The 56,188-nt window shown below is 35.3% G+C and carries 66 protein-coding genes and 1 pseudogene (1 of these 67 only partly in view); 54 read left to right on the top strand and 13 right to left on the bottom strand.

Going from position 1 to position 56,188, the window contains the following annotated elements:
* Positions 1–20: 20 nt before the first annotated feature.
* Positions 21–437, bottom strand: coding sequence for a DUF4183 domain-containing protein (locus ACIQ38_RS10780; RefSeq protein WP_402822188.1), 417 nt, complete (start codon positions 435–437; stop codon positions 21–23).
* Between the two features lie 483 nt (positions 438–920).
* Between ACIQ38_RS10780 and ACIQ38_RS10775 the strand changes: the two genes are divergently transcribed.
* The 13 genes from ACIQ38_RS10775 to ACIQ38_RS10715 all read left to right on the top strand — a co-directional run bounded on the left by ACIQ38_RS10775 (position 921) and on the right by ACIQ38_RS10715 (position 11,144).
* Positions 921–2,228, top strand: a complete 1,308-nt coding sequence (locus ACIQ38_RS10775) for an aspartate aminotransferase family protein (protein ID WP_402822185.1) — start codon at positions 921–923, stop codon at positions 2,226–2,228.
* A complete protein-coding gene (locus ACIQ38_RS10770; protein WP_402822182.1) occupies positions 2,228–3,028 on the top strand; it encodes a transporter substrate-binding domain-containing protein in 801 nt (266 codons plus the stop codon). Before ACIQ38_RS10775 ends, ACIQ38_RS10770 begins: the two co-directional genes overlap by 1 nt.
* Before the next feature lie 39 nt (positions 3,029–3,067).
* On the top strand, positions 3,068–3,724 hold the full coding sequence (locus ACIQ38_RS10765; RefSeq protein WP_402822179.1) for an amino acid ABC transporter permease: 657 nt from the start codon (positions 3,068–3,070) through the stop codon (positions 3,722–3,724).
* On the top strand, positions 3,717–4,439 hold the full coding sequence (locus ACIQ38_RS10760; RefSeq protein ID WP_402822176.1) for an amino acid ABC transporter ATP-binding protein: 723 nt from the start codon (positions 3,717–3,719) through the stop codon (positions 4,437–4,439). The genes ACIQ38_RS10765 and ACIQ38_RS10760 overlap by 8 nt, the downstream gene beginning before the upstream one ends.
* 657 nt (positions 4,440–5,096) lie before the next feature.
* Positions 5,097–5,504, top strand: coding sequence for a DUF4181 domain-containing protein (locus tag ACIQ38_RS10755; protein ID WP_402822174.1), 408 nt, complete (start codon positions 5,097–5,099; stop codon positions 5,502–5,504).
* A gap of 31 nt (positions 5,505–5,535) precedes the next feature.
* Positions 5,536–5,706, top strand: coding sequence for a hypothetical protein (locus ACIQ38_RS10750; RefSeq protein ID WP_402822171.1), 171 nt, complete (start codon positions 5,536–5,538; stop codon positions 5,704–5,706).
* A complete protein-coding gene (locus tag ACIQ38_RS10745) occupies positions 5,706–6,440 on the top strand; it encodes a hypothetical protein (RefSeq protein WP_402822168.1) in 735 nt (244 codons plus the stop codon). Before ACIQ38_RS10750 ends, ACIQ38_RS10745 begins: the two co-directional genes overlap by 1 nt.
* Before the next feature lie 392 nt (positions 6,441–6,832).
* Positions 6,833–7,399, top strand: a complete 567-nt coding sequence (locus ACIQ38_RS10740; RefSeq protein ID WP_402822165.1) for an RNA polymerase sigma factor — start codon at positions 6,833–6,835, stop codon at positions 7,397–7,399.
* Positions 7,377–8,999, top strand: a complete 1,623-nt coding sequence (locus ACIQ38_RS10735) for a DUF4179 domain-containing protein (RefSeq protein WP_402822163.1) — start codon at positions 7,377–7,379, stop codon at positions 8,997–8,999. Before ACIQ38_RS10740 ends, ACIQ38_RS10735 begins: the two co-directional genes overlap by 23 nt.
* Positions 9,000–9,437: 438 nt before the next feature.
* Positions 9,438–9,863: a 3-hydroxyacyl-ACP dehydratase FabZ gene (fabZ, locus tag ACIQ38_RS10730; RefSeq protein WP_483880209.1), complete on the top strand. Its 426-nt coding sequence runs from the start codon at positions 9,438–9,440 to the stop codon at positions 9,861–9,863.
* A gap of 231 nt (positions 9,864–10,094) precedes the next feature.
* Entirely contained in the window at positions 10,095–10,460 is a 366-nt protein-coding gene (locus tag ACIQ38_RS10725) for a DUF2089 domain-containing protein (protein WP_402822157.1), read from the top strand.
* Between the two features lie 12 nt (positions 10,461–10,472).
* Entirely contained in the window at positions 10,473–10,853 is a 381-nt protein-coding gene (locus tag ACIQ38_RS10720; protein ID WP_402822154.1) for a hypothetical protein, read from the top strand.
* A 9-nt stretch (positions 10,854–10,862) separates the two neighbouring features.
* Positions 10,863–11,144: a hypothetical protein gene (locus ACIQ38_RS10715; protein ID WP_402822151.1), complete on the top strand. Its 282-nt coding sequence runs from the start codon at positions 10,863–10,865 to the stop codon at positions 11,142–11,144.
* Between the two features lie 58 nt (positions 11,145–11,202).
* Here the strand turns inward: ACIQ38_RS10715 and ACIQ38_RS10710 are convergent, their stop codons facing one another.
* Positions 11,203–11,838, bottom strand: coding sequence for a GntR family transcriptional regulator (locus tag ACIQ38_RS10710; RefSeq protein ID WP_402822148.1), 636 nt, complete (start codon positions 11,836–11,838; stop codon positions 11,203–11,205).
* 244 nt (positions 11,839–12,082) lie between these two features.
* Between ACIQ38_RS10710 and garR the strand changes: the two genes are divergently transcribed.
* From garR to ACIQ38_RS10690, 4 genes are read left to right on the top strand one after another with little or no spacing between them, the layout of a single operon-like run.
* A complete protein-coding gene (gene garR, locus ACIQ38_RS10705; protein WP_402822145.1) occupies positions 12,083–12,976 on the top strand; it encodes a 2-hydroxy-3-oxopropionate reductase in 894 nt (297 codons plus the stop codon).
* A 3-nt stretch (positions 12,977–12,979) separates the two neighbouring features.
* A complete protein-coding gene (locus tag ACIQ38_RS10700; RefSeq protein ID WP_402822142.1) occupies positions 12,980–14,425 on the top strand; it encodes a four-carbon acid sugar kinase family protein in 1,446 nt (481 codons plus the stop codon).
* Between the two features lie 18 nt (positions 14,426–14,443).
* Positions 14,444–15,280, top strand: coding sequence for a class II fructose-bisphosphate aldolase (locus tag ACIQ38_RS10695; protein WP_402822139.1), 837 nt, complete (start codon positions 14,444–14,446; stop codon positions 15,278–15,280).
* Between the two features lie 57 nt (positions 15,281–15,337).
* Positions 15,338–16,660 (top strand): gluconate:H+ symporter, encoded by a 1,323-nt coding sequence (locus tag ACIQ38_RS10690; protein ID WP_402822136.1) that lies wholly within the window; start codon positions 15,338–15,340, stop codon positions 16,658–16,660.
* A 170-nt stretch (positions 16,661–16,830) separates the two neighbouring features.
* On the opposite strand, the gene ACIQ38_RS10685 is transcribed toward ACIQ38_RS10690, so the two are convergent.
* Complete coding sequence (locus ACIQ38_RS10685) at positions 16,831–17,724, bottom strand: LysR family transcriptional regulator (protein ID WP_402822133.1); 894 nt, start codon at positions 17,722–17,724, stop codon at positions 16,831–16,833.
* Between the two features lie 144 nt (positions 17,725–17,868).
* On the opposite strand from ACIQ38_RS10685, the gene ACIQ38_RS10680 reads away from it, so the two are divergent.
* A complete protein-coding gene (locus tag ACIQ38_RS10680) occupies positions 17,869–18,846 on the top strand; it encodes a DMT family transporter (RefSeq protein WP_402822130.1) in 978 nt (325 codons plus the stop codon).
* A gap of 57 nt (positions 18,847–18,903) precedes the next feature.
* Entirely contained in the window at positions 18,904–19,785 is an 882-nt protein-coding gene (locus ACIQ38_RS10675; protein WP_402822127.1) for a DMT family transporter, read from the top strand.
* A 230-nt stretch (positions 19,786–20,015) separates the two neighbouring features.
* Here ACIQ38_RS10675 and ACIQ38_RS10670 read toward each other — a convergent pair whose 3' ends face one another.
* On the bottom strand, positions 20,016–20,495 hold the full coding sequence (locus ACIQ38_RS10670; protein WP_402822124.1) for a GyrI-like domain-containing protein: 480 nt from the start codon (positions 20,493–20,495) through the stop codon (positions 20,016–20,018).
* A 162-nt stretch (positions 20,496–20,657) separates the two neighbouring features.
* On the opposite strand from ACIQ38_RS10670, the gene ACIQ38_RS10665 reads away from it, so the two are divergent.
* The 5 genes from ACIQ38_RS10665 to ACIQ38_RS10645 all read left to right on the top strand — a co-directional run bounded on the left by ACIQ38_RS10665 (position 20,658) and on the right by ACIQ38_RS10645 (position 23,816).
* Positions 20,658–20,981, top strand: coding sequence for a DUF378 domain-containing protein (locus tag ACIQ38_RS10665; protein WP_402822122.1), 324 nt, complete (start codon positions 20,658–20,660; stop codon positions 20,979–20,981).
* 136 nt (positions 20,982–21,117) lie between these two features.
* The gene (locus ACIQ38_RS10660) at positions 21,118–21,546 is read left to right on the top strand and encodes an NUDIX hydrolase (protein ID WP_402822119.1); all 429 of its coding nucleotides are present in this window, start codon (positions 21,118–21,120) and stop codon (positions 21,544–21,546) included.
* A 106-nt stretch (positions 21,547–21,652) separates the two neighbouring features.
* Positions 21,653–22,492, top strand: a complete 840-nt coding sequence (locus ACIQ38_RS10655; RefSeq protein WP_402822116.1) for a DUF5700 domain-containing putative Zn-dependent protease — start codon at positions 21,653–21,655, stop codon at positions 22,490–22,492.
* Between the two features lie 38 nt (positions 22,493–22,530).
* Complete coding sequence (locus tag ACIQ38_RS10650) at positions 22,531–23,016, top strand: AraC family transcriptional regulator (protein WP_402822108.1); 486 nt, start codon at positions 22,531–22,533, stop codon at positions 23,014–23,016.
* 14 nt (positions 23,017–23,030) lie between these two features.
* On the top strand, positions 23,031–23,816 hold the full coding sequence (locus ACIQ38_RS10645) for a class I SAM-dependent DNA methyltransferase (protein ID WP_402822105.1): 786 nt from the start codon (positions 23,031–23,033) through the stop codon (positions 23,814–23,816).
* Between the two features lie 225 nt (positions 23,817–24,041).
* On the opposite strand, the gene ACIQ38_RS10640 is transcribed toward ACIQ38_RS10645, so the two are convergent.
* Positions 24,042–24,239, bottom strand: a complete 198-nt coding sequence (locus ACIQ38_RS10640) for a hypothetical protein (protein WP_402822102.1) — start codon at positions 24,237–24,239, stop codon at positions 24,042–24,044.
* Between the two features lie 338 nt (positions 24,240–24,577).
* Entirely contained in the window at positions 24,578–24,973 is a 396-nt protein-coding gene (locus ACIQ38_RS10635; RefSeq protein WP_402822099.1) for a VOC family protein, read from the bottom strand.
* A 459-nt stretch (positions 24,974–25,432) separates the two neighbouring features.
* Between ACIQ38_RS10635 and ACIQ38_RS10630 the strand changes: the two genes are divergently transcribed.
* The 3 genes from ACIQ38_RS10630 to ACIQ38_RS10620 all read left to right on the top strand — a co-directional run bounded on the left by ACIQ38_RS10630 (position 25,433) and on the right by ACIQ38_RS10620 (position 26,565).
* Positions 25,433–25,714 carry a hypothetical protein gene (locus ACIQ38_RS10630; RefSeq protein WP_402822096.1) on the top strand — a complete coding sequence of 94 codons (282 nt, stop codon included), beginning with the start codon at positions 25,433–25,435 and terminating at the stop codon, positions 25,712–25,714.
* Between the two features lie 137 nt (positions 25,715–25,851).
* Positions 25,852–26,154, top strand: coding sequence for a hypothetical protein (locus tag ACIQ38_RS10625; RefSeq protein WP_402822093.1), 303 nt, complete (start codon positions 25,852–25,854; stop codon positions 26,152–26,154).
* A 78-nt stretch (positions 26,155–26,232) separates the two neighbouring features.
* Complete coding sequence (locus tag ACIQ38_RS10620) at positions 26,233–26,565, top strand: hypothetical protein (RefSeq protein WP_402822090.1); 333 nt, start codon at positions 26,233–26,235, stop codon at positions 26,563–26,565.
* 110 nt (positions 26,566–26,675) lie between these two features.
* On the opposite strand, the gene ACIQ38_RS10615 is transcribed toward ACIQ38_RS10620, so the two are convergent.
* Positions 26,676–27,830 carry an MFS transporter gene (locus ACIQ38_RS10615; protein WP_402822087.1) on the bottom strand — a complete coding sequence of 385 codons (1,155 nt, stop codon included), beginning with the start codon at positions 27,828–27,830 and terminating at the stop codon, positions 26,676–26,678.
* Positions 27,831–27,911: 81 nt separating this feature from the next.
* Here ACIQ38_RS10615 and yeiL point away from each other — a divergent pair, with 81 nt between their 5' ends.
* The 8 genes and pseudogenes from yeiL (at position 27,912) to ACIQ38_RS10575 (ending at position 33,233) form a co-directional block, all read left to right on the top strand.
* Positions 27,912–28,583 carry a transcriptional regulator YeiL gene (yeiL, locus tag ACIQ38_RS10610; RefSeq protein WP_402822084.1) on the top strand — a complete coding sequence of 224 codons (672 nt, stop codon included), beginning with the start codon at positions 27,912–27,914 and terminating at the stop codon, positions 28,581–28,583.
* A gap of 316 nt (positions 28,584–28,899) precedes the next feature.
* On the top strand, positions 28,900–29,568 hold the full coding sequence (locus ACIQ38_RS10605; protein ID WP_402822081.1) for a DNA alkylation repair protein: 669 nt from the start codon (positions 28,900–28,902) through the stop codon (positions 29,566–29,568).
* A 439-nt stretch (positions 29,569–30,007) separates the two neighbouring features.
* Positions 30,008–30,547 (top strand): GNAT family N-acetyltransferase, encoded by a 540-nt coding sequence (locus tag ACIQ38_RS10600; RefSeq protein WP_402822078.1) that lies wholly within the window; start codon positions 30,008–30,010, stop codon positions 30,545–30,547.
* Positions 30,548–30,617: 70 nt separating this feature from the next.
* Positions 30,618–30,920 (top strand): annotated as a pseudogene (locus ACIQ38_RS10595) (Tn3 family transposase); the annotation flags it as partial.
* A gap of 72 nt (positions 30,921–30,992) precedes the next feature.
* Positions 30,993–31,199: a hypothetical protein gene (locus tag ACIQ38_RS10590; RefSeq protein WP_402822075.1), complete on the top strand. Its 207-nt coding sequence runs from the start codon at positions 30,993–30,995 to the stop codon at positions 31,197–31,199.
* Between the two features lie 272 nt (positions 31,200–31,471).
* Positions 31,472–32,227, top strand: a complete 756-nt coding sequence (locus ACIQ38_RS10585; RefSeq protein WP_402822072.1) for a hypothetical protein — start codon at positions 31,472–31,474, stop codon at positions 32,225–32,227.
* Positions 32,228–32,451: 224 nt separating this feature from the next.
* The gene (locus ACIQ38_RS10580) at positions 32,452–32,718 is read left to right on the top strand and encodes a hypothetical protein (RefSeq protein WP_402822069.1); all 267 of its coding nucleotides are present in this window, start codon (positions 32,452–32,454) and stop codon (positions 32,716–32,718) included.
* On the top strand, positions 32,715–33,233 hold the full coding sequence (locus ACIQ38_RS10575) for a hypothetical protein (RefSeq protein ID WP_402822066.1): 519 nt from the start codon (positions 32,715–32,717) through the stop codon (positions 33,231–33,233). Before ACIQ38_RS10580 ends, ACIQ38_RS10575 begins: the two co-directional genes overlap by 4 nt.
* 750 nt (positions 33,234–33,983) lie before the next feature.
* On the opposite strand, the gene ACIQ38_RS10570 is transcribed toward ACIQ38_RS10575, so the two are convergent.
* Positions 33,984–35,411, bottom strand: a complete 1,428-nt coding sequence (locus ACIQ38_RS10570; RefSeq protein WP_402822063.1) for a serine hydrolase domain-containing protein — start codon at positions 35,409–35,411, stop codon at positions 33,984–33,986.
* A 355-nt stretch (positions 35,412–35,766) separates the two neighbouring features.
* On the opposite strand from ACIQ38_RS10570, the gene ACIQ38_RS10565 reads away from it, so the two are divergent.
* From ACIQ38_RS10565 to ACIQ38_RS10535, 7 genes are all read left to right on the top strand, one after another.
* A complete protein-coding gene (locus ACIQ38_RS10565; protein ID WP_402822060.1) occupies positions 35,767–36,681 on the top strand; it encodes an aminoglycoside phosphotransferase family protein in 915 nt (304 codons plus the stop codon).
* A 211-nt stretch (positions 36,682–36,892) separates the two neighbouring features.
* Positions 36,893–37,327 carry a hypothetical protein gene (locus ACIQ38_RS10560; RefSeq protein ID WP_402822057.1) on the top strand — a complete coding sequence of 145 codons (435 nt, stop codon included), beginning with the start codon at positions 36,893–36,895 and terminating at the stop codon, positions 37,325–37,327.
* A 170-nt stretch (positions 37,328–37,497) separates the two neighbouring features.
* Positions 37,498–38,097 carry a hypothetical protein gene (locus ACIQ38_RS10555; protein WP_402822054.1) on the top strand — a complete coding sequence of 200 codons (600 nt, stop codon included), beginning with the start codon at positions 37,498–37,500 and terminating at the stop codon, positions 38,095–38,097.
* Positions 38,098–38,207: 110 nt separating this feature from the next.
* Positions 38,208–38,474 (top strand): hypothetical protein, encoded by a 267-nt coding sequence (locus ACIQ38_RS10550; RefSeq protein ID WP_402822051.1) that lies wholly within the window; start codon positions 38,208–38,210, stop codon positions 38,472–38,474.
* Positions 38,475–38,691: 217 nt separating this feature from the next.
* On the top strand, positions 38,692–38,901 hold the full coding sequence (locus ACIQ38_RS10545; protein WP_402822048.1) for a hypothetical protein: 210 nt from the start codon (positions 38,692–38,694) through the stop codon (positions 38,899–38,901).
* 166 nt (positions 38,902–39,067) lie between these two features.
* Positions 39,068–39,646: a glycerol-3-phosphate 1-O-acyltransferase PlsY gene (gene plsY, locus ACIQ38_RS10540; RefSeq protein WP_402822045.1), complete on the top strand. Its 579-nt coding sequence runs from the start codon at positions 39,068–39,070 to the stop codon at positions 39,644–39,646.
* Between the two features lie 93 nt (positions 39,647–39,739).
* Positions 39,740–40,201: a DUF2691 family protein gene (locus ACIQ38_RS10535; protein WP_402822042.1), complete on the top strand. Its 462-nt coding sequence runs from the start codon at positions 39,740–39,742 to the stop codon at positions 40,199–40,201.
* 78 nt (positions 40,202–40,279) lie between these two features.
* Here ACIQ38_RS10535 and ACIQ38_RS10530 read toward each other — a convergent pair whose 3' ends face one another.
* Genes ACIQ38_RS10530 through ACIQ38_RS10520 form a run of 3 tightly spaced genes read right to left on the bottom strand, consistent with a single transcriptional unit; the run spans position 40,280 to position 43,364 of the window.
* Positions 40,280–41,848: a YndJ family protein gene (locus tag ACIQ38_RS10530; protein WP_402822039.1), complete on the bottom strand. Its 1,569-nt coding sequence runs from the start codon at positions 41,846–41,848 to the stop codon at positions 40,280–40,282.
* On the bottom strand, positions 41,838–42,449 hold the full coding sequence (locus ACIQ38_RS10525) for a DUF4166 domain-containing protein (RefSeq protein WP_402822036.1): 612 nt from the start codon (positions 42,447–42,449) through the stop codon (positions 41,838–41,840). Before ACIQ38_RS10525 ends, ACIQ38_RS10530 begins: the two co-directional genes overlap by 11 nt.
* A complete protein-coding gene (locus ACIQ38_RS10520; RefSeq protein ID WP_402822033.1) occupies positions 42,450–43,364 on the bottom strand; it encodes a DoxX-like family protein in 915 nt (304 codons plus the stop codon).
* A 119-nt stretch (positions 43,365–43,483) separates the two neighbouring features.
* On the opposite strand from ACIQ38_RS10520, the gene ACIQ38_RS10515 reads away from it, so the two are divergent.
* The 7 genes from ACIQ38_RS10515 to ACIQ38_RS10485 are packed head-to-tail and all read left to right on the top strand — an operon-like array spanning position 43,484 to position 48,182.
* Complete coding sequence (locus tag ACIQ38_RS10515) at positions 43,484–43,990, top strand: NUDIX domain-containing protein (RefSeq protein ID WP_402822030.1); 507 nt, start codon at positions 43,484–43,486, stop codon at positions 43,988–43,990.
* 27 nt (positions 43,991–44,017) lie between these two features.
* A complete protein-coding gene (locus tag ACIQ38_RS10510) occupies positions 44,018–45,034 on the top strand; it encodes a serine hydrolase domain-containing protein (RefSeq protein WP_402822027.1) in 1,017 nt (338 codons plus the stop codon).
* A 35-nt stretch (positions 45,035–45,069) separates the two neighbouring features.
* Complete coding sequence (locus ACIQ38_RS10505; protein ID WP_402822024.1) at positions 45,070–45,507, top strand: GNAT family N-acetyltransferase; 438 nt, start codon at positions 45,070–45,072, stop codon at positions 45,505–45,507.
* Between the two features lie 56 nt (positions 45,508–45,563).
* Positions 45,564–46,127 (top strand): DJ-1/PfpI family protein, encoded by a 564-nt coding sequence (locus ACIQ38_RS10500; protein ID WP_402822021.1) that lies wholly within the window; start codon positions 45,564–45,566, stop codon positions 46,125–46,127.
* Between the two features lie 15 nt (positions 46,128–46,142).
* Positions 46,143–46,940 (top strand): aminoglycoside adenylyltransferase domain-containing protein, encoded by a 798-nt coding sequence (locus ACIQ38_RS10495; protein ID WP_402822018.1) that lies wholly within the window; start codon positions 46,143–46,145, stop codon positions 46,938–46,940.
* A complete protein-coding gene (locus ACIQ38_RS10490) occupies positions 46,931–47,371 on the top strand; it encodes a GNAT family N-acetyltransferase (protein ID WP_402822015.1) in 441 nt (146 codons plus the stop codon). The genes ACIQ38_RS10495 and ACIQ38_RS10490 overlap by 10 nt, the downstream gene beginning before the upstream one ends.
* A gap of 10 nt (positions 47,372–47,381) precedes the next feature.
* Entirely contained in the window at positions 47,382–48,182 is an 801-nt protein-coding gene (locus ACIQ38_RS10485; RefSeq protein ID WP_402822012.1) for a class I SAM-dependent methyltransferase, read from the top strand.
* A gap of 179 nt (positions 48,183–48,361) precedes the next feature.
* On the opposite strand, the gene ACIQ38_RS10480 is transcribed toward ACIQ38_RS10485, so the two are convergent.
* Positions 48,362–49,138, bottom strand: a complete 777-nt coding sequence (locus tag ACIQ38_RS10480) for an enoyl-CoA hydratase-related protein (protein WP_402822009.1) — start codon at positions 49,136–49,138, stop codon at positions 48,362–48,364.
* 153 nt (positions 49,139–49,291) lie between these two features.
* Here ACIQ38_RS10480 and ACIQ38_RS10475 point away from each other — a divergent pair, with 153 nt between their 5' ends.
* Both ACIQ38_RS10475 and ACIQ38_RS10470 read left to right on the top strand, forming a co-directional pair.
* Positions 49,292–50,521 carry an EAL and HDOD domain-containing protein gene (locus ACIQ38_RS10475; protein WP_402822006.1) on the top strand — a complete coding sequence of 410 codons (1,230 nt, stop codon included), beginning with the start codon at positions 49,292–49,294 and terminating at the stop codon, positions 50,519–50,521.
* A gap of 159 nt (positions 50,522–50,680) precedes the next feature.
* Positions 50,681–51,046, top strand: a complete 366-nt coding sequence (locus tag ACIQ38_RS10470; RefSeq protein ID WP_402822003.1) for a YhjD family protein — start codon at positions 50,681–50,683, stop codon at positions 51,044–51,046.
* Here the strand turns inward: ACIQ38_RS10470 and ACIQ38_RS10465 are convergent, their stop codons facing one another.
* Positions 51,047–51,586, bottom strand: coding sequence for a competence protein ComK (locus tag ACIQ38_RS10465; RefSeq protein WP_402822000.1), 540 nt, complete (start codon positions 51,584–51,586; stop codon positions 51,047–51,049).
* A gap of 178 nt (positions 51,587–51,764) precedes the next feature.
* Here ACIQ38_RS10465 and ACIQ38_RS10460 point away from each other — a divergent pair, with 178 nt between their 5' ends.
* The 3 genes from ACIQ38_RS10460 to uvrA form a co-directional block, all read left to right on the top strand.
* On the top strand, positions 51,765–52,001 hold the full coding sequence (locus tag ACIQ38_RS10460; protein WP_402821998.1) for an IDEAL domain-containing protein: 237 nt from the start codon (positions 51,765–51,767) through the stop codon (positions 51,999–52,001).
* A 135-nt stretch (positions 52,002–52,136) separates the two neighbouring features.
* The gene (gene uvrB, locus ACIQ38_RS10455) at positions 52,137–54,119 is read left to right on the top strand and encodes an excinuclease ABC subunit UvrB (RefSeq protein WP_402821995.1); all 1,983 of its coding nucleotides are present in this window, start codon (positions 52,137–52,139) and stop codon (positions 54,117–54,119) included.
* A 6-nt stretch (positions 54,120–54,125) separates the two neighbouring features.
* Positions 54,126–56,188: the 5' portion of an excinuclease ABC subunit UvrA gene (uvrA, locus tag ACIQ38_RS10450; RefSeq protein WP_402821992.1), read on the top strand. It continues 808 nt past the right edge of the window; only the first 2,063 of its 2,871 coding nucleotides appear in the window; its start codon is at positions 54,126–54,128; its stop codon lies off the right edge, out of view.

The raw sequence follows: 56,188 nt of genomic DNA, 5'->3' as shown, positions 1-56,188 counted from the left end.
AAATCTACAAGATATTATACTTAGTTATATGAAAATCCTACTGATTCTATAATAATTGGAGTTCCAGCATATATAGTAGCAACATTGGGGGTAATGGTTAATGAATCCGATGTTACTGTATACATACCACCTTCTTGCAAAACCGCATTGATGTAAAGATTGGCATATCCATTTGGATTATAAATATTAAATTCTATTACTGTATCGCTATTATCATTCCAGAACAGATTAGCTGGAATGGTTGCTCCGTTTGTTAGATTGATATTGCTCGTAGCAATATAGAAATATCTATTGATAGTAGGAATAATTTCCCCACTAGGGACAATGACTGGGGGAAGGGGGACAATAGGTTGAGTAATTGCTTTTATAGGTGGCCAAGAAGTTTTTTTCTTTATACAACAATCATTGCAAACGAATGTTTGACGTTTATTATTCATTAGTGTTTGTTACCTCCCTTTTCAAATTATCTACAAAATCAAATGCAACTGACGGCTTGGACAAAGGAGATTTGATAATGCCTCTAGATTGGTATTAACATTATATTCATTACTTATAAAAGCTTGAGGGCTTCCGCCTAGGAGGACAATGCAAGCATGAAATTGGACACTCTGAGGAGACAAGAGTTTCCCATTCTATTTTGATTAAATATCAGCATTATTATTTAACATAGCTTTAGATAATTGAACATAGTTGCTGTAAATAGAAAGGGAATGAACGTACAGAAAATTGCACCAATTTAAACTTTATATTTGCGAAAAAAACTTATTGAATAATTATGCGCGAGGGTCTATATTGTATACATACTAAAAAAGCAGTTAAGGATGAACAATGCACTTTAAGCTAATAATATGCATTATTAGATTGCGTTCAGTTCTTCGTTATCAAATAGAATAACTTATGGAAAAGTGAAGGTGAACAGTTTGAGTAACTGGTTAGAATTATATGATCAAATGGGAGATTATCTAGCGCCAAGTATGGCAAAGGATCATCCAAATATACCGATTGTGAAAGAAGAGGGCTGTTACTACTATGGTGCAGACGGCAAAACTTATTTGGATTTTACGTCGGGGATTGCGGTAGCTAATACAGGGCATCGTCATCCAAAAGTGGTACAAAGTATTAAGGATGCAGCGGATCAGCTTGTACATGGCCCATCTGGCGTTATTATGTACGAATCTATTTTACAGCTATCCAAAAACCTAGGCGATGTATTACCTGGAAATTTAGATTGCTTTTTCTTCGCAAATAGCGGAACAGAAGCGATTGAAGGTGCATTAAAACTTGCGAAGTTCGTAACAGAGCGTCCTTATGTCGTATCATTTACCGGTTGTTTTCATGGTCGTTCTCTTGGAGCGCTAGGAGTGACAACATCTAAAAGTAAATATCGTAAGTTTTTACAGCCGTCGCATCTTTCTTATCAAATTCCGTATGCTGACGTAAAAGGCTGTCCAGCTGGAGCAAATCCGGAAGTTTACTGTGTAGAACAGCTTGAAAAAGATTTTACACGTTTATTCAAACATCAAGTGACACCAGAAGAAGTGGCTTGTGTTATTTTAGAGCCGGTGCTTGGTGAAGGTGGATACATCATTCCTCCGAAGGCATGGGTAAAGAAAATTCGAGAAATTTGTGATGAGCACGGCATTTTATTAATCTTCGATGAAGTGCAAACAGGCTTCGGTCGTACTGGCGAATGGTTTGCGGCGCAATACTTTGACGTGACACCGGACATTATGGCAATTGCAAAAGGCATTGCATCTGGTCTTCCATTAAGTGCAACGGTCGCGTCGAAAGAATTAATGAAAAAATGGCCGCTTGGCATGCATGGTACTACATTCGGTGGTAATCCAATTGCATGTTCAGTTGCATTAACAACTTTAGAAATTCTACATGAAGAAAACCTGGTGGAAAACTCGAAAGTAGTTGGGGCATACGCAACGGAGCAGTTAAAAAAACTTCAAGCAAAATATCCAATTATAAGCGATATCCGCTCAGTAGGTTTAATGATAGGAATCGAAATTTCCAATCCAGAAACGGGTAAAGTTGATGGACAAGCAGTGATGAAAATCCTGGACTATGCATTAGAAGAAGGCGTTCTTTTCTATCTATGTGGAAACGAAGGGGAAGTTATTCGAATGATTCCACCTTTAACCATAACAAAAGCACAAATAGATGATGGTTTAGAAATGTTAGAAAAGGCAATTAATCGTTATATGGAGGAGAAGAAATAATGAAAAATAAATTATTTATGTTCCTGGTAGTGCTTATAATCGCTGCATTAGCAGCTTGTGGTACTAAATCAGACAATGAGAAATCATCCGGTAGTGAAGGAACTACAACAGAAGGTAAAAAAGTATTAGTGATGGGTACATCTGCAGATTATCCGCCATTCGAATTTGTAGACACAGCAAAAGGCGAAGAAATTATTGGATTTGACATTGACCTTGCCAATTTAATCGCTGAAAAATTAGATTTTGAAGTAAAAGTAGAAAACATTGACTTTAACGGTTTAATCCCAGCAATCCAAGCTGGCAAAGTAGATTTCGTACTAGCAGGTATGAGTCCAAATCCAGAACGTGACAAAGTAGTAGACTTCTCGGAACCATACAACGAAACACAGCAAATGGTAGTGACGAAAAAAGACAGCGGTATTAAGACAGTAGAAGATCTAAAAGGTAAAACAGTAGGTGCGCAAATTTCTTCCATTCAAGAAGATCTTGCAAAAGAAGTAGCAGAAACAGTTGATATGAAAGTTGAAAGCCGTAACTTAATCCCAGAAGTAGTACAAGAATTAATGACAAAACGCTTTGACGCTGCAATTATTGAAGATATCGTAGCGGAAAATTACGTAAAGCGTAATCCCGATTTAACTTATTTCCCAGTTGTCGTGGACGATATAGACTATAAAGCGGCTGTATTCCCAGAAGGAAGCGAGTTAAAAGCACAATTTGACCAAGCAATAAAAGAATTAATCGATAGTGGTAAAATCGAAGAATTAAGACAGAAATGGTTTGTAGCGGAAGCTGAATAAAATCATTTAAATAGTTCGAATAGAAAGGAGGGCAACGATATGTTAGATTTTCAAGCAGTCGTTCCCTCTATTCCTTATATAATAAAGGGAATAGGTGTTACGCTTCAAATCGTTATTGGAGCAACTATACTAGGAATGGTGCTAGGTATTTTACTGGCGCTTTGTAAAATCGGGAAAATTACTGTACTAAGAATCATTGCAGATTTTTATACATCCATTTTCCGTGGAACTCCCCTCGTTTTACAATTAATGATTATTTATTATGCTATTCCTCAGCTTTTTGATATTAATATTGATCCGATGCCAGCAGCTATTCTTGCATTTGGTTTAAATTCTGGTGCATATATTTCCGAAATCATTCGTGGTGGTATTAATGCGGTCGATAAAGGGCAACAAGAAGCATCTCTCGCATTAGGTATTCCATATGCAAAAATGATGAAAGATATTATTTTACCGCAGGCGATGAAAAACATTATGCCAGCATTAATGAATGAATTTATCACATTAAATAAAGAGTCAGCTATTGTAACAGTAATCGGTGCTTTAGATATTATGCGCCGTGCTTATGTAGTAGGTGGTTCGAATTATCATTATTTAGAAGCTTTAATGGTTGCTGGTGTGATTTATTACATTATGACGCTCATTTTAACATTCCTTGGTAAAAAGCTAGAAAAGAGGATGAGTAGAAGTGATTAAAGTAGAGAACTTGCATAAATCATTCGGTAAAAATGAAGTGCTAAAAGGCATTTCAACGGAGATCAAAGAAAAAGAAGTAATTGCAATCATTGGTCCATCTGGCTCTGGAAAATCTACATTTTTACGTTGCATAAACTTACTAGAAGAGCCGACGAATGGTGTCATTACAATCGGAAAAGACGTTGTAACGGACAAACGTACAAACATTATGAAAGTACGCGAAAATGTAGGAATGGTATTTCAACATTTCCACTTATTCCCTCATAAAACAGTGCTCGACAATATTACGTATGCACCAAGAAACGTGCAAGGAGTTTCGAAAACAGAAGCCACATCAAAAGCAGAGGAGCTATTACGTCAAGTTGGTCTTTATGAGAAACGTGACGCTTATCCAAACCGCTTATCAGGTGGGCAAAAGCAACGTGTAGCGATTGCACGTGCATTAGCGATGAATCCTTCTGTTATGTTATTTGATGAGCCAACATCAGCACTTGATCCAGAGATGGTAAAAGAAGTGCTTGAGGTAATGAAGTCACTTGCTGATTCAGGTATGACGATGATTATTGTTACACATGAAATGAACTTTGCACGAGAAGTAGCAGATCGTATATTATTCTTAGACGGCGGTCAACTTGTAGAAGATACGCCACCTGCCCAATTTTTCACGGAGCCAAAATCGACTCGTGCGAAAGAGTTTTTAGAGAAAGTTTTATAGTAGATACTGAGCAATCCCTTTTTAGGAAGGGGTTGCTTTTTTGTTTTGTACTTGACGTGGGGTGAATGTTGCGCAAATGACCAATAATGTTGCGCGTTTGAAGGTGAACGTTGCGAATATGGTTTCTAACATTGCGAGTATAGCTTGATATGTTGCGCATTAATAAATTGCCCCCTAATTATGAAGAGCAGATGCTTGCGCTCTCCCTCTGAACATTTCATATCAAATAAAATAACTTACACAAAGTTCAAAAATATGAAACAAGTTACTATATTTACACGTAGAATAGAATGTAAGAGCCCAATGAAGGAGGAAATAAACTGGCTACTTTAAAAATGTCTGCTGTGCTCGCTTTTCAAGTTTTAGTTTATTTAATACTTGGTTTTATTTTAACTGAGAAAATATTGCGAGTAATATACGCCAACAATGTTATTGCCTACAGTGGAAACACTTGGGTTAATTGGTTTGGAGTTTCGTTTTTATTGTATTTTTTCTATACAATGATACGTGTCTTGTTCAATCGAAATAATCAAGAACGATATAAAGAACGCACCAGTTCGATTATTTTTTGGCTACTTTTTATAGCGTCACTTTATGTAGTTTTTATTCCTTTTATTAAAGGAGAGAACCCCTTTTAGTTGAAAAGGAGAGTTGAATATGCAATGGGCAGTAATTATTTTGATTTTTATTCTTTTAATTATTAGTAGTCTATTGTTAGAACGATTTATTAAAAAGAAGCTTTATCTTCCAAGGAAGTATAAAGCTAATAAAAGGTTTACTAAAAATCAAACTTTTATAGAGGGTATAATTGTTATTATCGCTGTAGTTGGCTGTATTTTGGCTAATATTTCAAGATACGAGAATGGAGATTATCATCCTATTAATCCAATTCCCATGTATTTATGGTTTTCTTTATACATGCTTATTTTGTTTGGGTTCAGAGGTTTCTTGGCAAGACGATATGCCGAAAATTCTAACGAGCAATATTATTATTTCACTTTTGCCGTTTGGATTCCGATTAATCTAATGCTTGTAATTTTTGCAGCGAAGTTTTTTATTGGATGAGATTTTTAGTAGGAAGGAGAGCGATTAGATAATGAATAATTGGCTATACACATTGTACTTTATAGTGCTTGGAATTATTTCTTTTATAACAGGGGAAGTTGTCACTTTTGTCATGCTAGGGCTTATTTTGATTAGTTTAACGAATATACATTCTACGCTAAAGGAAATGTTAAAAGTAAATAAAGAGAAAGGAAATTCCTAATGACTCGAAGTAAAATAGTTAGACCTGTTTTGCTCCTAATAATCATGATTTTCATGGTGATAGGCTGCACTAGCAAAGAAGATGAAACTTTTTTGGAAAAGGTGAAAGGGACAGGTTTTGCATATAGTGAGTATTATAAGTCAGTAGATCAACAAGATGAAAGAAAAAACGTTACATATTATACGCCTTTGTCAATCGATGAGATGCTGAATACTGCACCAAATTTTATTAAGAATTCTATTCATCCAATTGATATAGAAAAATTGCCTTTCCAAGTAAATGAGCAAACTGCATATGTCGTAACATCTGAAGATGCAAATGAAAATACACAAAATCAAGTCCAGCTGACATATACCCATACAGATGAATACAATCAAACAGAAGAGTTTTTTATTATCACGGTCACAGAGCTCAATGAAAATCCACTGGATAAATATGATTTCTCTAAACAACAAACCGACACAGCGGGTAACGAGTTAAGAAAAGAAATACTAAAAGATGATATCCCGATTTTTCACCAAGTGATTACTACAGATGGAGCACTAGCTTATAGATATTATTCGTACGATGAAACGAACAAACAAGTATCCACCGTGGTTACCTCAGCAAATGAATTGTATACTTATTATAATGGCTATCTTTATCACGTAGGATATGTAACAGAAAACAAAAATACAAAGGAAGTCCAAGAGGAAATTCTTCAACTAACTAAAGAGTTTGTTTTAGGTATCTAGTTACCAGTGGGCGCTAGTGTCAGTATTCGATGCATTGATGTTCGCAGTAGCTTTTGCAATATTAATCGTAGTAATTCTGTCATTTAACCATAAAAATAACCCACCTTTGAGTTGAGAGCTCGTGTGAGTTATTACCTGTTCAATAGCCAATCCCTCTTGAAGGGAAATTACTATTATATTCGGTTGTTTGATGTTAGCACATCAAATGACCTTTTTTATTTTAACCTTTTGTAGTTCACGTTTGATTTATTAGTTTCTCAAGTAATCAGATTACATGAGGGAAAATGGATTTTATTATTAACAAAATGAAATTATTATACAGGTAGACTCGTTAGTATAGATGAGTGATCAAAACGAGACATGCGCATGGTCGTTTTAGCAAGGAGGTTAACATGGAAGAAGAGTTGCAGTGGATCCAGGAAGTGCTTTCTGGAAATAAACAAGCATACGCACACATTATTAATAAATATAAAAATAGGCTATATGCAACGATTTTACGAATGACGAGAAATCCACAAAATGCCCAAGATTTAGTACAGGAAGCATTTATTAAAGTGTATCAACAATTAAATAAATATGATCAAAAAGGTTCGTTTTCTAGTTGGATCTATAGAGTCGCGATCAATCATTGTATGGATGAATTTCGTAAAAAAAGCTACAAGATGAAGCAAGTGGAAATTAATGAAGAGAAAATCGTTAACACGAATCATCCTGAAGTTGTCTTCTTGAAAAAAGAGAAAAGCAGACAGCTAGAAAAACTCATTGCAATTCTACCGGAAGATGAACGGATGATTATTCTTCTGCGATATGTAAATGAACTGAGCTATAACGAAATAAGCGAGCTAATTGAAATTCCACTCTCCGATGTACGTAATAAACTGCATCGAGCAAAGAAAAAAATGAGAGACACAGTAAAACGAGAAGGAGGCTATTTTTATGAACTGTCCGAAGGCAGATAAACTTTCTCAGTACGTTGATAACCTGCTTACTAATGAGGAGAATACTGAAATACAAACTCACGTAAAAAGTTGCGAGAGTTGCATACGAGTCGTCCAAGCTTTTCAAGAAGAACAACAATTTTTAAAAGAAACTCTACAAACACCAACATTGCCAGATGATTTTGCTTCCATCGTTTTGGAGCAGTTGGAGCCTTATAAACAGAATAGAATTCGTCGCAAGAAAACTCCTTGGAAACGTATTATGCTAACCGCAGCAGGTATTGTATTGGCATTTGGATTGACTGCTACACTGAGTCCTAGTTTTGCTCAGTTAATAGGTGGATTTTTTGGTTCAGAAGAAGTGGATGAAGGATTAAGAATGGCTACTGAGGCAGGTTTAGGAGAAAGAGTAAATCTGGAAGTTACGGATCATGGAATTACGCTCAAAGTGGAAGATTTGGTTGTTGATTCGTCTCGAGTTGCTTTGTCTTATCAAGTGTTAGATAAAAAAGGAAAACCAAAAGATACGTATTTTAGCTTTCCGGATGCTCAGAATGAAATCATCGTAACCGACCAGACCGGAAAGGTATTAGATGGGCTAAACTCTAACTCGAGTTGGAGAAGGGGGAGCGATTATGGACTGATTGAATACTCATTGCGCGAACATAGTAATCTGGAGAAGATAATTATTAAATTCGATTTAGTAGAGTTAAATGGAGTAAAGGGGAACTGGAAATTAGAAGTCCCAGTCGATATAAAAGAAAATAGTAAATTGACAACTACTACACCTATTAATGATGTTAAAACAAGTAGTCACGGGGTAAATATTGCGATGAAGAAAGTCCAGTTTGCCCCTTCTGCTAACGAATTATTTTATGAAACTTCCTTTACACAAGCAGAACAGGAAAAAGTAGAAGAACATATACAAAAGCTTGAAGAACAATTCGGCGAGCGAAGTGTAAGCACTTTTACTAACTATGGAACAGCGATTCAATATCATATTGAAAATGAGGAAAAGAAACTAATTTATGAGCACAATACTTTTGCAGATGGCCAAGGTCATCCAAGTAGCTCAAGGGCTCTACATGGGTATGGTATGTATACGGAGCAACTTGGACAAATTACATGGAATGATTCATTTATTCCACAAAAAGATAAAAGCAAGCTTACTTTTGTATTAGATGGAGTATTTAAAACTGTGCCTACGGATTTCTCTATTAAAATAAAACCGAAAGAACTGAAAAAAGATCCCGTTTTATTTGAATACGAAGGTAATTTTATGACAATTAAAACAGCAAAAAAAGTTAATAATTATTCGCTTCGTAAATCACTCCTCCCAATTAAAAAGGAAACAATCTTTAAAATTGAAATGGAAGGTGGACGAGAAGCGACTGCTACTGAAATGGGCACATGGGTTTTGGTAGATAACAAAGGAAAAACTTATTTTGCTTATCCAAGCGGATCTATTCTTGATGAAAAAGACAAAAACGATCGTTATAAAACAACAATAGATATTAGGACATACGAGTTAGATGAGGTCCCAGAAGAATTAACATTACATCTTCTTTCTGTGACTAGATATGAGAAAGTGGAAGATGAATGGAAGGTTCCATTATATTGAATTGTTAATAAAGCATCTTATTCTACAGTTAAATTGTGGAATAAGATGTTTTTTAAATATGTGGGATAAGTATCTTGCTATTGCTGAAGCCTACTTTGCGATTAGTCAGTACTATTTTGCGATTCTGAAGGGGTACCTTGCGATTTGAAGCCATGATCTTGTGATTATGGAGAAATCAGCATATATCTTGCGATTATCGAGAGCTATTTTGCGATTCATAAGGGAGATCTTGCGATTTTGGGAGTCTACCTTGCGATTATCGAGAGCTACTTTGCGATTCATAAGAGGTATCTTGCGATTAGCAGAGCCTAATCCAAATAAACTTTAGAAATTTCATCTCAAAGCAACTATCAGCAAGTTTTTTATTATAAAAATTTACACCAGCTACTAGTACTAGATGATACAATGTATTTAATAACAACGAAGGGAGATTTCAACTTGATTGATACACAAGAACTCCAAACTATTATTAAACACCGTTATCCATTCCTGTTAGTAGATAGAATTTTGGAAGTAGAAGAGGGAAGAAGAGCGGTTGGTATAAAAAATGTGACCATAAATGAAAACTTCTTTAATGGTCATTTTCCTAATTATCCAGTAATGCCTGGGGTATTAATTGTGGAAGCCTTAGCGCAAGTCAGTGCAGTTGCAATGTTAGCAAAAGAAGGAAACAAAGGACGGTTAGGGTTGTTAGCAGGAATAGATAAATGTCGATTTAAAAGGCAAGTAAAACCAGGTGATCAACTGCGATTAGAAGTGGAAATCACTCGTATAAAAGGCCCTATTGGAAAGGGAAGAGGCATTGCTACTGTAGGTGGAGAATTGGTTTGTGAGACAGAACTAATATTTGCATTTGGTGATTGATATTAATTACATTACTATCGTTCAATGCTAAAAAATAAAAGAGCATCTTCGTCTACAAATAACCAGTAGAAGAAGATGCTTTTTTGTACTAGAATCATTTGATTTTAAAATTAAAATTAATTTTATTGATATTTTTATTTATTTTCATTTATTTATTTAATTTACATATTGAATTTGTTGTTGTCGTAATATATGATAAATACAAATGAGAGGAGGGAGTGAACAGCTATTATGGCTTATCAAGTTATTAGTCAATGTCCTGTCTGTAGTGAAACGTTAAAAATTACGAAGCTGCACTGCTCGCATTGTCACACAACAATTGAAAATGAATTTGAGTTATCGAAACTGGCATCTTTATCAAGTGAACAGCTACGATTTGTAGAAGTATTTCTTACATGTAGAGGAAATATTAAGGAAGTGGAAAAGGAGCTTGGAATTTCCTATCCAACAGTCCGTGGGAAACTAAATGAGGTTGTTAGCTCTCTCGGATACGAAACGAAAAAGAAAAGTGAAGTAGATGAAAAAAAGGTAATTGCAATGCTAGAAAATGGAGAAATAACTTCGGAAGAAGCGATAAAACTTTTAAAAGATGAATAGGGGGTATGAAAGATGAAAGCAGAAATTGAAAAAGTATTAACAATGGTACAAGAAGGGAAAGTAGATGCAGGGAAAGCATCTGAACTTATTCAAGTGTTAAAGGAAAGAGAGTCTGATAGCATCTCTTCACCAAAATCATATACAGATAAAACATTGAAAGTTCGAGTGGTCTCTGCTGAAAATGATAATGTTTCGGTCAATTTGCCAATTAAGCTAGTGAAGGTTGTGCTCTTGGCGGGACATAGCATTGCCTCTAGCATTCCGCAGTCGGAGAAATATGTGAAGGATATTGATATCAGCTTGATCTTAGAAGCAATTGAAAATGAACTAGACGGACAAATCGTGGATGTTAAATCAGCAAATGGCGATACAGTTTCCGTTACGATTGAATAGAGCAATAATATGATTAGCGTAAAAGTGAAAACAAAAGGGGTACGGTTTTCTCTTCCTGTTCCGTATTTATTTATAAATCTAGGCATTCTCATACTTTCTTCAGAGTTTTTGCATAAGCAAATGAATAAATGGATAAAGGAATCTATGAAGGAAAAAGAAATGACTTTTACGATTCCGCAGTTAGACAAAAAGGAACTAGGTAAAATTGTGAAAGAATTAAAAAGTCATAGAGGACTTGAGATTGTTGATGTTCAGGCAAAAGATGGTACAGAGGTTTTTATTAGACTATAATACACCAAAAGAAGGTAACAAATGAGCGGGGTCTAAGAGCTTATTTGTTACCTTTTTGTTATGCGTTTTTTGATCTATTTAGTATATGAAGACAAAAATCTAAATCCTCTTTCAGGTGATCTTCCATTAGTTTCGTCGCAGTCTCACCATCTCTTTGCTTAATGGCTTCATAAATTTCCTCGTGTTCATCTATTAATCTGGGACGATTGTATAGGACTACGGTCTTGCGAAAAAGATGGATGATAGACTTCATGCGATTTATAGTGTCTATCATAAGTGCGTTACCACTGGCTTGAACAATAATTTCATGAAAACGCTCATTTGCAGTCATGATTTCTTCAACTGTTCCTTCTCTACCAATTGCAATGCAGTTAGCAAGCTCACCTAGCTCTTCTTTTGGCAAATAGGTTGCTGCAGCTTTTGCTGAAAAACCTTCTAACAGGCTTCTTACTTGAAATAAGTTGCGTAAATCTTTTTCGGTAGGTTTTACTACTTTTTTATTGACGATGAGTCCTTCGTAGTTTAATTGACGTAAGGCTTCTCTTATAGGAGTACGGCTAAATCCTAAATCAGTCGCAAGTTTTTCTTCTACAATTTTTGTGCCGCCTGGCATATCTCCATTCAAAATTCGATCTCGTATTATTTCATACGCTTGTTTGGAAGCAAAGCGAGTATTTTTATCGTTCTGGATCATTATTGTCACCCCTAATTACTTCAACCTCATTAGTATTAACTTATCAAATATAGGTAGAGAAAGAAAGCATAACTCTATATTGTGAATAATTTGTGCACGAAAATTATAAAAATGTGTACAAAAAATAAAAAAAGGTATACAATTATTTCGTAAAGATTATTGCAAACGGTTTCAATTCATATTAAATGATTAGAATTTTATATAGCCGAACAGGGAATATTATTTATACTAGGAGGAATTTCTTATGTCAAAAAAAATTGGTTTTATCGGTTTAGGAATCATGGGGAAACCTATGGCATTGAACTTATTGGCTAAAGGGTACGAAGTTATGGTGAACGATCTAAACAAAGAGGCGGTTCAAACTTTAATAGATGCTGGTGCAACAGCAGGCGATTCTGCCAAAGTAATCGGCGAAAATAGTGACGTAATTATTACAATGCTTCCTGCTTCTCATCATGTTCAACAAGTTGTACTAGGAGACAATGGCGTACTTGGCGGGGCTAAAAAAGGTTCGATCATTATTGATATGAGTTCGATTACTCCAGTTGTTTCTAAAGAACTTGCAGCAACTGCTGAAAAACAAGGAGTCGAAATGCTTGATGCACCAGTTAGTGGAGGAGAACCAAAAGCAAAAGATGGTACGCTTGCAATTATGGTCGGTGGTAAAGAAAAGGTATTTGAGCAAGTAAAAGATGTTCTTTATGCGATGGGAGCAGAAGTTACATTAGTGGGAGGCAACGGTAGCGGAACTACAGCGAAGTTAGCTAACCAAGTAATCGTCAACTTAAATATCGCAGCGATGTCAGAAGCATTAGTATTAGCGGCAAAAGCAGGTATTGATGTAGAAAAAATGTATCAAGCAATTCGTGGCGGACTTGCAGGAAGTGCGGTACTAGATGCGAAAGTGCCATTAATCTTAGATCGTAATTTCGTAGCTGGCGGAAGAATTGATATTAATATGAAAGATATCACAAACGTTATGGATACAGCACATAGTATTGGTGTACCAATGCCATTATCTAGCCAACTGTTAGAAATTTTCCACGCATTGAAAATAGATGGGAAAGCAGCAGACGATCACGGTGGTATTGTGCAATACTTTGAAAAACTTGCAAATGTTGAAGTTGGGAGAGCTTAAGCCATGACAACAATAAATAGCACAGAAAAGCGACTAGCTGAAGAAGTTTTAGGAAATATCCAAGCAGTGGATACACAAAACGTCAAAGATATGCTTGCTAGCCAATTAGCTGATTTAAATAAAAAGATCATCGTATTAGACGATGACCCAACAGGTGTACAAACGGTTCATGGAATTTCTGTTTACACAGATTGGTCGGTAGAAAGTATAGAAAAAGGGTTCCAAGAAGAGAATTCCATGTTTTTTATACTAACTAATTCTCGTGGCTTTACTGCCGCAGAAACAAAAAAAGCACATATTGAAATAGCAACAAATATCGCAGAAGTGGCAAAAAAACAAAGCAAAGAGTTTATTGTTATTAGTCGTGGAGATTCTACTTTAAGAGGTCATTACCCACTGGAAACGGAAGTATTAAAAGACACAATTGAAGCAACTTCGAATATCAACTTTGACGGAGAAGTAATTATTCCGTTTTTCAAAGAAGGTGGTCGCTTCACAGTCGATAATATCCACTATGTACAATACGAGGAATATTTAGTACCTGCCGGAGAGACTGAATTTGCAAAAGACAGAACATTTGGTTATACAAAATCGCATTTAGGTGAATATGTAGAAGAAAAATCAGCTGGTAATTTCACAGCAGAAAACACAACATATATTTCTCTAAAAAGTTTACGTTCACTTGATATAGAAGGTATTACAAATCAATTGCTTCAAGTAACAGATTTTAACAAAATTGTTGTGAATGCAGTAGATTATGTCGATGTTGAAATTTTTGTTATTGCACTTGCTAAAGCGATGAAATCTGGCAAACAATTTATGTTTAGAAGTGCAGCTGCTCTTACAAAAGTGATTGGTGGAGTAAGCAATAAAGCATTACTTACAAGAGAAGAGTTAATACAAGAAGAAACAAATCATGGTGGTTTAATACTAGTTGGATCCCATGTGAAAAAAACGACGGAGCAACTGGAAGTATTGAAAACAAGCGATTTCATCGAATTCATTGAATTTAATACGCATCTTGTATTGCAGCCTGAAAAATTCCAAGAAGAAATTGATCGTGTAATTTCAACTACTGAAAACTTCATTCGTGAAGGTAAAACAGTTACTGTTTACACAAATCGCGAAAGACTGGACTTAGGCGAAGGAAAAAAAGAAGAAGAGTTAAAACTATCGGTTAAAATCTCTGATGCAGTTACAAGTATCGTTCAAAGATTAACCGTGCGTCCAAATTATATTGTCGCAAAAGGTGGTATCACATCTAGTGATATCGGAACGAAAGGGTTAGAAGTAAAACGTGCAACGGTTGCTGGTCAAATCCAACCTGGAATCCCAGTATGGTTTACAGGGGAAGAAAGTAAATTCCCTGGAATCGCATATGTTATTTTCCCAGGTAATGTAGGTGCCGTTACAACTTTAAAAGATACGGTAGAAATTTTAAATAAGTAATCAGCTGGGGGGACTTACATGTTAGTCAATACAAAAGAGATATTAAAAAATGCGCAAGCCGGTAAATATGCAGTTGCTGCATTTAACGTATACAGCTTGGAAACAGTTCAAGCAGCCATTCGCGTTGCCGAACGAGAAAACCAACCAGTAATTATCGCATTAGGTGAGCGCTATTTTCCTACTGTAGATGTAGAAGGTTTTGCTGCACTTGTGAAAGCACTAGCGGAAAAGTCTCCGGTTCCTATTGCACTTCATCTAGATCATGCATATGAAAAAGAGTCCATTATTCGTGCAATTCGCTCAGGATTCACATCTGTTATGTTCGACGGATCTGCCTACGATATAGAAGAAAATATCCGTCGTACGAAGGAAATTGTAGAAATAGCGCATATGGCTGGTGTATCAGTAGAAGCAGAAATTGGTTCTTTAGCTAAAGGTGATTTTTCTGATGAAGAAGAAGGAGATGGTACATTAACCGATCCGGAATCTGCCAAAGATTTTGTTATGCAAACAGGTGTCGACTTTTTAGCAGCTGCTATCGGAACGGTTCATGGTATGTATAAAGGGGAACCGAAAATTGATCTGCCTCTATTAGAGAGAATAGAGCAGGCTGTTGCCGTACCACTTGTGCTGCATGGTGGATCAGGAACTCCTGATGAAATCGTGAAACAAGCCGTCCAATTTGGGATTTGCAAAGTGAATGTGAATACGGAAGTATCAATGGCTGCAGTTACTTATTTGCAAAATGCTTTTGAGGATAAAAAAATGCCACATCTTTCTACTGTGATGGAAGAGATGCAACAAACAATGGAATCCATTATGACAAAATTTGTACGTTTATATGCAAATAAATAAGAAATGTCCCCGTGAAACACATGGGGACAAACTTCTAACTCGAAATGGGGAATTCGAATGCCAATAGTATCCATTTGTATAGGGGTAGCACTTTTACTTCTATTAATGATTGTATTTAAGTTAAATGCTTTTATCTCGCTTATACTAGTTTCTCTTGTAGTAGGTATTTTAGAAGGTATGTCGCCAATTGAAGCAATGACATCTGTTCAAGGTGGTTTAGGTGGAACACTTGGAAGCCTGACAATGATCATAATCTTCGGAGCAATTCTTGGTAAGTTAATGACAGACTCAGGTGGAGCACAGCGTATTGCAACAACGCTTATCCATGCATTTGGGAAAAAGAGAGTTCAGTTAGCAGCTGTTTTGACCGCTTCTGTTGTTGGGATTGCATTGTTTTTTGAAACAGGAGTTGTTGTATTAATTCCTTTAGTATTTACGATTGCTACTGCAGCTGGAGTACCAGTTCTATATATTGGGATGCCGGTAATCGCAGCTCTTATTACGATGCATGGTTTTGTTCCTCCGCATCCAGGACCAACAGCAATTGCTAGTGTGTTCAATGCAGATATCGGGAAAACATTAGTGTATGGAATCATCATCGCGATTCCTGCGATTATTATTGGTGGACCAGTATTTACGAAGTTTTTCAAGAAGGAATCTTTAGAAGTTGAAATTCCAAAAGGACTTTTTAATCCGAAAGAATTCACCGAAGAAGAAATGCCTGGATTTGCTACAAGTCTTATTACAGCGTTAATGCCGGTTATTTTAATCGCTTCTCATGTAATTGTTGTCATCGCAGCACCAGATTCAGCTGTTATGCCGTTCTTTGATTTTATTGGTAATGCCAATGTTGCTTTATTATTATCGGTGATTTTCGCATTCTTTACGTTTGGCTTAAATCGCGGCAAAAAAATGAAAGAAGTTATGCAATCGGTTACAGAGGCAGTAAGCGGGATTGCCATGATTTTATTGATCATCGCTGCTGGTGGTGCATTTAAACAAGTATTAATCGATAGTCATATTGATCAATATATTGCAGACATTATGGCTAGCTCCACACTTTCTCCATTACTTCTAACTTGGTTAATCGCTGCTATTTTACGAGTAGCTGTAGGTTCAGCTACGGTGGCTGGTATGACGGCTGCAGGTATTGCGGCACCTTTAGTTGGAATAACTGGTATAAGTCCAGAGCTAATGGTGTTAGCTGCTGGTGCTGGAAGTATTACGTTCTCCCATGTGAACGATGCAGGATTCTGGATTTATAAAGAATACTTCAATCTTTCTATCGGGAAAACGATTAAAACATGGTCTGTCATGGTAACGATTCTTTCCTTAGTTGGTCTAGCAGGCGTGTTACTTATTAATATGATTATTTCTTAAATAGAAAGCGCATTTTTCTACAAGTTGATTGTAGAAAAATGCGCTTTTTGGCGTTAGGAAGAATCATGTTTGCAGAGTTGGACAATGACCAATGAAAATTGGACAATAATCAATGAAAATTGGACAATCTTAACCGATAGCTGGACAATAAATCTTAAAACTTGGACAATCTAATTTAAATTAGAAATGAAAGATAGTGGCTCTGTTGGTCCCTTTTCCGTATGTTCAATCGTTTCGATAAACTTTTCGATTGTGGACGTGAGATAAGCATTGGATCGTCTGATGAAGACGGTTTTGATTTTACTATATTTTTCGGGAAGGATATGACATTGAATGAGCCCTCTATTTTCTAAGTGGGAAACAGCAGATCTTGGTACGAATGTAATGCCAAGTCCTATGACAACACTACTTAAGATGGTTTCTAATGTCCCAAACTCCATTACTTTTTGTGGAGTAATGTTTTGATCGTTGTACCAGGTTTCTAGTCTGGCACGATATCCACACCCTTTGCTGAAACAAAGGAAGGGCTTATGGATTAATTGGTCTAGCGTAGTTGAGCTATTGTCAGAAATTAAGACAAGCTCTTCTTGAAAGACATCATGGGATACAAGGTCGGGGTGTCTTTCTGTTTCTGTAATAAAAGCGCCGTCTAAACGATGATCCAATACAGCTTGTTGTAATTGGACTGTAACGCCTGTTAGTAGAGATAAATCCACGTTTTTATACTGCTTCGTATAGCTAGATAATATGGTTGGTAAATGAATGACTGTTTCTACGGATCCTATTTCTAGCTTTCCAGAAGGATCGTCCCCACTTTGTACTACTTTTCTCATTTCATTCGTCAGCGTCAATATTTTCTCACAATAGACTAATAACTTTTTTCCTTCTGGGGTTAAACTCATGCCCCGATTATGGCGATTGAATAATGGGGTGTTTAGCTCTGTTTCGAGTTTATGGATTCGGGAAGTAATATTTGACTGTACGTAACTTAATGTTTTTGCGGCTTCTGTAATCGTACCTTTTTCCGCAACCATTTGAAAAATTTCTAAGTCTTTAAATTCCATTTTTCACCACTCTCCTAAAATTTTATTTGTAATTATCATGATATCACTAATAGTGATAGTAAGCATCATTAATATTCGTTTTACATGATAGCAGGAAGTAAGGTTTAATAAGTATGGCTATTATGTGAAGGAGTTAGATGTGTTGTGAAAAGTAATGTTCTATTAGGAGCTATTTTATGTCTTATTGCGAGTGTGTCGTGGGGCGCAATGTTTCCCGTTGCACATGATGCTTTTCAATATATAGATCCGTTTTATTTTACTATTATCCGTTATGGCGCAGTAACGGTCATTTTAGTATTACTACTATTTTGGAAAGAAGGAAAACAAGCATTTCAATTAGAAGGTAAGGGATTGTCCTTATGGTTTTTCGGTACGATGGCATTCACCGTTTATAACTTACTCATTTTCTGGGGTGAAGATTTACTAGGAGAACCTGGAGTAATGGTCGCATCGATTATGGAATCATTAATGCCTATGATATCGATTGTGATTGTATGGATGCTTTATAGACGTAGACCATATACGTTCACATTAGTATGTGTTTTAATCGCATTTATTGGTGCAGCGCTCGTTATTACAAAAGGTAATTTTGGTGCTTTTTTATCCGCAACGAATAATATTGTTCCTTCTATTCTTATATTGATCGCGGTTATCGGATGGGTTGTTTACACAATGGGGGGAAGTCAGTTCCGCGGGTGGTCTGCGTTACGCTACTCTACATTAAGCTGTCTACTTGGCACGATTTCTGCAGGTGTTATCGTTTTACTTCTTACCCTTACTGGTTATGTGCGTGTACCAAGTATGGAAACAATTACGATTGTTAGTCCGCATTTATTGTTTATGATTATTTTTCCAGGGCTTATTGCACTCATTGGTTGGAATGTCGGTGTTAGTATTTTGACTCCATTAAACGGTCTGTTATTTATTAATTTTGTTCCTGTTACAACGCTTGTTATTTCACTTGTACAAGGGACTCAAGTAAATTATGTTGAATTAATTGGGATTACTTTTATTATATTTTCATTAATTGCCAATAATATTTTCCTACGAAGACAACAGAAAAATACATTAGTACCATCGCATAATATAAAAGCGTCTGCTTCTATGAAAGAAATTTTGTAGAAGCAAGACGCTTTTATGCGCTATACTAGGAATATTGAATAAAGGTTGGTGGTCTATGTGCAAAGATATGTCGGTGAAATATTGCTTGTAGCAACGGCAATTATATGGGGAAGCGGGTTCGTTGCAAGTGCTGTATCACTTGAATATTATACGCCCTATCAAATTTTAGCTGGAAGATTTTTAATTGGTGCAATTATTTTATGTATTGTATTTTATAAAAAGTTAACGAAAATGAAGAAAAGTACGCTAATTAGGGGAGCAATTTTGGGGATTTTCTTATATGTAGCTTTCGCTCTTCAAACGGTAGGACTACAATATACGACGCCTTCCAAAAATGCATTTTTAACGGCAGTAAATGTGGTGATTGTTCCTTTTATAGGGTTTTTATTATATAAAAGAAAAATGGATATGTATGAGTTGGGTGGAGCAGTTTTAGCGGTGATTGGTGTGGCGGTATTATCGCTTAAATTATCTTCAGAGGTCAACGTTGGAGATTTGCTGACACTTTGCTGTGCAGTTGGCTTTGCCTTTCATATTTTTTATACAGCAAGGTTTGTTAAAGAAGAAGATCCAGTTGTAATCACGATTGTTCAAATGGTTGTAGCAGCTATTATTGGCTGGATTGTGGTTGCATTTAGAGGAGAGAGTGCATTTTCTATCGAGACAGAAGTGATGTTGAACCTTCTTTATCTTGGGATTTTTTCCACAACGATTGCTTATTTAATGCAAACCGTTGCGCAAAAGTACACAACCGAAACAAAGGCGGCTATTATTCTTTCCACGGAATCTTTTTGGGGCATGGCGTTTTCGGTTATCATATTAAGTGAAGTGATGACGTTTAAAATGATTGTCGGTGCTTGTTTAATACTTTTTGCGATTATTTTGTCCGAAACGAAATTTAGTTTTCTGAAAAAGGATAAAATGAAGTCAATTGTATAAGTTGTTGGTTGTAAAAGCGTTTCTACAGTTTATTGTAGAGACGCTTTTTGGGGATAGTGCGTTTTAAGTTAAGAAAGCTCCATTAGTTTTAGCCTATATGCATAATTTTTAATATTTGCAGTGTATGGAGGATTGATTGTCCACTACAACAAACTATCCCTATATTGTGCTATGCCGTAAAGCATATTCAGAGCAATCTAGGAAAAACTTCTAAATAGGACAGTAAAATTTTACTCAATAGCAACCCAAATTTCATTATAGGCATTTGAATTTTTCGGGTCCGTTTCTATGTATACTTCAAACGGTTGTATTTCACTCGGTATATATCCAATAGAAGGAAACCATTCCGAATAAATTCTTTCCCATGTAGTTGCAATTGCGGAGGGAAAGGAACCTTGTACTTCAAAAACGACCCATTTAGAGGCTGGAAAGTCTATACTTTTTAATCCTTCTGGCACGTCACCGTTATATTCTGCAGCAACATAATAGTCCATTTTATTTTCTTCTTTATTCACCTCTGCCCAAATACCTAAAAGTCCTTTTGTTTCTCCACTTCTCAATTGCTCTAATTGATCGAAGGTTCCATTTTCGTGAATAGCATTCCAAAAGTTTTGAAAAGCTTGTATGCCTCCACCTTCTACTTCATAAGGAAATTCTCGGTTCACTCCAATTACTTGAAAAGCATTTCTTTCCACGATACGATATTGCATTTTCATTTCTCCTTTCCAATAGCATGTTTCATTATTGAAATTATATGCCAATATTACGTCATACTCCAGTTTTTATAGTCGAAGTGCTTGGATGTATGAAAGTTTATTTTTGGCGAAAGATAAGGGAGCGTTTCAATGAAGTTGAAGGAGGTGTAAATCACAATGAGAACAATACATCGAATTGCTTTAGTACTAGTCATAATTGGTGCTATTAACTGGGGTTTAATCGGCTTTTTTAGATATGACTTAATATCGTCTATATTTGGAGGAGAAACGACAGGTATCTCAAGATTTATTTATGCACTTGTCGGATTAAGCGGACTTATCTGCTTGCCACTTTTATTTGAACCATCAAGAGACGTAGAAGTGGATAGAGATGCTCGAGGATTCAGAAATGTGAATTATGGCACTGAATTTGGGGAAGAGACGGATTTCACCGATATAAGAGATTATTCGGAAAGAAAAAAGTCTGAGGACAAGAAATAATTTCCCTATTCAAGAACGAAAAAACTGACGGCCTTTTATAGGTGCGTCAGTTTTTTTATTCTTCTTATAAACTGGACAGGAGAAATCGTAATTTATCACGAAGATTACATAATGGGTTTATGAAAGGGGATTACCAATGTTTCTAATAAATGTGGAGGCTGCTGTATTGAAAGGGGATAAGTGGCTTTTAATCAGAAGAAGTACAAAGGAAGCACATGCGGGAGGAGAATTATCATTAGTAGGTGGAACCGTCGAACAAGAAGGTGATTCTAATGATATTTTAGAAAGAACATTACGGCGGGAATTGTTTGAAGAAGTAGGCGTTGAAGTGAAAGAATCTGTTCGATATGTACGAAATACTTCCTTTGTATTGGCGAATGGAAAAGAGGTAGTGGATATCGTTTTTTTATGTGAATTTGATAAAGGGGAACCGTACATAAAAAGTCCGGATGAAGTGGAATCGGTTCATTGGATGACGACGGATGAAATTATAAATAACGTAGAGATCCAGCATTATTTGAAAGACAGTATTTTAGCGGCAGATGCTATAAGGGCTAGAAAGTAGAGTCCCGTTCATTCTATTAGTGAATTAATTCAGTTTAAGAATATATGATTTGGATGCGATTCTTCATCGCAAAAGTCCGATTCTAGCATAAAGGAGCGTTCATACATTGAAAATAATTGATACAATTCCACATTTTATTCAGAATTATGAACCATCTATCAACTTTCTAAGAAGTTACTATGCGGAGTATCCGACTATTTTTGCTCATTACTTTCTTTTACACTGTAAGGATACAGAGGAAAGACATACAGAATCGATCAGAAAATACCCTCAATATTTTGCAACTATTAAAAAAGTGCATGAGAATATATTACCGATCATTGAGGAAATAGTAGCGGAATATGAGAAGTTGTATCAAATTACTTTTCCTGTTGATATAAATTTAATCGTTGGCGGATTTGGATCGAATGCTTATACGAATCACAAAATCATTCCAGATATTACGTTTGCTTTAGAAAAGTTATCGCCGGACCCTGATCATTTAAGCGTAATTGTTGCACATGAATTTGGTCACGTAGCTCAAAATATTATTTCTGATCGCGCGGGAATGGATTGGGCAACCGTCCATTGGACAAATCTACTTATTGGGCTTTACCGAGAAGGAGTAGCAACACATTTCTCACGCCAAACAGTTCCAAATGTTCACCCTTCTATCTACTTTTCTTATGACGGGCAAGGATATGAATGGTTAACTTTTGCTAAAGAAAATGTAGAAGCTATAAAAAAGGCATTTGCTAAGGATTATGAAATATTAAGCCGAGACGCACTATTTCGTGAATGGTTTTCCATTAACGGAGGGCAAAAGTTTGGTTACAGTAGATTAGCATATTTTTTAGGAGACTTGTTTTTTCAGTCTCAAGTAAAAGAATTAGGAGAAATAGAAGCTATAATTGCGTGGAAAAATAAAGACCTTGAAAATAACGTGAAGCAATGGTTGTTTCAATAAAATCAATAACATCCACTTTCGAAAGGAAAAAAGACACAATGAATGTATCGATTAAAAGTTTACCTGACTACGAAGTAGCATATATTCGACGCATTGGCAGCTATTTTGAACCGCAAGAACATTGGGAAAAATTAATGCAATGGGCTGTACAAAAGGAACTTTTTCCGCCGTCTCAGCACTTTATTGGCATTTCTTTAGATAATCCAAGTTTAGTAGAAGGAAGTAATTGTCGACACGATGCTTGTGTTACTATCCCAAAAGATTTCAATAAAGAAAATAATTCTGATATCCAATATAAAAAGCTGGATGGTGGACTTTATGCTTTGTATCCTTTTTATGAGACACCTGAAAAATTGAGTTTGGCATATCAATTCTTATTTGAAAAATGGTTGCCTAATAGCGAATATGAGGCAGATTTTAATAGATATACCTTAGAGTTTAATATGAATAACCCAGCAGATGATCCCGAGGGAAAATGTAAGGTCGATTTATATATTCCTATAAAAAATAATGGCAATGACTAAGGAGATTTTCTTTTATGATCAATCCAATATTTACTGAAAACCTAGAAGAGTATGATGATCCAGTTTCGTATGATATAGAAAATAATGCATATATCGGCGAACTGCCCTTTTTAGAACAATGGGCTTCCAAAAAGAGCGGTCCTATTATTGATTTGGCTTGTGGTACAGGAAGAATTACTATTCCGTTAGCTAGTCAGGGCTTCCACTTAATCGGGGTGGATTTGCATGCAGGTATGCTAGAACAAGCGAAGAAAAAGGTGCAAGAACTGGATCTGCATATTGACTGGCTAGAGCAAGACTGCACCGTATTAAATATAAATTGTAAAAGTCCATTAATCTATATGGTTGGAAACTCAATTCAACATTTTCATACCAATGAATCACAAAATATGCTTTTGTCTTCTATTCATAAACATTTAGAAGCGGATGGAGTGTTTATTTTCGGAACAAGATTTCCAAATGCCGAAGAATTACTGCAACCGAGTACGGAAGAATATTGGAAAACGTATAATGACACTACATGCAATAAAGAGGTAGACGTTTATACCATTAGTAATTACGACGCATTAAGTCAAATTCAATATTACACTACGTTAAGAAAATTTAAAGATGTAGATGGAAGAGTAATAGATGAAAAAAGAACGAATATTAGTTTGCGATATACATACCCGCAGGAAATGGAAAGGTTATTAACGGAAAATAATTTCGAAATATTGCATGTGTACAAAGATTGGAATGAAACACCAATTAGTAACGATAGCTATGAAATGATTTATGTATGTAGAAAAATCGAACGATAAGTAAAAGGAGTCCTAAAAAGATAATATTTTTGTCTTTGGACTCCTTCTTATTAATAGATTTGGTCCCTAATGAATCAGATTGCAAGCGGGGTAGAGGAGGATGAAATGAAGCGTTAAGAGAATGATCGTTTGAGTGAATGGCGGTATGTAGATGCTGATGTCATACGCACTTCCATCATAAGAAAAGTACTAAAAAAAGTGGGCTTTATAGTTGGCCCACTCTTTTTAGGATGTTAAATGGTTACTTATTAATTCACGAACAATGGATCCAGCTTTGTGTTGTGGTTGTGGATGGAACCAGTGAACTTCATCATTATGGAAATTCCCTCGATAGTCGTTTCCATCAATGTTCACTTTAAACTGAAAACGTTCATTAGCTTGTCCCTCAAATAATGGTGCAATTACCTCGAAACTTTTTAACATAATGAAAATCCCCTTTCGCTCTATGTCCCTATATTAACTACTCAAGGTTAAAAAGTTAGGTAAAGAAAGTTAGAATTTGGTAAGAATAGAGTGAGTAAGTATATTTTTTCCAGTTCTATAACTAAAAACGAAGGTTAGTTCGATTTTTCCGCTAATTTTGTCTTTAAGATTGCTTTTTAATCTCTAATGTTAACTTTGTGAAAGAATGTACTTAAAATAAGGGGGAGGTTAGCTGAAGAAGAAAATGGGAGTTTTTATGCCGTATTTGACTCATCGTGTGTAATAGAAAGAAAGGCGCAAAAAAATTACGCCAGTAAATAAAACAGTAAAAAAAATTTTTACTGTTCTGGGTGAAGGATATTGCAGGCACTTAACCAATTTCCAGAAGGATCTTTAAATCCAAAGCCACCAAATTCGCCTTGTAAATTTAAAGGGCCAACTTGAACTTGTTTTTCTTCAAGCCACTCATATAACTCTTTTAAGGAAGGAGTATAAAAGTCAATTATGCTATGAACGATATTAGTATTAGTATTTCTAAATGATAATCCATTAATTTCTTCAGTTTCAACCAAGAAAATAGTTGGAACTCCTTTTGATTTCATAGTAAGCATAGCATTTTTTTCACCTTGAAAGTGGACCTCGGCACCAAGGATATCGATATAAAACTCTATAGATTCTTCTAAATTAGTAACGGGTATTTCCAGTGTAGCAATATGTGAAATTAAATTAGTCATAGTAGCCTCCTATGTTTTGTTTGCACATATATTTTTCTACACCTAATTAAGAAATTCCTCTTAAGTTTCATTAAGATTGGATAATAATTTCTCGCTAATTCCACTTGATACATAAAGTTTGACTTATGGGTGGACAAAATACGATTAAAATCTAATACGCATATCTACGAAAAAGTGTAGTAAAAGAGAAGGTGCTTATTCAACTAACAGGTGCTTTAGCAAAACATGGCCATTATCTCGATGGTCTATTTTTAGGCCTAAAACATTAAGTAGATCTCAGGTATGCATTGCGAAATGTTACATTTAAACTAAAGGGGCGGTTTAGTGCAAGAAGGATAAAGTGTTCTTATGGTAAAATACAGGTAGAAGATTGTTTAGGTTTTGTTCAACAAACGGACCATTTAAGGGAGTAAGGATTGTTTAACTACCGATTGAGACTAGAGAGAGCAGGTGGTTTAATTGTTTAAGGCAGCTGTATATTTGGTACACGGATTGTTATTCATATTAGTAAATCTTATTGGTATAGGTCCAATGTTTAGCATTGCTGCACCAGACCCAGATCAAACTTATGGAGTTTGGGTTTCAATGATTGTGATTTTTAATATTCTTGTGTTGGTATCTGCTTTTGTACAGATAAAGATAAAAAAGGTTTGGGTGTTTTTAATATCCACAATAGGCTTGATTGCTCTTTTTATTCTGACTTTACAATACATATATCCCTACGTTTTGGATTTGTTTTAGAATGAAAAAGATAACAAATTCTTTAATTAACGGGTACTTTACTTCAAAAAGGGGTATAACCTTTTTTCTTATTGAACTAAAGCAGCGTTTAGTGACATAAAGGGTAAAACTAATTAGATATAAATTAGGAGAGTACTATGAGAGTTTTTTTAGAGTCAGCAATAATTTTAGTTATATTCGCATTTGTTAGTAGCATATGGGTTATTTTTTTCGGAAGTATATATTTAGAGATTGGCATTGATATTGAAAGATATGGTTGGACGCCTTATGTCTCTATTCTTATTCTGTTTTTGGTGCTATATAGAAATAAATTGCAATTTAGCGGAAGGAATAAAGGAAAAGATAGAGAAAAACTACCGAAATTGATTTCTACCATACTTATTTTCACTGCAATTAGTCTGTTATTCTTACCGCTAGTACTGAGTTTCTTCTTCAACTAACGGGTGCTTTACTTCAAGAAGGAGTAAAGTTTTTCTTATTGAACTAAAGCGGCACGATATTGTAGGAAGGGGAATTTTATGAAGAGTAAAAGAATTTTATTGTCGGCTATAACAATCTCTGTTGCCTTTTTGATTGTTTTTTTTATTTATAATTCTTTTTCGTCTGTGTTAACTGTAACTGATTTTACTGTCACTGAAAAAGGGTATTCTAACGATAACAAGGAAGCATGGATAAAGGGATTTAACCCCAATGCCCCAGTGGGACATCAAGAAGAAATTAAAGTAATAGTTAGGGAACCAATGGTAATGAATTTAATTCAGAAAGATAAGATATACTTCGTAAGATACACGATAAAAAGAAATGGTTTAATTTTTCTTAGTGATATTGAAACTATTGAGGATCACAAATAAGCTTAGAGCTTAGTTATTCAACTTACGGGTGCTTAGTAAGAGAGAGGCATGAAAATACAATGAGCTTGGAGATACATTTCCCAGCTCATTTTTTTTTTGTGTATTTTACATTAACCTTTAAGTTCCAGTTTTCGATATACAAGCGCAATAAACATTGCTGGTAGTGTACAAATAATCATGCCGAGAAAGGCATATCTTGGCTCAACTTCGTATAAATAGCCTCCTAAAATGGTAAACAGTGCTGTACTCCAGCTAAGCGCAAGCGTTGAATATATGCCTTGGGCTTGCGAAACTTGAGCTTGTGAGATGTTGTTGATTAAGTATCTCATAAAAGCATAATGCGCCATAGCAAACGAGAATGCATGCAAAATTTGTGCGACACTGAAAACAAGTACATTTGGGAAGGCGAACACTAATATCCAGCGAATGGAAGAACCAATTGCTGCTAATGTTAATAAAGTGCCAACTGAAAATCCGCTAAATCGTTTATCCGCTATTGAGAAGAATACAATTTCTGAAATCACGGCAATATTTATAATGAGACCAATTAAGTATATTGGTGCATGGATATCTTTTAGAAAAATATAGCCATAATTGTAATAAGTGGCATGTGCTGCTTGCAGTAAAATGACAATTACGAGTACTAAACCAAAATGTTTGATACGGAATAAATGTAACATGCCTACGTTTTGCGTTTGGTCTACTTGCGGTTTTTCAGATAAAATACCGGGTGCACTCATAAAACCAAGATACACAAAACCAATCATCCCAAGTAATAGTGCCCAAAAAATAACTCCATCCCCAAACATCCCTGTTAAAATGGTTAAAATCAAGCCGACTGAGACAAAACCAATAGATCCCCATTGACGACTTCTTCCATAGTGTCTTAATTGTTTACTTTGCACAAGGACACTGGCAGCACTTTCTAAAGTAGGCAACAAAGCTGGATAAAATAAGTGTAAAAAGATGGTTACTATTAGTAGACCAGTAAAGGAGCTTGTCGGAATATAACAAAGAAGTGCAACCAGTGTGCCGATTCCAGCCACTTTTAATAAGGTTTTACTGCTAAATCTTCCTGATAAATAAGGAAATGCAAATAATGTGGACAAGCCTCTTGCGATTAATCCGAAACTCATAATCAAGCTAGCTTGTGACACGGTAATTCCCTTTGTATAAATCATCCACCCTGACCAAAAAGGTAGAAAAATACCCCATGTTAGAAAAAAACTAAAAAAACGTATACTCATCCAGCGTTGTGCGTTCATTTTTATTCCCCCTCGTTGAATGCATGATATCATGTAAAGAAATATGAATAATATGAGATATCTCATGTTTTGAGGTGGAATATGGAAGTTTATAAAGATGAAAAAAAAAGAATGTATTTGGAAAATAACTCAATAGCATACTTATTTGGCTTTCAAGTTGATGAATTTATAGAAGTACACGAATATCAAAGAGATGAATGGATTATTCAAGAGGGCATGAGACCGGATTTTTTATTTTATGTAATGGAAGGAACAGCTAAAATATATGTAACACATCAAAATGGAAAAGTATCCTTAATTAATTTTATCAATGCCAAAGACTACATTGGGGATATGGAATTATTAAATGATGTGTATTATACAAAGGGGATTCAAGCATCAACGAAGACTATTTGTTTTGCGCTTCCATTTTATCGATATCGTACAAAATTAATGGAGGATGCAAAATTTCTTCGTGAATTAACCAAATTTTTAAGTGTAAAAGCTACACTTAGGGCAGCAAAGTATTCGCAAAGCCTCGCTTTCCCGCTTGAAAACCGGCTTGCGGATTTCATTTTGCAAACTGCAGATGAAGGAATTTATAAGGAGAAACACATAACTGTTTGTGATTATTTAGGTGTATCCTATCGGCACTTATTGCATGTACTTAAGCAGTTTTGCGATAAAAATTACTTGCAAAAGGAAGGACGGAACTATCAAATTATCCATTACCATTCCTTGTATAAACTTGCTGAGGTTTTAAAGCATAATTGACTATTTATAATATTTTACTATAGGTTCTTTTTCAACAAACGCGTTGCGTTGATTTAACAAGAAATAAATGCCCGTTATGTTGCAGTTATTGAACTAACGGACAGGTTATTTAAAGAGTGCAGTTTATTTTGTATTCAACAAACGGTTGTGTTTCTTTAAAAAGGAATGCTCTTTTAGTATCCAGTTAAAAGGTAGTAAATGTTATTATTATATTAAAGATGGCTGCTCTTTAATTATAGATGGAGAAAGCTTTAATACGATATATCCCGTCAAGGACATATTATGAAACAGTACTTTAATGAAGGAGTTGTATAAAATGGATGAAAAAAAAGGTACAGAAATAAAACGCTCTTCAAAAGCAGAAAACATTCTACCTCAGATCAATAGTAAAACTAAGCTAGGTGACTTAAGAAAAATCGCCAAGGACATCAAAAAAGATCACGAACTAGCTATGGAACTTTGGTTAACCGAAGAGTTCTTGCCTAGATTATTAGCAATCTTAATTATGGACAAAAAACTTCTTTCACAAGATGTGCTAAATCAGCTTGATAAGGATATGCAGACTCACGCTTTTGATGAGCGAAATAACTTAATGGATTGGTTAATGGCTAATCAGCTCACCAAAGACAAGAAGAATATTGAATTGATGGAGTCATGGGAAAATAGTCCTTCTGCTCTTCAAAGGCGAGCTTTCTGGTATTATCAAGGGCGATTGAGATGGACTGGACAAACACCGCCTGATAACACCGCAGATTTGCTAGCTGCAATAGAAGCTAATATTACGCAGGAAGAACCGGAAGTTCAATGGGCTATGAATTTCACTGCAGGCTGGATAGGCGTTTATGATGAAATGAATCGTGCACGTTGTATTAAACTGGGTGAAGAAACGGGTCTTTACAAAGATGAAATAGTAGCAAAAGGATGTACTCCCAGCTATTTGCCGGAGTTCATTACGATTGTAGTTAACAAACGACATAATAATTAGATACCTCTGAAAAATTTATTAGGGTCTAATGCAAAAAACAAGGAATTCAAAGCCTCAATATGAAAATTGTAATAGGTTTGGACTGAAAAATAAGGAAAACAACTAGTTAGTGAAATATGCAAGGAAGGTGTAAAGGATTAACCCACTATCTCTTTTTGATTTGTAAGGGCGCTTATCTTTAAAAAGACAACTTTCCAGCTGCACAGTACAACGATACTATTCAATAGAAAAAGATCATCCACAATGGGGCGCGAGTGTTTAATGAACGCGCTTATCCTTATTCAACTAAAGCGACAGTTTAGTTGAATAAGATAATACAAAATATAGCAGTTCAGAGGGAGAGAGATTCACAAATGAATTGGAATGAAACTAGCATAAAACTCCCCTAGCGTTACGGGTAGATGCAGCGAATTTATATTTTCGGAAGTAGGGAAGAAAAATGATTGAATTAAGAAAAATTACCCCCGATAATTTTGAGGCAGTGTTGAAGTTAAGTATAACAGACGAGCAGAAAGGAAATGTGGATTCCAGCATATATTGTTTGGCTAAAGCCTATGTAAAGATACTCAACGACGAAAAACCTCCTATGATCTTCGCTATATGCAACAATGATGAAGTCATAGGATATGTCGATATTGGATTTTTCGAACTGGCGGAAAGTGCATTTTTATGTGAAAAATATGGAGATAAATCTACTTATGGACTTAATCGCTTTATGATTGATAAAAAGCATCAAGGCAAAGGATTTGGCAAACAAGCAATGATGAAAGTTATTGATTACATAAAGTCGTTTCCACAAGGAAAAGCCGATGCAATTGCTACATCATATTGGATGGTAAACGAAGCCGTCCGGAATTTATTTGCGTCTGTCGGTTTTGTTGAAACAGGAGCGATATGGGACGGACAAACAGGGGATAATTGGAATGCAGAAAGAAATGATATAGAGTATGCAGAAGTAGGTGCCAGACTCGGATTATAAAGCTAACAATTTGAATAGTGCATCGTACAGTATAAGACCAACTATGCGAAATCAATAGCAAAAATGCAAAATGAATGCTCTAGCACCTGCGATTTTCTTTGGGAAATAAGGCGAGCTGCGAGAACGAACAATGCAGCATCAATTACAACGTGCCAGCACCCTAAATATCATTATTAATGCCATTAGTGTGTGGAATACAATTTATTTAACGGAGGCACTCGAACACCAAAAGAGCTAAGATCATTTCAAAGAAGAACTATTACCTCATATTTCGCCACTCGGTTGGGAGCATATTAATTTCTTAGGTGAATACCACTTTAGAACAGAAAGTAGCCTCAATCCAAAGGAACTTCGACCATTACGAATTCCTTAACGTTGTAAATCCGCATTTTTCTGACGGGACCCCTGTAAGAAAGAAAATGGATTTTCACAATATGATTTTGCTATGTGGTGTGATAATTTAACGATGGCATTTGATGATGATGGTGACGAATTGAATGAGTATGATTCACTAGCTTTTGGCATCGCAAGGGATATCGAATGTCAATGGGATCTGTTTTGGAGTGAAAAAGAATTAAGGAATATAGACCAGTCAGAATTAGAGTTACCTCTTAGTTGGTTTATTGAATGGTCAAAGGAATTAGGTGAGTAAGAATTACATTTCTTCTTCAACTAACGGGTGCTTTAGCAAAATCTGGCCATCAACTCGATGGTCTATTTTTATGTTCAAAACATTAAGTTGATCGCAGATATGTATTGTGAAATGTTACACTTAAACTAAAGGGGCAGGTTAGTTCAATAAGAAGATGTTATACTTAGCCATATCATGAACAGATGTTACGTGATAGTAATTAGGGGCAATGGAGTATCTACGTACTAGACATACGTATCCCAAGCCTAATTAAAGAAAGAAGAGGAATTCCAATGTACTTGAGGGATATAGGTTTGTATTTGGAGTATAAAGCAAATAAAGAATATATAAATGAAGTAATGTTAACTCAAAATTTAACTGAAGAAGAGGCAAAAAGACTAGATTATTGGGAGAATTGTAAGGATTTCCATGTTTTGTTTGGTGACCAAGTAAGATGTATAGCTAGATTGTATACAGATTTATTAGGAAAGTTTAAGACGGAAGAGACAAAAAAAATAAACATCAATTGTGTAACTGATTTAGATAAGTTAAAAAGTGTACCTAAAACTGCACTTGGATTTACAGAAGTATATGTATTGATAGATTTAGAATCCTATTGGAAGCTTTCCAATATTGAAAAGAAAAAAGTTATACTTAAAAAAATTAACGAAGGAGTATTACAGGCAGCAAATCATTTTTCTTGGGATATTAGTATTTTTAATAGAGTCTTCAAAGAGATAATAGATAGAGACTATGTTAATGAATATTCTTTAAAGCAAAAAGCTTCTCCAGATAGAAAACATAAAGCTGAGCTTTATTGCCAACATGATATTGACTTCGTTAAGATTTCAATGATTATTAGAAAGAGAAAGACAAATGAGATTATTAAAAGTGAATTATTAATTACGGGAAGACCTAACGAATTTTCTTTTGTTCCAAAACTAGGTGAGCTAAAGTGGATTTCAAATAGCGAGATTACACTTACTCATAAATACAAACTCCGTAAAAAGTGGATAGTTAAACTGGAAGAACACCAAACCTCGTTATAAAAGCATGATTATCCTTTAATAACATCTAATTTTAAGGCTATGTTAAAGATAAGGGTTGATTTTCGTAATAGTAATGTTTGTGAAATGTTACACTTAAACTAACGAAGCAGTTTAGTTGAAGAAGCTAAGATGGAGTCTTTTTAAATGGGTAAATTATTTATATTTGGAACCTCTATCTATTTCAAACGTAAAATTAGGCAGTGTTAATGATCAGGAGTGATGGAATGGTTAGAAGAAGAGGGACATATCAAATAAAAATTCGTGACAAGCAGCTCGTTTGTTTTTTTTGTCAGCAAGATGAATTTTTGCATCGTGAAGTTTATACGGATTTATATCCTTTAGGTGAAACGGTAACAGACCAGCTCACATTGCAATCATTTCATTGCACGTCATGTGGTGAAATCCGAATGTTTCAAGAAAAAAACCGATTTGATCATATGTTACAAAAACATGTATCTATTATTGAATACACGGAAGTGACAAAAGAATGAGCGGGATGGATGAACCCCTACGCCCCCAAAAAAGTCGTATCACGATTTATGATGAGCCTGTTATTTGTAGATTTTGTTCACGTGATGTGTTTATTCCCTATGAAGTTTTTGTGAATGTTGAACAACCGGGTGTAAATAGGCGACATGTTAGTTATATAGCTATTTGTCAATATTGTGGTCAAGCCAAACATTTTGGAGATCCAAGCCATTATGATAACGAAAAAGATAATTATATTTGGGCCTTGAATCAGTATTTAATTTCCATTAGAAGTTATAAGATTAAGATTATATTTTATGTTGGAAAGAAAGGTAACGGCAAAATAAAAAATTTTACAAATAAGCTTATTCAAGATTTTGGTATAGAAAAAGAGAATATAAATATCAGTAATTTAAAAGGATTAGCAGAACTTCAAATAAAGATTTCTAATTTAAATGAAATTGAAAATATCAGAGCTGATATAATGAATTCCGCGAGACGACTTTATATAACGATTAAGGATTTAACCATTAAATAAATTATCTATGTAATGTAATTATTTGTAAGACATTATTATTGGTACAATTAGTAGTGTTTTTCTCCAAACAAAACCCTCAATTTTTTTTGTTATCTTGAGCAAACGGAAAAGATTAATTATATTTTTTATACTCAATATGACAATAATTGTAATAGAAAAATAGGTGTTTCTTTAACTACAAAGTGCTTTACTTCAAGAGGCGAAATAAGTCTTAGGAAATTAATGCAAGTATAAAATTCCTAGAATCGAGAGGGGTTTATGATATGAAAGCAGAAAGAACAAAAATGAGTAAAACGAAAATAGCCTATTATACTTTTTCTGGGGTAGCAATAGTATTACTGTTACTTAATTATTTTCTTTTTGATTAAGCATTACTCAGAAGAGTTTTTTGAAAACGGTACACAGCTAGATATTTGAATCAATTAGCACAAGATTTAAGGGAAGACTAATTTCTTTCTAAAGATAAAGGCTCATTCGGTAAATAAACGGTAAAAGGAGTTTATGTAAGAATGAGATTGTGAAGGATTGTACTTACACTAACGGGTGCTTTACTTCAAGAAGGAGTAACGCTTTTTTTCTTTTTGAACTAACGAGGCTGGTTAGTGCAAGAAATAGCAAGTGAGTTTAACTAGGAGGAGTGTCCATGACATAACAAAAGACACCGAGGTGTCTTTTGTTTTTAAAATTAAGAATATCGATAAATTCTAATTTATTCACTTAAGACTATGCTTATTTTCGGAGCGAGGCATCTTATCGGTGAGTATAGACAAACCAAGTAATGCTTGCTGTTAATAATGTCGAAGAAATCAAAGCTGTAAGAACACTATATGTTTGCCAAATAAGTACCGTTGACCAATCCAAGGCAAAAAACATTATACACTGGGCAATCGTAGCGATTAGGAAAATAATTGTTACGATTGTTCTCTTTTTTGGCATTGGTTGATGCTCATTCGTTTTCCTTTTTCTTAATCCTAAGAGAAATAACAGAACTGCCAATAGGCAAAGAAGAATGGTGGTAGACGACAAAATGATATCCAAAAGCTGTGTGCCGCTTATTTCATATGACTGAGTTAGATTGCCGTCTAATATATTTTTAACTTTTAGTACGAGGTTTATATTGGTATTTGCTCCGTTGCTCAGTAAGCAGACGGCTGTTCGTTCTTTTGGCAGTAGGGCTACTTCGGTTCTGAAATTCGGATTGCCCCCAGTGTGTTCTATAAATGTTTGGTCAGCGTTTACCGCCCAACCTGCCGCATAATACATATCATTGACAGCCGAAACAGACATATCACCCCTATGTGATTTTTCGATCACCTTGTGAAATATATTGGGTATATCCTGCACCATACTCATCTGTATGCCCATCCAACGCGCCATATCTTTTGCATTAGAAATGATATAGCCGGCAGGTTTATTCCCAGCATAATCCGGAGCGTTAAATGGAGTTGTTATAGAAAAGGAAGAACGGTAGCCCTGTGCCAACTGTCCAGATGCTTGAGCATCTTCTTTATAAACATACGTCTGGTGAAGACCTAAAGGCAGAAATACCTGTTCCCTCATAAAGTCTTCATAGCTTTGTCGCGATACAATCTCAATAACCAAACCCAATACGTCATAATTAACGGTTCCATAGCTATATTGTTCACCGGGAGAGAACTCCAATTCAGCATCTACTAGCGTTTCCACGGTCTTTTGCAACATATCCGGCGTACTGCCTTGTGGAATATTTTGAATATGCCCAATATTAGTTAGGCCGCTGGTATGGTGAAGGAAGTTATTTAGTGTAAGGCTTTTCATATCAATAGGTTTACCTTGATACTTTAACGTTAACCAAGGTAAATATTTTTGGATAGGGTCAGTCATTGATAACAGCCCTTGCTCTTCCAATAGCAGAATTCCCATACCAGTAAAAGCTTTACTGACCGAGGCTAACTCATAGAGTGTATTTTCACTTGCAGACAACCCTTTTTCACGGTCTGCATACCCAGAAGAAAAGTAGAACACTTCATCATCAGCAAGTATTGAGATTGACATTCCAGGCACACCTGATATACGACAGGCATCATCTAGTAACGCTTGAATTGCTTCAGATTTCGAATCTGACAATGCATAACTTTGTGCTGCGAATCCTGAGAATAATATAAATATCATTACTACAAAAACAATAGTCTTTTTCATAAACTCTCCTTTTTGAAAAATTATAAGTGTATAAATAACCTACTGTCCTACTTTTACAACTAAAAACCAAGTTCTAACTTATTTTTCTATTTACCTATATAATATCAAGTGATTGTGAAGAGTTACACTTAAACTAACGGGTGTTTGACTTCAAGAAGGAGTAAAGCCTTTTTCCTTATTCAACTAAAGTTGCAGTTAAGCTTAACAACAGAAAAAAGTGGTAAATTAACTTATAATTGGAGCCCGTACTCGCTTTGAACGTATGAAAGTAAAGGGCAGGTTTGTGAAAGAAGAGATATAAATCTATCATAAAACAATGATTTGTTCTCCAAATTTAATGAACAGAGGCGAGAAAATGATTGAAACACTATTAAAGCAGATTCCTGTATTAAGTAATTGTAAAGACGTTATTCAAATTAAAAAAGGGTTTTCCTCAGATGAAAAATATCTAATATATATGAATGATGGAAACAAAAAGTTGCTACTTAGAACCTTTAAGTTAGAAGAGTTTGGATCAAAAAAGAAAGAGTATTCTATTCTAGAAAAGATGCAGGAATATAACGTTACTTGTTCACAACCGATTTCTATGGGTCAGGTAGAGAGTCGGGGGTACATGATCACATCATACATCGAGGGTAAAGATGCCGAGGAAGAAATCCAAAAATACTCAGAACAAGAGCAATTTAATATTGGCTTTGAAGCTGGGAAAGAATTGAGGAAAATGCATCGGTTTGTGGCTCCAAATCATGTCTCTTCGTGGCATTCAAGGAAGGAGGAAAAACACAAGAATTATATTGATGCCTATTTATCGTGTGGAATTAGAGTTAAAAATGACGATAAAATAATGAATTTTATTGAAGAAAATATACACCTCATGAAAGAGCGGCCGAACGTGTTTCAACATGATGATTTTCATGTTGGAAATATCATTGTAAATAATAAAAAATTCGCGGGAGTTATAGATTTTAACCGGTATGATTGGGGCGATCCTATTCATGAATTTCTTAAAATTGGTATCTTCAGTCGGGAAGTAAGCGTTCCTTTTTCAATTGGACAAATAAAGGGATATTTTAATAATACTGAACCCGATGAATATTTTTGGAGGCTTTATTCACTTTATCTGGCGATGTGTGTCTTCTCTACTGTAATATGGACCTTAAAAACTATTCCGGACAACTTAAATGATATGTTAGGTAAAGTTTACACTTTTTTAGAAGATCATGATTACTTTAGTGAATTAAAACCCAAATGGTATACAGAAGAGATATAAGTTTGAAATATTTTTTTATTGTGAAGGGTTACATTTAAACTAATAAGTGCTTTAGCAAAACATGGCCATCCTTGATGGTCAATTTTTATGTTCAAAACATTAAGTTGATCTCAGATTGCCTTGTGAAATGTTAAACTTAAATTAAAGCGGAAGTTTAGTGAAAGAAGAGGTAATTTAATATTCCATTTAATTGTTAAAGGTAGTGAAAAAAATGTTAATGTATTATGCGATACTAATTATTGGAATTTTGTTAGTAATAGCGGCAGTATTTAGATTTATTTCCATGTATAGCGGTAAAGATTACACAATATTAAATGTAGGTAAAATCATTGTAGCCTTATCACTTGGTGTTTTATGTTTAGTAATTACTCTCCCAAGCCTTAAATATGTTGTGCTAAAGGAATATAATGTCGTCAGTGGGAAATGTGTTATCGAAATTGATTCATCAGGTCGTACTTCTGAAGCGGGTTTTAAAATGCTTAATACAGATGAGGTTTTTAGTTTCAGAGATATTCCTGCACTTGATGCTTATGGAAAGTCAATTCCTTATTATTGTAAGGTGACAGTTACAAAAGACCATAAGTTTGGAGTTAGTTATAAAATATATGATGCTAAAACACGAAAGTTAATATTAACAAGCAAATAGCTTATGTTTGCAGTTATAAATGTTCATATTAAACTAACGGGTGCTTTACTTCAAGAAAGAGTAAAGTCTTTTTTCTTATTGAACTAAAGAAGTAGTTTTGTTGAAGTAGGGTAGGTTGTAATTTTTCCTATTCATTAACGTCTAATCAATAAATAGAGGGGGGGAACACAATGAGAAAATCATGTAATATACTTTTATTTGCTAGCTTCTTTATATCAATAATGATAACAAGCATTACGGTTTCAGCTACAAGTTGGGTTGAATTAAAACCACAAGAGGTTGTTGATAGAGCTGAAGTTATTATTACTGGTAAATATGATTTTACAAGTAAGCCAAAGCACAGTGGATTTGTTTTTCAAGGTTTAGAATTCAATGTTAAAAATGTTTATAAAGGAGATATTTCTGAACAAATTATTACAGCAGGGATTGACTATAATGATGTAGGATGGGCTGAGGAATTTCAAAATGAAGAGGGAGAATTCCTCTTATTTTTAGAAAAAAGTAAGGATGCTGATTTCCTAATACCAGTTGGAGGTACAAACGGTATGATTCAAGTTCACAAGGAAAAAGTTGAAGGTACAAATGATGAAAGAAGGACTTTTTTCGAAGATTTTCTAAAATTACAACCAGAAAAAACAGTTGAAACAAAGTTTAATACCGATAACAATAGTCGGAATAATAAGTCATCCGTTTTCTTATATGTTAGTACAAGTGTTTTAGTTGGTATGGCAGTAATATTTCTACTTTATCGCTATAAAAGAAAGAAATAATTTTTTATTATTGAATTAACGCTGTTGGTTATTCAAAAGAAGGGGGAATTAAAATAATTATTGGTATATTCTTTGGAATTTCTGTTCTAGTTATGGGGTTTAGTCACTTAATGAAGAAGAACTATTTTTTGCCTGAAAAAACTAGACTTTTATTAGGCGAGGAAAAGTTTAAATCTTATCAGAAAGGGTTAATTTTTCCTTATTTATTTTTAGGAACGTTAATGATTTGTATGGCAATCGTTGAAATGCTGAAAATTCTTCAAACACCAACTTTTATCGCTATATATATTACATTATGTATTATTCCTATTATAATGTTTATCGTAAATAACAAAAAAAATACTGGTCGATATTGGTTTTGGGTAAAAGATATTTAAGCAAAGTAGTAACGTAATCTTGTTTTTATTATTCAATTAACGGGTGCTTTACTTCAAGAAAGAGTAATGCTTTTTTCTTATTGAACTAAAGAAGTAGTATAGTTGATTAAACAGGGTATTTTTGAGAAGTTGTCGAAGTAGTTACTATCTGGATATTTTTTAAGCTTATGGATGAGAATTGAATTATTTATTAAATTGTAAAGCGGGGATGAGTACTATGATAAAATCTGCAAAAGGTCAATTTATCCTTTACATAATAACTGCCATTCTTTTCGTTATTGCTTCTTTTTCTTATATTGAGATTACTGAGAATGAAAATTCATTTTTCGGTTCGACGTTTTTTTACTTTTTAATGATAATAGCTGTTTTTAATGCAGGATTATATACTCAAAAATATATTCAATCCAAAAAAGACGATAAATCGTAAGCTAGAAATAAATTCTTATTTAACTAATGGGTGCTTTACTTCAAGAAGGAGTAAAGCTTTTTTTCTTCTTGTACTAACTCGACGGTTTACTTTAAGAAAAATTGCAGGAAATTATGTCCAATAAATAGAAATACTTACTCAACAAACTATGTAGGGAGAAAATACTTTGAACATTTTAACTTTGATACTAAGTTATTTAATTGGCTCAATCTCGTTTGCTTTAGTAATCGGTAAAATATTTTATAAGAAAGATATTCGTGATTACGGTAGTGGTAATCTTGGTGCAACAAATGCTTATAGAGTTTTAGGCATAAAAGCAGGAGTGATTGTTGCAACTGCTGATATATTAAAAGGTACATTTGCTTGTTTACTTCCCCTAATTCTTGGTTCTACAGTTAACCCTATTGTATGTGGTTTATTAGCCATATTAGGGCACATATTTTCTGTTTTTGCTAGTTTTAAAGGTGGAAAGGCTGTTGCGACAGCAACTGGAGTTTTCTTGTTTTTGACTCCTTTAGGTGTTTTTGTTGGTTTTGTTGTATTTGTGTTAACTTTGCTATTTACAAAGTATGTATCACTAAGTTCAATGCTGGCTAGTATTGCATTATTCGTATACAGTCTTATATTTGAAGATAAAGTTATCGTAGCACTTTCTGTCCTAATAAGTGTATCAATAATCATTCTACATCGACAAAATATAAAGAGAATTGTAAATGGAACAGAGAACAAAATAGTGGAAAATTAATGTTGCTTGTTAAGCTAACGGGTGCTTTCCTTCAAGAAGGGGTATAGCTTCTTTTCTTGTTGAACTAAACCGAAGATAGAAGGAGGTTTATGAATGAGAGGTATATCGTTTGAAATTCCAAATGCCTATGGAAAATATTTATTAGAACTTTTAGATGGGCTCGATATAACAGAATGGACTTGGAAAATTGGTGACGGAGAGTCTTATGTGATTCAAAGGGATGCATTAGGAAAACCCTTGTTTTCGAATGATTGTCTATTAGATGGTGATGAGCTTCGTAGGATTATTTCAATGGATGACTATTATCTAATATTTGTTGATTTAAAGGCATTTTCTAAAACCTCAAGCGTACGAGATATTACAACTTATCAGGAATTTATGGAAAGTGATTGTCAGTTTGTGATTCTTATTGTGGATTGCTCATATGTAACTATTTATGCCAAAGATCAACATATAGTTCAGCATTTACTTTTGAAGGCAATAGCTAATGGTTATGAAAATATAGAGTATGTTACAGATGAAAATGATGGTAGAACAACTTTAATTGCTTTTTAAAGTATTGGATACTTTGTTAAAAAGTACAGGTAAAATGGGCTTAGAAATGTTGCTGAAAGCCCATTTTTCTATACAAAATCAGCCATTATCTTTAACGCAGCCTAAACTAATAGCATAATTTATTGTTAAAAAAGGCAAAGAAAATATCCGCATTTCATGTTTGGCACGAAGCTCACCTTCTTTTATTTCTTCTATTAAAAATTGCTCCTGCAGTGGTAACTTAAATACGTAATTATGAACAGTTAAGTAAATCCCAGCATCCGACTCACTGGTTTCTTTACTCGTCAACAGAAGCTTTTCTCCTTGTTGGTGCAATTCTAATACTCCAATCATAGAAGACAAAGGTAATGGCAAAGCGATATTCATATAGGTTTTATTGTTTGATTCGTGAAATGAGTAAAGAGCGACGAAAATTACTTCTTTATTTATTTTTCGTATCCATGCTCTTGTTTTTATGCGATCATCTTCTATTGCAACAATGTCCCCAGTCATTTCCATTTGTTTATTTGAAAATGGGAGATTGAGTTGTTGTATTGTCCTACTGATAAGTCGGTAGATGGCTGCAAATGGCTTGAACCAACTATGCCAGTGGACTTCCGAAAACAGTCGATAATCGGTTGTGTTTTCATAAAAGTCGATTATGGTAGAAGGGAGATTATCTTTTTCTACGTATATATTCATATCGTCAACAAGACCTTTGTATTGCTGCATTCCCCTATGTTTGGTTAAAATTTGTTCCCCAATTTTGTATGTTCCTTTTATGTTACTGATAGGAAAGGCCCAGCCTTGTTCCTTAGAAGAAGGTGTTAACATAGCCCAACTGATGAGCCCACATAAGGCAAATAAAACACAGTTAAGTAAACCATGGAAACGCAACATAAAATCGATGTTTACAGTAGTAACTCTCGCCGCATACAACAAAGAAAAAATAATCGTAACTCCTAATGATCCAAATGATACGAGCACACCTATTTTTTGAAGAGCACTTGGAAAAGTCGCTTTCAAAGTCAATACAATTAAACCGTAAATACCGATAATATAAAGAAGCACCGAAACAACTTCCAGCCAAGGTGCAAATGTAATGCCAAGTGCAACAATAATCGGAGAGATTAATATAATGGCGCAAACAATTTTATAACCAGTTGTCTTATATAAACGACCGAGAAAACCAATAAAAACGGGCAATAAAAAGGAAGAATAATGAAAATGAATTCCGGTTAACCAAGTGAGTAAAGGCGAAAATCCAGTATCGATTTCTGCTATATAGGCAAAGAACCACATGCCACCGATGAATAAATACATCATTCCAGCATCAATCGCAAATTCCTCTAAATGAGCAAAACCACGGCGGATAAAACGTCCGAATCCATATAAAGCGACTATAAATGTAAAAAGTAAATAGATGGCTGCAAATACTAGATCCAGTTTATTCTGTGGTGTGACTTGTAAAATAAATACTGACAGAAAAGCAGGGATAGCAAAATAATAATAGTATCGCTTTTCTTTATTTAAGATCAATTGTAAAGTGACTGGCACAAATACAAGTTGGGCGACAGTTAACATTAAAAAGTACCACGGTCCAACAGTGAATATCACGGCTAATACAAATAAAATAATATGTAAAAATGCAATTTGCTTAGAAGTCATCGGCTCGAAATTCTCCTTCATATTCAAATAAAGTACCGATTAATGGGTTTGTGATGACCACATGTATAGAAAAAACATCTTTTTCTTCTATATAATATTCCGTTACCTGGACCCTACCTTGAAAAACTTTAGGCAAAGGAATTTCAATTGGTCCCATAACAAATCGTTGCTTTCGTGACTCAATTCGCATATGTCCCTTTTCAGAAACAAAGAAAACTAACTCCGAATAGAACAAACTTGGCTCACCTAAATAATCTTTTACGACGCTTTTCTCAGGATCCAGGCTCATCAGCGCGTTAAAATATCTTTTCTTTTTAGGAAACTGAAAAATTCTCTCCCAGTGCACCTGATGTTCACCGTTTGAGCCAGTTCTTGTTGTATTAACAATCTTAAAAGGAATGTTGGTGCCTTGCTCTGGAAATAAAAACTTCCAGCGAGTTCCTAGTAAAAAGAAAGGGAGAAACCATTTAGGCCTTCCACTTATTTTTTTCATCATGCCTGTTGCTTTAAAAGGTTTCCCTTTCGGAAGTGCATATCTTTTTTGAAGCATGGGCTGAAGTTTTTCAAACTGTTCTCCTAATATTTCTTTATAAATAGTCATTTATTTATCTCCTTCTCTCTTTCGTTTGCAACTTTTGGCAGTTGGAATATCATTGCTCGTGAAAAATCCAATAATGGAAAGAGCAAATAAAACTGCGTTAAAAGTAAAAGGATTAAATGGATGACTAAAGCTTGCCGGCTCAGCAATGAAGGCCGATAAGGTGAGCAGTGGAAACAGGATTAACTGTAATTTTAGTAATCTTTTTTTATGATGATAGAGTAACCAAATAAGACCAAAGATTATTTCAGCCATCCCAATTGTCGTGACAAGGCTATACGCCTCGCTTCCAGTAATGGACAACAAACTACCCGTCATGCTGACCTCAGAAGGATGCATCATTATCAGTTTTGGTACTAAACCTTGATATATCCATACAAAAGCGAACAGGAAAGTAATCATCCAATGACTGAAAAATCGCCGATACTGTGAGATTGGTGCTTCTCCTTTTTCTAGCCACCTCTTTAATACATCAAAGCTTAGTGCAGTCGCCCATCCGATAAGAGGGCGAAAAATAAGATGGTCAAAAAATCTACCTATTGCGCCAAAGTTCGTTTCATAATCGTATTGTGTAAGAAATTTAATGGAATTTTGTTCGGGCTTATATTTCCAGTAGCCCTTTCCTTCACGAATAATGGAAATTGCTTGGTCTGTCCCAAAGTGCAAAGAAGATGTTCGCGAATCGTCTTTTGCATGAAAAGTACCAACACTTTTTCCCCATCCTGCGATACTCAGTCCAAATCCGATATTCGTTTTATATTCAAAATGCTGGGGTTCATTTTCTTGTTTTGGTAAATAGGTAATAGAAGAAAAGCGGAGATCCCATTGTTCATGTTGCTCTGGCATCTGTGTTGCATCCCATAATTTATCCATTTCTGCATCAATAGCTATTTCTACATAAATTGGTTTTCGCTTCATTAGAATCACCCCTTTGTGTAAGCTTATCATAATATGAAGGAGTTTTAGCTAGTAATGAAGAATAGATGTCAGTAGGTAAAACTGAAGAATTGGTTGATATCGATTGGAGAGCATTTAAAATGAGCATAAAAAATTTGGCAAAAGTAGCTATAGTTAAGGCATTTAAAATTGGTATAAGAAATTCAGCGAAAGCAGTAATAATCCAAGATGAAAAATTACTAACCATTAAAATACACGAAAATGGTGGAACGTATTATATTCTACCTGGTGGTGGTCAACGACATGGCGAAAATCTTCATCAAGCATTAGAAAGAGAGTGTAGAGAAGAGCTAGGTGCGAAAATAGAAATTGGAGAATTATTATTTGTGCGTGAATACATTGGGAAAAATCATGAACTAGCTGCTTACCACTCGCATGCCCATCAAACGGAATTTATGTTTTTATGTAAAGTGACTCAAGAGACATTCAATAGTGGAATAAGTCCTGACAAGGGGCAAATAGGAATAGAATGGTTACCAATTAACAGATTGCTAGAATACAAATTATTTCCACAAGCATTAAGACCACAGCTAATTTCTTATTTTAATAGTGGGAAAGCTCCAACTTATGTAGGGGATATCAACTAAATGAATTGTCAGAAATGAGGTTATATAGTGTTCATTCGTAAGAATTTAAGCGATAAGTTCAATCCTGCTGTGTCACATGTAAATAATACGTACAACTCAGTAGATGCTTCCGGTGCAGCAATTGTTATTATACATAACAATGAGGTAGTTGCAGAAAATTATTGGGGAAACCATTCGAAGGAAAAAGATGCTAGACCAGTTCGGGAAGATACCCAATTCCATGTGGCTTCTGTGCGAAAAAGCTATATCGGGTTTGCCGTTGCTTTTGCTATGCATAACGGATACATAACTTCGATTGATGATGAGGTGACTACATATTTACCAACACTTGACTCTGCTCTTTTAAATGGAACGACTATTAGACATTTGCTCACACATACTCATGGTTTAAGAGAAGCGGATGGAGAGATTTGTCGGGAATTTGCTGCTGGTCAGAGCTGGGCCTATCGCGGAATCAATATTTCATTGCTTACCCGAATTGTTAAAGAAACAACTGGTAAAACAGTAAGCGAAATTTTAACTGAATATGTATTTGAGCCTCTCGGGTTCACAGAAACAGGTTGGTATGCACAACAAAATGACAAGCTAGCAGAAGTAATAAGAGATACGGATAATCCTATTTGGAAAACTCATGCAAGTACAGCTGGGGATGAAATGAATATGTATGTATCGGCAAGAGAATTAGCGAAATGGGGTTATCTTCATCTTAAGCAAGGCTTTATAAATGGAGAACAAGTTGTAAATAGTGAAATAGTAAGGTTCGCAACATCTCTTCAAAGTCCTCAAACGATAGATGTAGACCTTCCACAAAACGGTTTTTTATGGTTTGTAAAAGATTTGCCCGCACAAAAAACAGAGATTGGAGAACAGGTTCCGAAAGGCTCCTATCAAATTTTGGGGTATACAGGTGTCGCAGTCTTAGTCATACCTAAGCATGATGTTGTGGCAGTTAGAATGTTTAATAGTTTTGGTTCCCCAGATGGGTTCGACTATTTGTCGGATATAAGAGCATTTGGAGATACAGTTATGGAGTGCTTGCCATAGGACAAAATATAAAAGAAATAAGGAGTTTATCATACATGAATATTCATCAAGCAACGATTAATGATCTAGATTCCCTAGTGGAACTTTTCGACTTATACAGACAGTTTTATAAACAAGCCTCGGATCTTAAAGGAGCAAGAGAGTTTTTAGAAGATAGATTTGTAAAAAACGAATCCATTATTTTCATAGCTTTTGATGACGGAAAAGCTGTTGGCTTTACACAATTATTTCCATCTTTTTCATCAGTGAGCATGCAAAAGTCTTGGGTGCTAAATGATTTATATGTGAAAGAAACGGCACGAAGAAAAGGAGTAGCTGAAAAGTTAATAAGAAAGGCAATTGCATTCGCTGAAGAAACCGGTTCAAAAGGTATTTTACTGGAGACGGCTGCAGATAATGTGAATGCGCAAAAGCTATATGAGAAAATCGGATTTATAAAAGAGTCCACTTACTTTTATTATTTTTCGATTTGATGAGTGTAAGTCAATATTTCAAAGCTAGAAATATTATTATAGGAGGAGTTTTATAAATGAAAAAGATATTATTCTTTGCCTATCCTCAATATGCAGATTTTGAAATTGCACATGCTCTATTTTTACTAAGGAAGATCGGTAAATATACGGTTACTACAGTATCCGTTGATGGAGAAGATGTAGAAAGTGTTGGTGGACTATGGACAAAAGCAGAGGGAGCTTTGTCGGATATCAATGTATCTGATTTTTCATTAATTCTTATTCCAGGGGGAGATGGCGTCCCCGATATTATAAATGAAGAGAGTATTACTGCTAAATTAGTAGAAGCATTTAATTTATCTATTCCTATCGCTTCCATATGTGGTTCTGCAGTATTGCTAGGTAAAGCAGGTATTTTGGAAGGACGAGAATTCACATGTAACCAGAGTACCTTTGATTACAATGAAAACATTTTTTCACGCTCCCTTTATACTGGAAAAGATATAGAAGTTAGTGATCAGATTATTACAGCTAAAGGTACAGCATTTGCTGAGTTTGCAGTTTCGGTAGGACAAATGCTTGACCTATTCCAGGATGAAAAGCAATATGATTCGCTTTTGAAGTTTTGCAAAGGTATGTAAGAAGGGGAATTATACATGGGCTATAATTGGGAAACTTGTACAAAGGAAACGAGAGAGTTTGTTTATCATTTACTTAAGAGAACAGAGGAAATTGTTGCAGAGAATTTAGTAGGCTTCTATATCCACGGTTCACTAGCGCTAGGAGGATTTAATCCTAAAAGTAGTGATATAGATATATTAGTTGTGACTACAACGCCCCTCTCCATAGAAAGAAAAAAACTGCTAGCAAAGATGTTTCTAAAATGCTCCAATCATCCATTTCCTGTGGAAGTCAGCTTTTTAAACGAAGCACAACTGAAAGATTGGGAATATCCTACTCCATTTGATTTTCATTTTAGTGAATATTGGAGAAGTAGTTATGAAGAAGAAACGGTTTTATTGAACGAGATGCCAAAGAATGATGCTGATTTAGCTGCCCATATTATGATTACGAATTATTGTGGAATATGTATATGGGGAAAGCCGATTAACAAAGTATTTCCCACCGTTCCAAAAGCCGATTATATTTCATCCATTCTCACTGACTATAAAGATTGTCTAAAAGATATAGAAATAAATCCTGTTTACTGTACGCTAAACCTGATAAGAGTCTATTGGTATTTAAAAGAAGATAAAATTTCCTCTAAAGAAGAAGCCGGAAAATGGGGTCTTCGTCATCTTCCGCAAGAGTTTAACTGGACAATTCAACAAGTTATCGCAGCGTATGCTAGTACGGAACAAAATCCCCTTATTCAATCAACACATTTATTACTTATAAGAGATTATTTGAAAAGAGAAGTGGAAGAGCTGTTGGGGGGAACGAATTGGAAGTAAAACAAATAGAGAACTTGTTAGCTGTTGATCTAATCCCTTTAGTAAAAGAGAGTAAGGAAGAAGGTTTTCGATTTCTAGAAAGGCTTACCAATGAGTATAAGGAGGGTACAAATACTTTTGAGAAGCCAGGGGAATGTTTATACGGAGTTTATAACCGAGATAAAATTCTTGTAGCTATCGGAGGGCTTACGATAGATCCATATACGGTAGATCAAAAAAATGGTAGGCTGAGAAGGTTTTATGTTGCGACCGATTATCGGCGGAAGGGATTAGGAGCGCTTTTATTAAACGAGATTATTTCCAATGCAAGGCGCTATTTTGATGTATTGGTGTTGCATACAGATACGGAAAGAGCAGATAGGTTTTATACTTCATTGGGATTTAGCAAAGAAGGAAAATATAAAAAATCTACTCATTATTTATATTTATAGGAGGTGTAAAATGGAACAAAAAACAATTAGTCATGTGAACCAAATAGGATGGAACCAATCTGCCTATCAAGCTTGGACAAACCGCCATGGCACCCCAAAAGAATATGCTAAAAAGTTAATAGCAAACCCTACGAATGCAGTAGCACACTATTTAAAGTTCATAGGTGAGGTAAAAGGTAAAAAAATTGCTAATCTTTTAGGGTCAAAAGGAAATAAAGCTGTATCTTTTGCTTTATTAGGAGCAGAGGTTACGGTCGTAGATATTTCGCAAGAGAATAAGAAATATGCGATGGAATTGGCGAATGAAGCAAAAGTGAATATAAAGTACATAGTTTCGGATATATTAGAAGTTCCTGACGATGAAGCGCTAATCGATTTGGATGTCGTTCTTTTAGAATTAGGAGTACTACATTATTTTGTGGATTTACGTCCATTATTTAAAGTAGTTTATGATTCACTAAAACCTGGTGGACAATTCATCTTAAGAGATTATCATCCTTTTGTTTCGAAGTTGGTGAACATTGAAGAAGGTAAGATGATTGCGAACGGCGATTATTTTAGTGAAGAAATTATAGAAGAAGATGTTGCTTATAGCTTTCTCCTGTCAGAGGAAGAGCGCGCTAATTTGAAGAAAGTGACTATTCGAAGATGGACTTTAGGTGAAATTGTTACGGCCATTTCAAATACTGGATTCCGTATTAATTATCTGGAGGAAGAAGCAGGGGTGAGGTGGGCATTTCCAGCTGATTCAGCTGAAGGAATTGAGAACAAGATGCCAGGGTTATATACGTTAATTGCTAAAAAGGTCTGATTACCACATAACTGTACCTGAATGCCACATAAACCTATTTGAGTACCACATAACTATATTTGACCACCGCATAACTTCATAGTTCTAACAGGAAAGAGGGATGAAATCATCAGTTTATCCCTCTTTCTTGCCAACACAAAAAAGCTACCAATTAACTAATCGGTAGCTCCTTCACTATTTTATTTCCCTTTAAACACAGGTTTTCTTTTTTCGCTAAACGCATTTAAAGCTTCCACTCGATCCTCTGTTGGAATGGTGATTTCATATGCTTTACGTTCGATATGTAATCCAGTTTGCAAATCGGTATTCATCCCATGTTTAATCGCAAACTTAGCTTGTTGTAAGGCAATCGGTCCATTCGCAAGTAGAAGTGCAGCGAAGTTCTCTGTTTCTGATATCAATGTTTCACGTGAAGTAACTTTAGTCACTAAGCCATATGTCAGTGCTTCATCTGCTTTTAGTCTTCTGGCGGTCAAGATTAACTCCATTGCTTTTGCTTCTCCAATTAGTCGTGGTAGTCGCTGCGTACCGCCAGCTCCTGGGATAATTGCCAAACTTGTTTCGGTTAATCCTAGCTGAATGTCATCCGCTGCAATTCGAAAATCGCATGCAAGCGCAAGTTCTGTTCCACCTCCAAATGCGTAGCCGTTTAGCATAGCAATGGTTGGCTGTGGTAAGTTTTCAATAGTTGAAAATACTTCTCCAATTTTATAGATGTTTCGTTTCACTCGTTGTTCGGTCAATGTTTTCCGTTCTTTTAAATCTGCTCCAACACTAAATGATTTTTCACCAGCTCCTGTGAAAATGACTACACGGATATCTGGATTGATACGGATGGATTCTGCGATATCTCCAAGTTCCCGCAACATATCATAGTTAAATGCATTAAGCGCATCCGGTCTGTTTAATGTTACGTATGCTATATTGCCATGTTGTTCATAACGAATTGAGTCCATTTTTTTCTCCCCTTCATATTTAGTTCCCATACAAAACATATCATTTTAATAATAGTCTGTCATCTTTCCTCGTAAGGATTAAATTAGATCGATTTTCATTTTCTGATTTGATACAATTGGATTATTGAAATATTAAGGATTAGAGGTATTCACTTGGACATATTTGTTGCGAGACAGCCGATTTTTGCTAAGGATGAACATATATTTGCCTATGAATTATTATATAGAAACGGACAAGACAATTCTTTCCCAACTATAGAAGGGGATGAGGCTACATTAGACGTAATAGCTCATTCGTTTTTAACAATAGGTATTAATGAACTAGCTGGGGACAAGCTATGTTTTATTAATTTTACGGAAAATCTGCTAGTAAAAGAGGTATTTTCTAAGTTTCCTGCGGATCGAATTGTCGTTGAAATTTTAGAGGATATTCCGATTACGAAGGCTTTACTCCAAAAACTGCGAGAGATTAAGTCTCTTGGTTTTTTAATTGCTTTAGATGATTTTGTTCTGCAAGAAAATGTCGCTTTATATGGTGAATTATTTTCGCTTGTCGATTTTATTAAAGTCGATTTTCTATTGAGCACATTATCAGAGCGACAAGCAATAGAAAGAATCGTTAAAACCAATTATCCCAATATCGTGCTGTTGGCAGAAAAAGTGGAGACGAGAGAACAATTTTTGGAAGCAAAAGTAGCTGGTTATGAACTCTTTCAAGGTTATTTCTTCGCAAAGCCGGAAGTTATAAAAGGATCAGAAATACCAACAAATTTAGCGCAATATTTTCGGATTATCAACTTGCTGCGAACTAATTCTGTTTCCGTAGAAAAAATTTCGGATGAAATTGAGCGAGATGTTTCGCTTTCTTTTAAAGTACTTAAGATGATCAACTCTCCAGCAGTTCGGACCAAATCCAAAGTTCGCTCGATTAAGCAAGGAGTGCTCATGCTTGGGTTAGAAGAATTGAGTCATTGGCTGCATGTTTTATTACTTCGAGAATCTAAAAAGAATCACTCGGGTGATGGAATGGCTCTTATCGAAGCATCGCTATTTCGAGCAAAACTTTGTGAGTTACTAGCAAGGCGTAAGTTTTTACAAAATGCATCTGAAATTTTCCTTGTAGGTATGTTTTCTCTAATTGACACATTACTTCATCGACCGATGATTCAATTACTGCAAGATTTACCTCTTTCGGATGAAGTTGCAGAAACACTTTCTGGCAATAAAACGGAGATGTCTCCTTTTTTAGAGCTTGCCATTGCATGTGATGAGGTCCGTTGGGATGATATGATCGTTGGAGCAGAGACACTTGGTATTGACCATTCCACATTAAACACGCTCTATCTAGAAGCTCGACGTTTTGCAACTGAAATAATAAATTAACTGCCATGTCTTTTCGAATGGTAGTTTTTTTGTTGTACCTATAAAGTTTTAAGCTAATCCGCATTATTGCTAAAAAGTACCACTTCTTAATAGTTGCATTTCTTTCTAAAAGTAGTACAATTAAATGAGAACAAACGTTCTGTAGAAGGAGGGTGCTATATGCCATTAATACCGGAAGAGGCCATCCCTTATTTAGAAAACATGATCTATCTACCCATGGTATTAACTATTCTAGAGAAGGATCGTATAATTTTCGAACAAGGTCCCTTTAAGTTGAAGCGTCCGTATGTAGCTATGGTAGAAGGAGCGGTAAAACAAGTTCAAATCGAATTAAAACAAACCCATATTTATATGAAGAGACATAGTATGAAAGTTCTTCGCGGAGAGGGAGATGATATGTTCACGGAATATGTATTTTTTCATGGAGGATATGAAGAACATCGTCGTTATTTAAATGTCCGACTCCGCAATCGAGTGGAAGAACTACTCACCATATATTTGGCGATTATAGAAAATACACGTTAACTAAAACAAATCCTTTTGAAACAGTGGTTTGCGAGAAGTGATAAAACTATTATTTACTAGATGACTCATTCTTTTTAGGAAATGCATATTTAGGATATTAGCAAACCCAACTTGCCGGCTAATCGTACTTGGAGAAGAAGGTACTTGGATCATTTGTCCATTTGCTAAAACGATCATACAGCCTCCATCAGAGGGATAAAATGATTCGATGGCTCCAAGAGAAAACCATGTGTTTAGGTCAGATTTCGGGGAAAGGATAGGAATTAAAATACAAGGACTTCCAAAGTCGTGTGCAATAAGAATAGGTAGCTTTAAATAATTTCCGATTGCTTGTTTGGATAATTTAGTCGATTCTTGAAAAGTAGAGCCGTAATAGGAACAAGAATGTCGGACAATATCGTAAGGCTTTTTGCCTATGATTTTACTTTCTCCAGAATAACTGATTGCTTTCGTAAAAACTTTATTATTAATTACAATTGGTTGAAGTACAGCGGTGTCAAAGGAAACAAGGAAAGATTTTTCTTCTTTATTATTGAACATATACATTCACTCCTTAGTAAGTTATAACTCGATTATAGTTAAATATGGAAATAAATCAAGTAAATATGACGAATTTTTAAAATATTAATTTTTAACAGGGAAATCGCAATTTTCCGAAAATGATTGCAACTGACGCCAAGCTTTTATATAATGAAAAAAAGGCATCGGGGTGATGGAAATGGACAAACAATATTCATATGCAGATTTTTTAAGAGCAATGGGTCAGCCAGGAAAAGAAAGTTCTGCAGAAAAATTGTTGAACGAGATTTATCTTGATATGTTTTTGAACATTATCCACCGGGAACAAAGTAGTAAACGGTTAATAGAATTAATAGATGAGGCACTGGATCAAAAAGACGAAAAAGCATTTACACAATACACAAATGCGCTACAACAATTAAATAACTCGAAGTAATGGATAGAAAAGCCGCTTATGCTCAAGCGGCTTTTCTTATGGATAAAAAATAATGAAAAACATACGTTCGTTTTATTAGTGAAAAAAAAAAGAGTATGTTAAACTGAAATTATTCAATTAGTGGGAGGCTTATGTATGGAACAAATTTTCGATTTGCAAGCTCCGTATGAGCCGGCAGGAGATCAAATAGAAGCAATAAAAGAATTAGTAGAAGGTGTAAATAACGGCAAGAAACATCAAACATTGCTTGGTGCAACAGGCACTGGGAAAACATTTACGATTTCAAATGTTATCCAACAAACGAATAAACCGACCCTTATAATGGCACATAACAAAACACTTGCGGGACAGCTATATAGCGAGTTTAAAGAGTTCTTTCCGAACAATGCGGTCGAATACTTTGTTAGTTATTACGACTACTTCCAGCCGGAAGCGTACGTACCTCAAACAGATACGTATATTGAAAAAGATTCAAGCATTAACGAAGAAATTGATAAACTGCGACACTCCGCTACATCATCGTTATTCGAGAGAAAAGATGTGATCATTATCGCATCCGTTTCTTGTATATACGGGCTCGGGAATCCAGAAGAATATAGGGAAATGGTCGTTTCTCTTCGAACAGGAATGGAAATTGAGCGCAATCAATTGCTGAGAAAATTGGTTGATATTCAATACGAACGAAACGATATGAATTTTACACGAGGAACTTTCCGAGTTCGTGGGGATGTTGTCGAAATTTTCCCCGCCTCAAGAGATGAAAGATGTCTCCGTGTAGAGTTTTTTGGCGATGAAATCGACAGAATTCGAGAAGTGGACGCTCTAACTGGAGAAATTTTAGCAGAACGTGAACACGTAGCGATCTTCCCAGCATCTCACTTCGTTACACGCGAAGAAAAAATGAATTTAGCAATAGAAAACATCGAAAAAGAATTAGAAGAACAATTAAAAATACTGCGTGCTGAGGATAAATTACTAGAAGCACAACGACTGGAGCAGCGTACAAACTATGATTTAGAAATGATGCGCGAAATGGGCTTTTGTTCAGGTATTGAAAACTATTCTCGACATCTCACTTTACGTGAAGCAGGAGCAACCCCATATACATTATTAGACTATTTTCCAAAAGATTTTTTATTAGTAGTAGACGAAAGCCATGTTTCATTACCTCAAGTTAGAGGAATGTTTAATGGAGACCAAGCAAGGAAATCAGTATTAGTAAACCATGGTTTCCGGTTGCCGTCTGCACTTGATAATAGACCGCTTACATTTAGCGAGTTTGAAGACCATGTCCATCAAGCAGTGTATGTATCAGCAACACCTGGTCCTTATGAGCTGGAGCATACACCTGAAATGGTTGAACAAATCATCCGTCCGACAGGGTTATTGGATCCAATTATTACATTGAAACCGATTGAAGGGCAAATTGATGATCTGATCAATGAAATACATGAGCGCACAGCGAAAAATGAACGGGTACTTATAACGACATTAACGAAGAAAATGTCCGAAGATCTAACGGATTATTTAAAAGAGATCGGCATTAAAGTACAGTATTTACATTCGGAAGTTAAAACATTGGAGCGAATTGAAATTATAAGAGACCTTCGTTTAGGAACATATGATGTCCTTATTGGGATCAATTTACTTAGAGAAGGACTTGACTTACCAGAAGTATCTCTTGTTGCGATTTTAGATGCAGATAAAGAAGGATTTTTACGTTCTGAGCGTTCATTAATACAAACAATAGGACGTGCAGCAAGGAATTCTAATGGCGAAGTAATAATGTATGCGGATAAAATGACAGACTCTATGCAAAAAGCGATAGATGAAACGAAGCGTCGTCGCACAATTCAAATGGAATATAACGAAAAGCATGGGATTACACCAAAAACAATCGAAAAGAAAATTCGAGAAGTTATTCGTGCAACACAAGTGGCAGAGGAAGAAGCAAGCTATGCACAACAGTTAACGAGTGGAAAACCTTTAACGAAAGAAGAAAAAGATACACTGCTAATGAATCTAGAAAAAGAAATGAAAGATGCAGCTAAAGCACTTAACTTTGAACGGGCAGCACAATTACGTGATGCAATCCTTGAATTGAAGCTGGAAGGATGAATAATAGTGAAGAATCAAGAAATTATTATAGAAGGTGCTCGGGCACATAATTTAAAAAACGTCAGCTTAAAAATACCTAGAGATAAGCTTGTTGTTATGACTGGCTTGTCCGGATCTGGTAAATCGTCTTTAGCATTCGATACTATTTATGCGGAAGGCCAACGTCGATATGTGGAATCATTGTCCGCATATGCAAGACAGTTTTTAGGGCAAATGGATAAACCTGATGTTGATGTGATAGAAGGACTTTCTCCGGCTATTTCCATCGACCAAAAGACGACAAGTAAAAATCCACGTTCTACCGTAGCGACTGTTACGGAAATTTATGATTATTTACGGTTATTATTTGCACGTGTCGGTAAACCAATCTGTCCGACACATGGAATTGAAATATCCTCTCAAACGATTGAACAAATGGTGGATCGTTTGAGTGAGTACCCGGAAAGAACGAAAATGCAAGTACTGGCACCGATTGTGTCTGGGCGTAAAGGAACGCATGTGAAATTGCTAGAAGATATGAAAAAGCAAGGCTTTGTGCGTATTCGATTAGACGGGGAAATCAGAGATCTAGACGATGATATCAATCTAGATAAAAATAAAAAACATAATATCGAAGTTGTTATAGATAGAATCGTCATGAAAGATGGAATTGCAGCAAGACTCAGTGATTCATTAGAATCTGCTCTGCGTCTAGCGGATGGTCGCGTATTAATAGATGTCATGGAGCATGAGGAAATTTTGTTTAGTGAGCATCATGCTTGTCCAATTTGTGGATTTTCAATTGGCGAGTTAGAGCCACGCATGTTCTCCTTTAACAATCCATTTGGTGCGTGTCCGGATTGTGATGGATTAGGAACGAAACTGGAAGTAGACCCAGAACTCGTTGTACCGGATAAAAGTATGACGTTGGAAGAAGGGGCAATTCTTGCATGGCAACCAACAAGCTCTCAATACTATCCAAAATTATTAGAAGCTGTTTGCAAACATTACAAAATAAAAATGAATGTGCCAGTCGAAAAGTTGCCAATCGATCAGTGGAATAAAATTATGTATGGATCTGGAGAAGATAAGATTCGTTTTCGGTATGAAAATGAATTTGGACAAGTACGCGACAGTCTCATTCAATTTGAAGGAGTATTAGCAAATATCGAACGCCGATATAAAGATACCTCTTCTGATTATATTCGCGAGCAAATGGAAAAATATATGGCACAACATGATTGTCCTACTTGTAAAGGATATCGCTTAAAAAAAGAAACACTTGCAGTGAAAGTAGATTCGATGCATATCGGGCAAATATCGCAATTTTCTATTACCGAAGCAAATAAATTTTTCCATCAATTAACTTTATCTGAAAAAGATATGCAAATTGCTCGATTAGTATTAAGAGAAATCCATGAGCGCCTAGGGTTTTTAGAAAATGTTGGACTGGATTATCTAACTTTAAACCGTGCATCCGGCACATTATCTGGTGGAGAAGCACAACGAATTCGTTTGGCTACACAAATAGGTTCCAGATTAACAGGCGTATTATATATTCTAGATGAGCCATCAATTGGTTTGCATCAGCGTGATAATGATCGATTAATTGATACATTAAAAAGTATGCGCGACATTGGAAATACGTTAATTGTTGTAGAACATGACGAAGATACGATGATGGCTGCCGACTATTTAATCGATGTTGGACCTGGTGCAGGTATTCGTGGTGGTCAAATTGTTGCTGCAGGAACGCCTGAAGAAGTGATGAATAATCAAAACTCCTTAACTGGACAATATTTAAGTGGGAAAAAGTATATTCCTTTACCAATCGAAAGAAGAAAACCCGATGGACGCTATATTAAAATCAAAGGCGCAACTGAAAATAACTTGAAAAATGTCAGTGTAGATATTCCATTAGGCGTATTTACAGCAGTAACAGGTGTATCTGGTTCCGGGAAAAGTACATTAGTAAATGAAATTCTATATAAATCGCTTGCTTCCAAACTAAATCGTTCCAAAGTAAAACCAGGAGCAAACAAAAGTGTAGAAGGTATTGACCAATTAGAAAAAGTAATCGATATCGACCA

It is taken from the genome of Psychrobacillus sp. NPDC096389 (assembly GCF_044762855.1).
GTDB lineage: Bacteria > Bacillota > Bacilli > Bacillales_A > Planococcaceae > Psychrobacillus.
The sequence above is the reverse complement of the archived record's forward strand: the minus strand, read 5'-3'. Positions and strand labels throughout refer to the sequence as shown.

Coding starts and splice junctions, on each gene's coding strand:
- ACIQ38_RS10750 (WP_402822171.1), top strand. CDS start 5,536: ATGAATAATTGGCTATACACATTGTACTTTATAGTGCTTGGAATTATT.
- ACIQ38_RS10620 (WP_402822090.1), top strand. CDS start 26,233: ATGAAGAGTAAAAGAATTTTATTGTCGGCTATAACAATCTCTGTTGCC.
- ACIQ38_RS10525 (WP_402822036.1), bottom strand. CDS start 42,449: ATGACTATTTATAAAGAAATATTAGGAGAACAGTTTGAAAAACTTCAG.
- ACIQ38_RS10700 (WP_402822142.1), top strand. CDS start 12,980: ATGACAACAATAAATAGCACAGAAAAGCGACTAGCTGAAGAAGTTTTA.
- ACIQ38_RS10485 (WP_402822012.1), top strand. CDS start 47,382: ATGGAACAAAAAACAATTAGTCATGTGAACCAAATAGGATGGAACCAA.
- ACIQ38_RS10600 (WP_402822078.1), top strand. CDS start 30,008: ATGATTGAATTAAGAAAAATTACCCCCGATAATTTTGAGGCAGTGTTG.
- ACIQ38_RS10515 (WP_402822030.1), top strand. CDS start 43,484: ATGAGCATAAAAAATTTGGCAAAAGTAGCTATAGTTAAGGCATTTAAA.
- ACIQ38_RS10640 (WP_402822102.1), bottom strand. CDS start 24,239: ATGTTAAAAAGTTTCGAGGTAATTGCACCATTATTTGAGGGACAAGCT.
- ACIQ38_RS10690 (WP_402822136.1), top strand. CDS start 15,338: ATGCCAATAGTATCCATTTGTATAGGGGTAGCACTTTTACTTCTATTA.
- ACIQ38_RS10605 (WP_402822081.1), top strand. CDS start 28,900: ATGGATGAAAAAAAAGGTACAGAAATAAAACGCTCTTCAAAAGCAGAA.
- ACIQ38_RS10500 (WP_402822021.1), top strand. CDS start 45,564: ATGAAAAAGATATTATTCTTTGCCTATCCTCAATATGCAGATTTTGAA.
- ACIQ38_RS10460 (WP_402821998.1), top strand. CDS start 51,765: ATGGACAAACAATATTCATATGCAGATTTTTTAAGAGCAATGGGTCAG.
- ACIQ38_RS10560 (WP_402822057.1), top strand. CDS start 36,893: ATGTTAATGTATTATGCGATACTAATTATTGGAATTTTGTTAGTAATA.
- ACIQ38_RS10745 (WP_402822168.1), top strand. CDS start 5,706: ATGACTCGAAGTAAAATAGTTAGACCTGTTTTGCTCCTAATAATCATG.
- uvrB (WP_402821995.1), top strand. CDS start 52,137: ATGGAACAAATTTTCGATTTGCAAGCTCCGTATGAGCCGGCAGGAGAT.
- ACIQ38_RS10545 (WP_402822048.1), top strand. CDS start 38,692: ATGATAAAATCTGCAAAAGGTCAATTTATCCTTTACATAATAACTGCC.
- ACIQ38_RS10575 (WP_402822066.1), top strand. CDS start 32,715: ATGAGCGGGATGGATGAACCCCTACGCCCCCAAAAAAGTCGTATCACG.
- ACIQ38_RS10625 (WP_402822093.1), top strand. CDS start 25,852: ATGAGAGTTTTTTTAGAGTCAGCAATAATTTTAGTTATATTCGCATTT.
- ACIQ38_RS10720 (WP_402822154.1), top strand. CDS start 10,473: ATGAAAGCAGAAATTGAAAAAGTATTAACAATGGTACAAGAAGGGAAA.
- ACIQ38_RS10660 (WP_402822119.1), top strand. CDS start 21,118: ATGTTTCTAATAAATGTGGAGGCTGCTGTATTGAAAGGGGATAAGTGG.
- ACIQ38_RS10590 (WP_402822075.1), top strand. CDS start 30,993: ATGTGGTGTGATAATTTAACGATGGCATTTGATGATGATGGTGACGAA.
- ACIQ38_RS10780 (WP_402822188.1), bottom strand. CDS start 437: ATGAATAATAAACGTCAAACATTCGTTTGCAATGATTGTTGTATAAAG.
- ACIQ38_RS10565 (WP_402822060.1), top strand. CDS start 35,767: ATGATTGAAACACTATTAAAGCAGATTCCTGTATTAAGTAATTGTAAA.
- ACIQ38_RS10665 (WP_402822122.1), top strand. CDS start 20,658: ATGAGAACAATACATCGAATTGCTTTAGTACTAGTCATAATTGGTGCT.
- ACIQ38_RS10755 (WP_402822174.1), top strand. CDS start 5,097: ATGCAATGGGCAGTAATTATTTTGATTTTTATTCTTTTAATTATTAGT.
- ACIQ38_RS10635 (WP_402822099.1), bottom strand. CDS start 24,973: ATGACTAATTTAATTTCACATATTGCTACACTGGAAATACCCGTTACT.
- ACIQ38_RS10530 (WP_402822039.1), bottom strand. CDS start 41,848: ATGACTTCTAAGCAAATTGCATTTTTACATATTATTTTATTTGTATTA.
- ACIQ38_RS10740 (WP_402822165.1), top strand. CDS start 6,833: ATGGAAGAAGAGTTGCAGTGGATCCAGGAAGTGCTTTCTGGAAATAAA.
- ACIQ38_RS10645 (WP_402822105.1), top strand. CDS start 23,031: ATGATCAATCCAATATTTACTGAAAACCTAGAAGAGTATGATGATCCA.
- ACIQ38_RS10580 (WP_402822069.1), top strand. CDS start 32,452: ATGGTTAGAAGAAGAGGGACATATCAAATAAAAATTCGTGACAAGCAG.
- yeiL (WP_402822084.1), top strand. CDS start 27,912: ATGGAAGTTTATAAAGATGAAAAAAAAAGAATGTATTTGGAAAATAAC.
- ACIQ38_RS10550 (WP_402822051.1), top strand. CDS start 38,208: ATGAAGAAGAACTATTTTTTGCCTGAAAAAACTAGACTTTTATTAGGC.
- ACIQ38_RS10585 (WP_402822072.1), top strand. CDS start 31,472: ATGTACTTGAGGGATATAGGTTTGTATTTGGAGTATAAAGCAAATAAA.
- ACIQ38_RS10685 (WP_402822133.1), bottom strand. CDS start 17,724: ATGGAATTTAAAGACTTAGAAATTTTTCAAATGGTTGCGGAAAAAGGT.
- ACIQ38_RS10710 (WP_402822148.1), bottom strand. CDS start 11,838: ATGATCCAGAACGATAAAAATACTCGCTTTGCTTCCAAACAAGCGTAT.
- ACIQ38_RS10465 (WP_402822000.1), bottom strand. CDS start 51,586: ATGTTCAATAATAAAGAAGAAAAATCTTTCCTTGTTTCCTTTGACACC.
- ACIQ38_RS10765 (WP_402822179.1), top strand. CDS start 3,068: ATGTTAGATTTTCAAGCAGTCGTTCCCTCTATTCCTTATATAATAAAG.
- ACIQ38_RS10535 (WP_402822042.1), top strand. CDS start 39,740: ATGAGAGGTATATCGTTTGAAATTCCAAATGCCTATGGAAAATATTTA.
- ACIQ38_RS10505 (WP_402822024.1), top strand. CDS start 45,070: ATGAATATTCATCAAGCAACGATTAATGATCTAGATTCCCTAGTGGAA.
- ACIQ38_RS10770 (WP_402822182.1), top strand. CDS start 2,228: ATGAAAAATAAATTATTTATGTTCCTGGTAGTGCTTATAATCGCTGCA.
- ACIQ38_RS10650 (WP_402822108.1), top strand. CDS start 22,531: ATGAATGTATCGATTAAAAGTTTACCTGACTACGAAGTAGCATATATT.
- ACIQ38_RS10615 (WP_402822087.1), bottom strand. CDS start 27,830: ATGAACGCACAACGCTGGATGAGTATACGTTTTTTTAGTTTTTTTCTA.
- ACIQ38_RS10725 (WP_402822157.1), top strand. CDS start 10,095: ATGGCTTATCAAGTTATTAGTCAATGTCCTGTCTGTAGTGAAACGTTA.
- ACIQ38_RS10715 (WP_402822151.1), top strand. CDS start 10,863: ATGATTAGCGTAAAAGTGAAAACAAAAGGGGTACGGTTTTCTCTTCCT.
- ACIQ38_RS10570 (WP_402822063.1), bottom strand. CDS start 35,411: ATGAAAAAGACTATTGTTTTTGTAGTAATGATATTTATATTATTCTCA.
- ACIQ38_RS10670 (WP_402822124.1), bottom strand. CDS start 20,495: ATGCAATATCGTATCGTGGAAAGAAATGCTTTTCAAGTAATTGGAGTG.
- ACIQ38_RS10555 (WP_402822054.1), top strand. CDS start 37,498: ATGAGAAAATCATGTAATATACTTTTATTTGCTAGCTTCTTTATATCA.
- garR (WP_402822145.1), top strand. CDS start 12,083: ATGTCAAAAAAAATTGGTTTTATCGGTTTAGGAATCATGGGGAAACCT.
- ACIQ38_RS10735 (WP_402822163.1), top strand. CDS start 7,377: ATGAACTGTCCGAAGGCAGATAAACTTTCTCAGTACGTTGATAACCTG.
- ACIQ38_RS10480 (WP_402822009.1), bottom strand. CDS start 49,138: ATGGACTCAATTCGTTATGAACAACATGGCAATATAGCATACGTAACA.
- ACIQ38_RS10695 (WP_402822139.1), top strand. CDS start 14,444: ATGTTAGTCAATACAAAAGAGATATTAAAAAATGCGCAAGCCGGTAAA.
- ACIQ38_RS10495 (WP_402822018.1), top strand. CDS start 46,143: ATGGGCTATAATTGGGAAACTTGTACAAAGGAAACGAGAGAGTTTGTT.
- ACIQ38_RS10470 (WP_402822003.1), top strand. CDS start 50,681: ATGCCATTAATACCGGAAGAGGCCATCCCTTATTTAGAAAACATGATC.
- ACIQ38_RS10520 (WP_402822033.1), bottom strand. CDS start 43,364: ATGAAGCGAAAACCAATTTATGTAGAAATAGCTATTGATGCAGAAATG.